Annotated in this window: 50 protein-coding genes (2 of these 50 running past the window's edge); 32 read left to right on the forward strand and 18 right to left on the reverse strand. The window is 59.5% G+C overall.

The window, feature by feature from the left end:
- The 4 genes in view from ACUTSC_RS17060 to ACUTSC_RS17075 are tightly spaced (at most 58 nt apart) and all read left to right on the forward strand, a layout consistent with a single transcriptional unit that may run on beyond the window.
- A protein-coding gene (locus tag ACUTSC_RS17060; RefSeq protein WP_445653472.1) for a fimbrial protein crosses the window boundary here: on the forward strand, window positions 1–198 show its end. It extends 861 nt beyond the left edge of the window; 198 of the gene's 1,059 nt are visible here — the last part of the coding sequence; its start codon lies off the left edge, out of view; the stop codon is at window positions 196–198.
- 58 nt (window positions 199–256) lie between these two features.
- Window positions 257–784: a type 1 fimbrial protein gene (locus ACUTSC_RS17065; RefSeq protein ID WP_197768438.1), complete on the forward strand. Its 528-nt coding sequence runs from the start codon at window positions 257–259 to the stop codon at window positions 782–784.
- 51 nt (window positions 785–835) lie between these two features.
- Complete coding sequence (locus ACUTSC_RS17070; protein WP_197768437.1) at window positions 836–1,531, forward strand: LuxR C-terminal-related transcriptional regulator; 696 nt, start codon at window positions 836–838, stop codon at window positions 1,529–1,531.
- A gap of 45 nt (window positions 1,532–1,576) precedes the next feature.
- Complete coding sequence (locus tag ACUTSC_RS17075; protein WP_197768436.1) at window positions 1,577–2,260, forward strand: LuxR C-terminal-related transcriptional regulator; 684 nt, start codon at window positions 1,577–1,579, stop codon at window positions 2,258–2,260.
- A 230-nt stretch (window positions 2,261–2,490) separates the two neighbouring features.
- On the opposite strand, the gene ACUTSC_RS17080 is transcribed toward ACUTSC_RS17075, so the two are convergent.
- Window positions 2,491–3,042 carry a tyrosine-type DNA invertase gene (locus ACUTSC_RS17080; RefSeq protein WP_445653473.1) on the reverse strand — a complete coding sequence of 184 codons (552 nt, stop codon included), beginning with the start codon at window positions 3,040–3,042 and terminating at the stop codon, window positions 2,491–2,493.
- 376 nt (window positions 3,043–3,418) lie between these two features.
- Between ACUTSC_RS17080 and ACUTSC_RS17085 the strand changes: the two genes are divergently transcribed.
- The 3 genes from ACUTSC_RS17085 (at window position 3,419) to ACUTSC_RS17095 (ending at window position 5,763) form a co-directional block, all read left to right on the forward strand.
- Window positions 3,419–5,071, forward strand: coding sequence for a multidrug ABC transporter permease/ATP-binding protein (locus ACUTSC_RS17085; RefSeq protein WP_197768434.1), 1,653 nt, complete (start codon window positions 3,419–3,421; stop codon window positions 5,069–5,071).
- Window positions 5,072–5,458: 387 nt separating this feature from the next.
- Complete coding sequence (locus ACUTSC_RS17090) at window positions 5,459–5,572, forward strand: YmiA family putative membrane protein (RefSeq protein WP_048234622.1); 114 nt, start codon at window positions 5,459–5,461, stop codon at window positions 5,570–5,572.
- A 23-nt stretch (window positions 5,573–5,595) separates the two neighbouring features.
- Entirely contained in the window at window positions 5,596–5,763 is a 168-nt protein-coding gene (locus ACUTSC_RS17095) for a hypothetical protein (RefSeq protein ID WP_197768433.1), read from the forward strand.
- On the opposite strand, the gene ACUTSC_RS17100 is transcribed toward ACUTSC_RS17095, so the two are convergent.
- A complete protein-coding gene (locus tag ACUTSC_RS17100; RefSeq protein WP_197768432.1) occupies window positions 5,756–6,976 on the reverse strand; it encodes an MFS transporter in 1,221 nt (406 codons plus the stop codon). The genes ACUTSC_RS17095 and ACUTSC_RS17100 overlap by 8 nt on opposite strands.
- 503 nt (window positions 6,977–7,479) lie before the next feature.
- On the opposite strand from ACUTSC_RS17100, the gene agaR reads away from it, so the two are divergent.
- From agaR to agaF, 6 genes are read left to right on the forward strand one after another with little or no spacing between them, the layout of a single operon-like run.
- Window positions 7,480–8,253: a transcriptional repressor AgaR gene (gene agaR, locus ACUTSC_RS17105; protein ID WP_004931804.1), complete on the forward strand. Its 774-nt coding sequence runs from the start codon at window positions 7,480–7,482 to the stop codon at window positions 8,251–8,253.
- A 23-nt stretch (window positions 8,254–8,276) separates the two neighbouring features.
- On the forward strand, window positions 8,277–9,560 hold the full coding sequence (locus ACUTSC_RS17110; protein ID WP_197768431.1) for a D-tagatose-bisphosphate aldolase, class II, non-catalytic subunit: 1,284 nt from the start codon (window positions 8,277–8,279) through the stop codon (window positions 9,558–9,560).
- A 1-nt stretch (window position 9,561) separates the two neighbouring features.
- On the forward strand, window positions 9,562–10,038 hold the full coding sequence (agaV, locus tag ACUTSC_RS17115; protein ID WP_019455696.1) for a PTS N-acetylgalactosamine transporter subunit IIB: 477 nt from the start codon (window positions 9,562–9,564) through the stop codon (window positions 10,036–10,038).
- 14 nt (window positions 10,039–10,052) lie between these two features.
- Complete coding sequence (agaW, locus tag ACUTSC_RS17120; RefSeq protein WP_019455697.1) at window positions 10,053–10,832, forward strand: PTS N-acetylgalactosamine transporter subunit IIC; 780 nt, start codon at window positions 10,053–10,055, stop codon at window positions 10,830–10,832.
- Window positions 10,822–11,715 (forward strand): PTS system mannose/fructose/sorbose family transporter subunit IID, encoded by an 894-nt coding sequence (locus ACUTSC_RS17125; RefSeq protein ID WP_016929936.1) that lies wholly within the window; start codon window positions 10,822–10,824, stop codon window positions 11,713–11,715. The genes agaW and ACUTSC_RS17125 overlap by 11 nt, the downstream gene beginning before the upstream one ends.
- A 10-nt stretch (window positions 11,716–11,725) precedes the next feature.
- A complete protein-coding gene (agaF, locus tag ACUTSC_RS17130) occupies window positions 11,726–12,160 on the forward strand; it encodes a PTS galactosamine/N-acetylgalactosamine transporter subunit IIA (protein WP_063990720.1) in 435 nt (144 codons plus the stop codon).
- Between the two features lie 36 nt (window positions 12,161–12,196).
- Here the strand turns inward: agaF and ACUTSC_RS17135 are convergent, their stop codons facing one another.
- On the reverse strand, window positions 12,197–13,924 hold the full coding sequence (locus ACUTSC_RS17135; RefSeq protein ID WP_197768430.1) for an SbmA/BacA-like family transporter: 1,728 nt from the start codon (window positions 13,922–13,924) through the stop codon (window positions 12,197–12,199).
- 205 nt (window positions 13,925–14,129) lie between these two features.
- Between ACUTSC_RS17135 and ACUTSC_RS17140 the strand changes: the two genes are divergently transcribed.
- Entirely contained in the window at window positions 14,130–14,837 is a 708-nt protein-coding gene (locus tag ACUTSC_RS17140) for a tetratricopeptide repeat protein (RefSeq protein ID WP_197768429.1), read from the forward strand.
- 32 nt (window positions 14,838–14,869) lie between these two features.
- Here the strand turns inward: ACUTSC_RS17140 and ACUTSC_RS17145 are convergent, their stop codons facing one another.
- Window positions 14,870–15,517 carry a DsbA family protein gene (locus ACUTSC_RS17145; RefSeq protein ID WP_197768428.1) on the reverse strand — a complete coding sequence of 216 codons (648 nt, stop codon included), beginning with the start codon at window positions 15,515–15,517 and terminating at the stop codon, window positions 14,870–14,872.
- Window positions 15,518–15,585: 68 nt separating this feature from the next.
- Complete coding sequence (locus tag ACUTSC_RS17150) at window positions 15,586–16,470, reverse strand: MBL fold metallo-hydrolase (RefSeq protein ID WP_197768427.1); 885 nt, start codon at window positions 16,468–16,470, stop codon at window positions 15,586–15,588.
- 108 nt (window positions 16,471–16,578) lie between these two features.
- Between ACUTSC_RS17150 and ACUTSC_RS17155 the strand changes: the two genes are divergently transcribed.
- Window positions 16,579–17,487, forward strand: a complete 909-nt coding sequence (locus ACUTSC_RS17155) for a LysR substrate-binding domain-containing protein (RefSeq protein ID WP_197768426.1) — start codon at window positions 16,579–16,581, stop codon at window positions 17,485–17,487.
- A 27-nt stretch (window positions 17,488–17,514) separates the two neighbouring features.
- Here ACUTSC_RS17155 and ACUTSC_RS17160 read toward each other — a convergent pair whose 3' ends face one another.
- Entirely contained in the window at window positions 17,515–18,438 is a 924-nt protein-coding gene (locus ACUTSC_RS17160) for a LysR family transcriptional regulator (protein ID WP_197768425.1), read from the reverse strand.
- A 133-nt stretch (window positions 18,439–18,571) separates the two neighbouring features.
- Between ACUTSC_RS17160 and lysA the strand changes: the two genes are divergently transcribed.
- Window positions 18,572–19,834, forward strand: a complete 1,263-nt coding sequence (gene lysA / locus ACUTSC_RS17165) for a diaminopimelate decarboxylase (protein ID WP_049202160.1) — start codon at window positions 18,572–18,574, stop codon at window positions 19,832–19,834.
- A 27-nt stretch (window positions 19,835–19,861) separates the two neighbouring features.
- Here lysA and ACUTSC_RS17170 read toward each other — a convergent pair whose 3' ends face one another.
- The 3 genes from ACUTSC_RS17170 to galR form a co-directional block, all read right to left on the reverse strand.
- A complete protein-coding gene (locus tag ACUTSC_RS17170; protein WP_004931828.1) occupies window positions 19,862–20,164 on the reverse strand; it encodes a helix-turn-helix domain-containing protein in 303 nt (100 codons plus the stop codon).
- Between the two features lie 5 nt (window positions 20,165–20,169).
- Window positions 20,170–20,514 carry a type II toxin-antitoxin system RelE/ParE family toxin gene (locus ACUTSC_RS17175; protein WP_197768424.1) on the reverse strand — a complete coding sequence of 115 codons (345 nt, stop codon included), beginning with the start codon at window positions 20,512–20,514 and terminating at the stop codon, window positions 20,170–20,172.
- A gap of 159 nt (window positions 20,515–20,673) precedes the next feature.
- Complete coding sequence (gene galR / locus ACUTSC_RS17180) at window positions 20,674–21,693, reverse strand: HTH-type transcriptional regulator GalR (protein WP_197768423.1); 1,020 nt, start codon at window positions 21,691–21,693, stop codon at window positions 20,674–20,676.
- Between the two features lie 220 nt (window positions 21,694–21,913).
- Between galR and ACUTSC_RS17185 the strand changes: the two genes are divergently transcribed.
- Window positions 21,914–24,196: a molybdopterin-dependent oxidoreductase gene (locus ACUTSC_RS17185; protein WP_197768422.1), complete on the forward strand. Its 2,283-nt coding sequence runs from the start codon at window positions 21,914–21,916 to the stop codon at window positions 24,194–24,196.
- Here the strand turns inward: ACUTSC_RS17185 and ACUTSC_RS17190 are convergent.
- From ACUTSC_RS17190 to ACUTSC_RS17205, 4 genes are all read right to left on the reverse strand, one after another.
- Window positions 24,168–24,722 carry a hypothetical protein gene (locus tag ACUTSC_RS17190; RefSeq protein ID WP_445653474.1) on the reverse strand — a complete coding sequence of 185 codons (555 nt, stop codon included), beginning with the start codon at window positions 24,720–24,722 and terminating at the stop codon, window positions 24,168–24,170. The two genes, ACUTSC_RS17185 and ACUTSC_RS17190, sit on opposite strands and share 29 nt — an antisense overlap.
- A 25-nt stretch (window positions 24,723–24,747) precedes the next feature.
- Window positions 24,748–27,159, reverse strand: coding sequence for a fimbria/pilus outer membrane usher protein (locus tag ACUTSC_RS17195; protein WP_197768420.1), 2,412 nt, complete (start codon window positions 27,157–27,159; stop codon window positions 24,748–24,750).
- An 8-nt stretch (window positions 27,160–27,167) separates the two neighbouring features.
- Window positions 27,168–27,878, reverse strand: coding sequence for a fimbria/pilus periplasmic chaperone (locus ACUTSC_RS17200; RefSeq protein ID WP_197768419.1), 711 nt, complete (start codon window positions 27,876–27,878; stop codon window positions 27,168–27,170).
- 112 nt (window positions 27,879–27,990) lie between these two features.
- A complete protein-coding gene (locus ACUTSC_RS17205; protein WP_063990732.1) occupies window positions 27,991–28,680 on the reverse strand; it encodes a hypothetical protein in 690 nt (229 codons plus the stop codon).
- Between the two features lie 936 nt (window positions 28,681–29,616).
- On the opposite strand from ACUTSC_RS17205, the gene aas reads away from it, so the two are divergent.
- Entirely contained in the window at window positions 29,617–31,770 is a 2,154-nt protein-coding gene (gene aas / locus ACUTSC_RS17210; protein ID WP_197768418.1) for a bifunctional acyl-ACP--phospholipid O-acyltransferase/long-chain-fatty-acid--ACP ligase, read from the forward strand.
- Window positions 31,770–32,954, forward strand: coding sequence for a lysophospholipid transporter LplT (gene lplT / locus ACUTSC_RS17215; RefSeq protein ID WP_049202156.1), 1,185 nt, complete (start codon window positions 31,770–31,772; stop codon window positions 32,952–32,954). Before aas ends, lplT begins: the two co-directional genes overlap by 1 nt.
- Before the next feature lie 35 nt (window positions 32,955–32,989).
- On the opposite strand, the gene ACUTSC_RS17220 is transcribed toward lplT, so the two are convergent.
- From ACUTSC_RS17220 to mutH, 4 genes are all read right to left on the reverse strand, one after another.
- Window positions 32,990–34,030, reverse strand: a complete 1,041-nt coding sequence (locus ACUTSC_RS17220) for an NADP(H)-dependent aldo-keto reductase (RefSeq protein ID WP_197768417.1) — start codon at window positions 34,028–34,030, stop codon at window positions 32,990–32,992.
- 206 nt (window positions 34,031–34,236) lie between these two features.
- Complete coding sequence (locus ACUTSC_RS17225; protein WP_038878690.1) at window positions 34,237–34,455, reverse strand: YgdI/YgdR family lipoprotein; 219 nt, start codon at window positions 34,453–34,455, stop codon at window positions 34,237–34,239.
- 155 nt (window positions 34,456–34,610) lie between these two features.
- Entirely contained in the window at window positions 34,611–35,327 is a 717-nt protein-coding gene (locus ACUTSC_RS17230) for a TerC family protein (RefSeq protein ID WP_197768416.1), read from the reverse strand.
- A gap of 102 nt (window positions 35,328–35,429) precedes the next feature.
- On the reverse strand, window positions 35,430–36,116 hold the full coding sequence (gene mutH / locus ACUTSC_RS17235; protein WP_197768415.1) for a DNA mismatch repair endonuclease MutH: 687 nt from the start codon (window positions 36,114–36,116) through the stop codon (window positions 35,430–35,432).
- Between the two features lie 696 nt (window positions 36,117–36,812).
- Here mutH and rppH point away from each other — a divergent pair.
- The 12 genes from rppH to recD all read left to right on the forward strand — a co-directional run bounded on the left by rppH (window position 36,813) and on the right by recD (window position 55,456).
- A complete protein-coding gene (gene rppH, locus ACUTSC_RS17240; RefSeq protein WP_004931849.1) occupies window positions 36,813–37,340 on the forward strand; it encodes an RNA pyrophosphohydrolase in 528 nt (175 codons plus the stop codon).
- Window positions 37,341–37,352: 12 nt separating this feature from the next.
- Entirely contained in the window at window positions 37,353–39,599 is a 2,247-nt protein-coding gene (gene ptsP / locus ACUTSC_RS17245) for a phosphoenolpyruvate--protein phosphotransferase (RefSeq protein ID WP_445653475.1), read from the forward strand.
- Window positions 39,600–39,822: 223 nt separating this feature from the next.
- The gene (lgt, locus tag ACUTSC_RS17250) at window positions 39,823–40,695 is read left to right on the forward strand and encodes a prolipoprotein diacylglyceryl transferase (RefSeq protein ID WP_015378920.1); all 873 of its coding nucleotides are present in this window, start codon (window positions 39,823–39,825) and stop codon (window positions 40,693–40,695) included.
- Window positions 40,696–40,702: 7 nt separating this feature from the next.
- Entirely contained in the window at window positions 40,703–41,497 is a 795-nt protein-coding gene (gene thyA, locus ACUTSC_RS17255) for a thymidylate synthase (protein WP_016929918.1), read from the forward strand.
- Window positions 41,498–41,671: 174 nt separating this feature from the next.
- A complete protein-coding gene (locus tag ACUTSC_RS17260; RefSeq protein ID WP_070913906.1) occupies window positions 41,672–42,175 on the forward strand; it encodes a prepilin peptidase-dependent protein in 504 nt (167 codons plus the stop codon).
- Window positions 42,169–42,747, forward strand: coding sequence for a prepilin peptidase-dependent protein (locus tag ACUTSC_RS17265; protein WP_197768413.1), 579 nt, complete (start codon window positions 42,169–42,171; stop codon window positions 42,745–42,747). Before ACUTSC_RS17260 ends, ACUTSC_RS17265 begins: the two co-directional genes overlap by 7 nt.
- Window positions 42,744–43,190: a DUF2509 family protein gene (locus tag ACUTSC_RS17270; RefSeq protein WP_197768412.1), complete on the forward strand. Its 447-nt coding sequence runs from the start codon at window positions 42,744–42,746 to the stop codon at window positions 43,188–43,190. The genes ACUTSC_RS17265 and ACUTSC_RS17270 overlap by 4 nt, the downstream gene beginning before the upstream one ends.
- On the forward strand, window positions 43,180–43,536 hold the full coding sequence (locus ACUTSC_RS17275; RefSeq protein ID WP_060441346.1) for a prepilin-type N-terminal cleavage/methylation domain-containing protein: 357 nt from the start codon (window positions 43,180–43,182) through the stop codon (window positions 43,534–43,536). The genes ACUTSC_RS17270 and ACUTSC_RS17275 overlap by 11 nt, the downstream gene beginning before the upstream one ends.
- 32 nt (window positions 43,537–43,568) lie before the next feature.
- Window positions 43,569–46,940 carry an exodeoxyribonuclease V subunit gamma gene (gene recC / locus ACUTSC_RS17280; protein WP_445653476.1) on the forward strand — a complete coding sequence of 1,124 codons (3,372 nt, stop codon included), beginning with the start codon at window positions 43,569–43,571 and terminating at the stop codon, window positions 46,938–46,940.
- A 232-nt stretch (window positions 46,941–47,172) separates the two neighbouring features.
- The gene (gene ptrA / locus ACUTSC_RS17285) at window positions 47,173–50,061 is read left to right on the forward strand and encodes a pitrilysin (RefSeq protein ID WP_197768492.1); all 2,889 of its coding nucleotides are present in this window, start codon (window positions 47,173–47,175) and stop codon (window positions 50,059–50,061) included.
- Window positions 50,058–53,609: an exodeoxyribonuclease V subunit beta gene (recB, locus tag ACUTSC_RS17290; RefSeq protein ID WP_197768410.1), complete on the forward strand. Its 3,552-nt coding sequence runs from the start codon at window positions 50,058–50,060 to the stop codon at window positions 53,607–53,609. Before ptrA ends, recB begins: the two co-directional genes overlap by 4 nt.
- Window positions 53,606–55,456: an exodeoxyribonuclease V subunit alpha gene (gene recD / locus ACUTSC_RS17295; protein WP_197768409.1), complete on the forward strand. Its 1,851-nt coding sequence runs from the start codon at window positions 53,606–53,608 to the stop codon at window positions 55,454–55,456. The genes recB and recD overlap by 4 nt, the downstream gene beginning before the upstream one ends.
- Window positions 55,457–55,493: 37 nt before the next feature.
- Here the strand turns inward: recD and argA are convergent, their stop codons facing one another.
- Complete coding sequence (gene argA / locus ACUTSC_RS17300) at window positions 55,494–56,819, reverse strand: amino-acid N-acetyltransferase (protein ID WP_197768408.1); 1,326 nt, start codon at window positions 56,817–56,819, stop codon at window positions 55,494–55,496.
- Between the two features lie 239 nt (window positions 56,820–57,058).
- On the opposite strand from argA, the gene amiC reads away from it, so the two are divergent.
- Window positions 57,059–57,671: the 5' end (the start) of an N-acetylmuramoyl-L-alanine amidase AmiC gene (gene amiC / locus ACUTSC_RS17305; protein WP_197768407.1), read on the forward strand. It continues 641 nt past the right edge of the window; 613 of the gene's 1,254 nt are visible here — the first part of the coding sequence; the start codon lies at window positions 57,059–57,061; the stop codon falls past the right edge of the window.

Raw genomic sequence — 57,671 nt, forward strand, 5'->3', positions numbered from 1 at the left:
AACATTGGCGTGATGATTAAGGATATGCAGGGCAATGTTATTCGGCCTCAGAGCGGGCGCTTGCCGATCGATAACTTCCAATACCCTAACCAGAGTGGCAGTTCACGGATCAGCATCTATCCGATCAACACCACCGGCCAACCTCCTGCCGTGGGGCAGTTCAATGCAACGGCGACCATTCAGGCAGAAATTCAATAACGGATATTTCAACGGTAGCGAGCCGGGGTCCCCGGCGTTTAACGAGAAGGAGCAGATTATGGGGAAGGTTTTTAGCGGTATCGGCTGCAAATTGGCGCTGGCAGGCCTGTTTCTCCTGGCGATGCCGTCGGCGTATGCCGTTTCAAAAATAGTGATTACCGGCAACATCAAAGCGGCACCCTGTGAAATCGACGGTGCGAACGGCACGGTTTCGGTCAATCTGGGGGATGATATTTCTGCCGCCGTTCTGGCGACCTCCGGTGCCTTTAGCCCTTGGGTGGAGTTCCCTTTGACGCTGAAAAACTGCCCGAGCACCACTACGTCGGTCGTCGCGACCTTCAGCGGAACGGCTGCGGATGAAGGTGTCAGCTTGTACAAAAGCACCGGCAGTTCTCGTCGGGTGCAAATTGAATTGCAAAACAGTCAGGGAATAAACCTGGGTAATGGCAAGAGCATGACGCAACTGGTGAATCTGGCGACGAATGAAGCCAAATTCAATTTGCGGGCGCGGGCATACAGCACTAATGGCGGGTCAACGCCCGGTTCGATAGAGGGGGCTCTGCAGGTCACTTTCGTCTATCAGTAGACAAAGGGGTTGCCCTCAATGGAAGGTTAACGACAGATTTAAGGTGATGATATGAATATAAATTATCCCTATGAAACAACCTTGACGGCCGCTAACGCAGCGACGGGGGCCGTGGCCATCATGGAACCTTGTCCCCTCACGGCGTTGGGGATGAGAAACCGATTGATTGAGTCCTGCGGCCTGCAGCCCGACAACGTTCGGCAAGTGACGAACCTGGTGGCGCTGAGAGCATTATTCACTCAGCACGCACATCGTTTATTGGTGATGGATTTGTGCGGCAAATCAGAATCGGTATTGGACGGCTTCAGGCTGATTGCTGATGTGCGTGAAAGCTCGCCGGACACCGCGATAATTATTTGTACGGCACTGGATGAACCCAGGCTGCTGCGGCAATTGATCGCATCCGGCATCCGCGGCCTGATGTTGAAGCAGGAGCCGGCCATTGCGTTGACTCATTGCGTCCAGCAGGTCTTGACGGGCAGCAGCAGTTTCAGCCACCGGGTGCGTCAGCGTCAATTGCATGAGGCGACGGCCGACAAGCCTCTGACGGCGAAGGAACTGGATGTGCTGACCCAGCTGTTTTCCGGTAAAAGCGTAACCAACGTGGCGTTAACGATGTGCCGTGATATTCGCACCGTCAGCACGCATAAGCGCAATGCAATGTTGAAGTTGGGATTTCACAGCGATGGGGAATTGTACCTTCAGGGGAAATGGATGGCGGCGCAAGGTTCATCCTTTGTTCGCTAGGCAAGCGTGCGGTGCCTCTCGGGTAAGCAAGCATAGGAGCAGATTATGCATTTATGGCGTCGGCAGCCGCTGAACATAGCGTTAATGGACAGATGTCCATTAACGCTGGAGGGGTTGGCGAGTTTTCTAAAAACGCTGCCAACCCAGGCAAAAGTTGTCGTAAAGGAAACCAGCGTCCGTGCGGTGGCGGATAGTGTGGTCTATCAGCAGGCTGACGTGCTGATTAGCGAGATGGACGGTGAAGATGAAACGGTGGCTCAGGGCAGAGAAACGTTGCTTGCCTTGTGCGCGCAGCTGCCAGAATTGCGGGTGATTGTCTATACCCGCTGCCAGAATGCAGAAGAGGTGGGGCGTCTGTTGAACCAGCCCAATATCAGCATCGTCGCCAGAGATGACGCTTTGCCGCTGGTGGCGGAGTTCTTTAATCGCGTCTTGCTTGGGGAGCGCGTGTTGAGCCCGCAGATAGGCGCTTTTCTGGCGCCTTCCGTTAGCGGCGAGGAGGCGGCAACGCGAAAGTTGACCCGCTGTGAGAGCGACGTTTTAGCCTATTTGTTCAACGGGATGAGCCTGCGGCAAATCGCCGAGTTACAACGCCGCAGCATCAAGACGATCAGCGCGCATAAATGCAGCGCCATGCGTAAACTGCAGGTGAAGAATGACAGCGAACTGTTTTCTTTGCACGGCAATATTACGCGGCAATTGGCTGGGAAATGGTCAAAGGGCACCTAACCTTTAATGAAACGGTATGGGCTATGATTTATCGGCAGGCTTGCCGTTAAACGTTTACCCAGTGAGGCGTATCCCAGGGCGCTGAGGCATGAAAAGCAGCTCGGCGTGAAAATATTGCTGAGTAGGCCGTTGATGACGTGCCGGGCTGCATCTTCCCATCTGAATATTGCATCGCACTCGATGTGTTGTTTAACGGAGGACGGGGCTGTGTGATTATTCTCGTCGTGGGGTTAAATGTTGATCGTGCGGAATCGCTCTACGTTGGTTGCGGTGTAGATCACCGTATTCTGGATATTTTTGTGCCCTAAATAATCCTGAATCAAGCGCGTATCGACCCCCTTATCCGCAAGGGCGTAACCGCAGGAATGGCGCAACATGTGAGGATGGACCTGAACGCTAATACCGGCCATCTCACCATACATTCTCATCAACCGATAGAGCTGCTGACGTGATATTTTCCCGCCGTGGCGCGACAGGAATAGCCATGGAGTTTCAGCGTCAGGGTAGTTCACCCGTTGGGCCAGCCAGTTTGACAGTGCCTGCCGTTCTCGCGGTTGAATAGGATGCTGAACGGAAAATCCGTTTTTCAGCCGGGATATATGGATCCGATTGGAGGTAAGATCAATATCCGCCAGGCGTAAAGCACGCAGTTCGCTAACCCTCAAACCGTGAATAAAGCACATTAATAGTAGACAACGATCTCGAATGCTATTTTTTCCTTCATGCACGGCTGCAATCAGTTGCTCAATTTCAACCTGACTGAGAAATTTCCTTTTTTTCATTTTTCTTTCCTGCGTCTTTGATGTTGGCGATTCCTGTCATGAAGTTTTATTAAAGCACTGGAGCATAATGGGCGGCAAAGGAAATAAATAATTTCATTTATGAGTAGATGGTTTTTTTATCTTTCCTATTTTTTCATTTTTCAAATGAATGCCTTTTTGAATTTTATATGTTTATTTAATTTATTTCAGGAAGCTATTTAATCAGCGAATATTGAGAAACCTGTAAGAGCCGTATGGAGACTTTGCAACCGTCAGATGGCCAGGGGATATCGCCTCTCTCAGAACGGTGCACGATAAACTGTGATGAGAATTCGTCTTGATCTCATTCTCCCGCCGCTTACAATGCCTGCCAGAACGCGACTTCAGAGGTTTTTTCATGGAACTGCTACGGGTGGTTTATCACCAGTACCGTTGGCCATTTCTGGCTGTCATGGCGTTGACCATGGCCAGCGCCGGCTTGGGTATCGGTATCATTGCTTTTATCAATCAATACCTGATGGACGCCGGCGGCGATGCATTTGCCGTGCTGCCAATGTTTCTCGCCCTGCTGGCATTGTTGATAGCGATCACGCTGGGTTCGCAATTGGCGCTGACGACCTTGGGCCATTACTTCGTCTATCGCCTGCGTGGGCAGTTAGTGAAGCGCATTTTGGATACCGATATTGAACGCCTCGAACAATTGGGCAGCGCCTCATTGTTGGCCAGCCTGTCCAGCGATATCCGTAATATCACCGTCGCCTTCGTGCGCTTGCCTGAACTGGTTCAAGGGGTGATTTTAACCCTGGGGGCGGCGGCCTATCTGGGGTGGCTATCGCCGAAAATGCTGGCGGTCACTGCAGTCTGGGTGGCGGTGACCGTCGTGGGCAGTGGCTGCCTGGTATCACGGGTTTATCGTCATATGGCCAGCTTGCGCGAGTCAGAAGAGCATCTCTATCATCGTTATGAATCGGTGATAGACGGTCGCAAGGAACTGGCGTTAAACCGCAAGCGGGCGCAGGCGCTGTACGAACAGGCCTATCAGCCCGATGCGCAAGCTTATCGCTACCATATCATTCGCGCCGACACCTTCCATCTGAGCGCGCTCAACTGGTCAAATATCATGATGTTGGGCGCGATTGGACTGGTGTTCTTTATGGCCAACAGCCTGGGATGGGCGGACTCGGCGGTGGCCGCCACCTATTCACTGACGCTGCTGTTCTTGCGCACGCCATTACTGCAGGCGGTCGGGGCGTTTCCGACGCTGGTCAGCGCCGAAGTGGCCTTTAACAAGCTGAAGACGCTGCGCCTGGCCGAGTATCAACCGGCGTTTCCTGCCGCCGTCAGCCGTTTCTGGCAGACGCTGGAGCTGCGTGATGTGGTTTTTCATTATGCAGATACTGAACAGCAGCCCGGTTTTGCCGTCGGGCCGCTCAGTCTGACGCTGCGGCGTGGTGAGCTGGTCTTTTTGATCGGCGGCAACGGCAGCGGCAAGTCAACGTTGGCGATGCTGTTGACCGGGTTGTACCGGCCGGTGAGCGGTCACATCGTTCTGGATGGCGTCGCACAGACCGCGGCGGATATGCCGGACTACCGTCGACTGTTTTCGGCGATTTTCACCGATTTTCATCAGTTCGATCGCTTGCAAGGGCCGGAAGGCGGCGAACCCGATGCGGATCTGGTCGCCGTCTGGCTCGAGCGGTTGAATATGAAAAGCAAACTGCAGTTTGACGGCACCAGGGTGACCAACCCGCAACTGTCGCAGGGGCAGCGCAAGCGTCTGGCTTTGCTGCTGGCGGTGGCGGAACAGCGCGATATCTTGCTGTTGGATGAATGGGCCGCGGATCAGGATCCGCAATTCCGGCGCATTTTCTATCGCGAGCTGTTGCCAGAACTGCGTGCGATGGGCAAAACGGTGTTTGCCATCAGCCATGACGATCACTATTTCGAACACGCCGATCGGTTGCTGGAGATGCGCTCAGGTCACTTACGTGAGCTGATCGGCAGCGAGCGTGAACACGCCAGCCGGGATTCCGTCAGCAGAATCGGTTAATTCACGCCGGCCCGAGCGAAACCAAATGGGCCGGTGCTTCTCTCCGTATGATCCCAGTACGTCGCTTCATTTTCTCCCCCGCCTTCAGCGCTGTCTGTTGCCGATTTGGCTTACGGCCAGTCAAATAATTGATAGTTGAATTATTTACTAGTGGTTTAATTTTGACCTTGCAAGGTGTGGCACACTGCACGTTCGTTCGCCTATCAATACAAGTTATCGCCTGCCGATAACAGTGATATCCACGGTGCCGTTCTTACTGAGGCGGTGATGCAGGTCTATGGCTAGCAGCTGTTTTTTTAATTTCCATAGGAAAAAACGACTTTATCGATCGTTAAAACAGATCGATAATCATTGTTTGAATGGTTTAATCTATTGGTTGAGGGCGCTGTGGTGAGCAAGGATGGATCAGATATCAAACGTAGAGCATGGCTGTGTGTATTTATCGGTAGCGGGCTGTTCTGGCTGTTCACCGCCGCCGTGATTTACTGGTTACTGAATTAGCAGGTTAAGCAGGAAGGCGATTCGTGAACAAAAAGCAGGTTAAAAACCGTGAGGGCGCTGAACGTCGCGCACAGTCCAAAATTCCGCCGTCATGGGTGCTGAGCGATGAGCAGCGCGCCTTTATTGAAGACTTGTGGCAGGATTCCGACTCTGAGCCGGCGCGCCCCCCATCGCGCAATGGTGTTAGCTGATCACGCGGCGGCGGCCGGCCAGCGCGCCGAACAGCATTTGCAAGACGGTCAGGCACAGCAGAGCGATCAACGGCAAACGCCAACCTTCCGTCAGATCGTGCAGCAGGCCGAATAGGGTGGGCCCCAGCGCCGCCAACAGATAACCGACGGATTGCGCCATACCCGACAGCAGCGTCGCTTGATGATGATGCTGACTGCGCAATCCAAAGAACGACAGCGCCAGCACCAGCGAACTCCCCGCCCCCAACCCGGCAAACGTCAGCCACACCAGTGAACTGGCGGGTTGCACCAATAATCCCCCGACGCCGATAAAGATCAGCAGCGAGCTGCCCAGCGCGATTGCCCGCTGATCGTGTGCGCGCGGCAAAATCACCACCATGACAAAGTTGGCGACGATCGCCACCACCTGGTAAACGAACAGCTCGAAACCCGCCTGCTGAGCTGAGGTGCCGTGGCTGGCGGCAAAGGCGCTGAACCAGCCGATGATGGTGTAGAAGGCGATCGATTGCAGCCCCATGAACATCGCCACTTGCCAACCCAGCGCGCTGCCCCAGGGAGAACGATAGCGCTGTGGCTCCGTCGGTTGCGGCTCTTTGGTGGCGGGTGTGGCGGAGCGCCGCAGCTGTGGCAACCACACCAGCAGCGCCAACAGCGCGGGCAAGCCCCAGCACAGTAAGGAGAACCGCCAGCCGAGGTCGGCCAGGGCAGCCAGCGGCACCGCCAGACCAGAGGCGACGGCGGCAACCAGTGACATCACCGCCGCATAGGCGGCGATCATCGCGGCGGCGCGATGCGGGAAGTCTCTTTTCACCAGCGTTGGCAGCACCACGTTGGCGAAGGCAATGGCGGCGCCGATCAGGATGCTGCCCAGCCAGAGCATGGCGTCTTGCGGCAGAGAACGCAGCGCGATGCCGCAGACCAGCAGCGCGAGGGCGAGGCCCAGAGTGCGCTCGATACCGATGCGTTTCGCCAGCGCCGGGGTCAACGGCGAGAGGATGGCGAACAGGATCAGCGGCAGCGAGTTGATCAGGCCGGCGGCGGTGGCGGACAACGCCAGCTGTTGCTGGATCTGCTCCAACAGCGGGCCGACGCTGGTCAGGGCGGCGCGCAGGTTGGCCGCGATCAGCATAATGCCGACGATCAACAGAACAGGGCGGTGTAACCGGCGACGCGGGGCCGCGGTGGTCGTTGGGGATGAAGCGGGTTGCGGCATGGGTTCCTCGCACCAGGGCATGCAGTCAATCAGTGCTGCATGGCGTGATGCGTTGATTGACGTTAACGCTTACGTACCGACAAATCGACGGTATCCGATCGCAAGTGTAGGGAAGATGGCTCGCGCTGACAAGGGTATGGCCCGGCGGGATGGCGGCGGTTAACCTCCGCCGGCCGCAGGATAATTGCCATTATGTGATCCTGGTCACTGAGTGAACTAAAAGTCATGGCGTGGACCGCACCACGCGCCGCTTTCGCTTTCCTTGCCGTCGGCACTGTGGCCCCCCGGCGCTTGCGCCCGTCACGGCATTTCACTTTTTCCCCCTTCCGCTTTTTGGCTTTTCGATCCGTTTCGATTCGAAAGGTTTTTTGGCGGTTTTTTTGCTAAAACGGGGCTGTAAGCCCGATCACAATTTCATTGCTTTCGCTTTGCTGTAATGCCAGCGCAGTAGAGCGAAAGCCATCTTCTCCCCGGCGATGCCGGAAACTTGAGGACCGCAGCTCATGCCAGTGAATACCGCAAAGCGACGTGAACACATCATCGATCTGTTATGCGAGCACGGCAGCGTGCGCGTGGAGCAGCTCAGCAAACAGTTTGCGGTATCCACGGTAACGATCCGCAACGATCTGCGCTTTCTGGAACGAAAAGGGTGTGCGCTGCGCGCTTACGGCGGCGCAATGCTCAATCAGCAATTCGCTTTCGATCGGCCGCTGCGGGACAAAGGGCGATTGAATCGCGACGTCAAAACGCTGATCGCCAACGCGGCGGCCGGCTATGTGCGCGACGGCGATGCGCTGATCCTCGATTCCGGATCCACCACCGCGCAGATCGTGCCGTTCCTGAAGGGGCGGCGCGATCTGGTGGTGATGACCAATGCGCTGAACATTGCCTACGAGCTTTCGGGAAACGACGGGGTGGAGGTCATGGTGCTGGGGGGCAGCGTGCGCCGCAACTCTTACTCGCTCTACGGTCCGGCTGCCGAGCAGCAATTGCGTCAGTACCGCTTCGACAAGCTGTTTTTGGGCGTCGACGGGTTCGATCTGAGCGCCGGCATCACCACGCCTCACCCCGGTGAGGCGCACCTCAATCGCGTGATGTGCGAGGTGGCGCGCGAGATTATCGCAGTGGCGGATGCCAGCAAATTCGGTCGCAAGAGCTTTTGCATGATTCGCGAAGCCGGACAAATCCATCGGCTGATCACCGACAGCCGTCTTCCGGACGATTACGAGCGGGCGTTAACCGAGCTGGGCGTGGAGGTCATCATCGCCGATCGGTAGCAGGGCGCCTGCATGGGGGCTTCATGCAGCAGTTGTTACAGCTTGTCGAGCAGCACAAGGCCGGTATGCCGGTCGGGATCTTTTCCGTCTGTTCCGCCCATCCCTGGGTTCTGAAGGCCGCGCTGCGGCAGGCCAAAGCGCGCGGCACGCCGGTGTTGGTAGAGGCGACGTCCAACCAGGTCAATCAGTTCGGCGGCTATACCGGCCAAACGGCGGCCCAGTTCCGCGATGCGCTGTGGCGCCTGGCGGATGAGGTTGGCCTGGCGCGCGAGCGAGTGTGGCTGGGCGGCGATCATCTGGGGCCCAACGCCTGGCAAGATCGCCCGGCTCAGGAGGCGATGGCGCTGGCGGAAACCTTGATCGACGATTACGTTCGCGCCGGATTTCGCAAAATTCACCTCGATTGTTCCATGTCGTGCGCCGGCGATCCCTCGCCCCTGGGGGATGCCACGGTCGCCGAGCGTGCGGCGCGCCTGTGCGCGGTGGCGGAGCGGGCCTGGGCGCAGAGCGGCGGCGAAGCGCCGGTTTATGTGATCGGCACAGAAGTGCCGGTGCCGGGTGGCGCACAGGAGGCGCTGGCGGGTCTGCAGGTCACCACGCCGCAGGCGGTGGCGCAAACGCTGGAAACGCACCGCATCGCCTGGCAAAAGGCCGAGTTGAACGATGCCTGGCAGCGAACTATCGCGCTGGTGGTACAGCCGGGCGTCGAGTTCGATCACCACAGCGTCGAACGCTATCAGCCGCAGCGTGCCAGCGCATTGAGCCATTTCATCGAACGGCAGCCGGGCATGATCTATGAAGCTCACTCCACGGACTATCAGCCGCCGCAGGCCTACCGTCAGTTGGTGCGCGATCACTTCGCCATTCTGAAGGTAGGGCCGGCGCTGACCTTCGCGCTGCGCGAAGCGCTGTTCGCCCTCGATCGCATCGAGCGTGAATGGCTGGGGGAACGCCAGTCGGCGCAGCTGTGCGCCACGCTGGAGCAGGTGATGCGCGAGCAGCCTCAGCAGTGGAGCCGCTATTACCACGGTACGCCGCACCAACAGTATCTCGATCGCCACTACAGCCTGAGCGATCGGGTGCGTTACTACTGGCCGCAGCCGCAGGTGCAGCAGGCGGTCGACGGTTTGCTGGACAACCTGCGCCGCAGCCCGGCGCCGCTGGCGCTGCTCAGCCAGTACCTGCCGGATCAGGCGCGGGCGCTGAACGCCGGCGAGTTGAGCGCCGATCCGCAGGAGTGGGTGCTGCATAAAGTGACGCAGGTGCTCGACGATTATCACGCCGCCTGCTACCCGGAGGGCCGCTGACATGCCGAACATTTTAATGACCCGCATCGACAATCGCCTGGTGCATGGCCAGGTGGGCGTGACCTGGACCAACACCCTCGGCGCCAACCTGGTGGTGGTGGCCAACGACGAGGCCGCCGCCGATCCGGTGCAGCAGAACCTGATGGACATGGTGGTGGCGGAAGGGGTGCAGACCCGCTACTTCACGCTGCAGAAAACCATCGACGTGATCCACAAGGCGGCGGATCGGCAGAAGATCTTTCTGGTGTGCAAAACGCCGCAGGACGTGTTGACGCTGGTGCGCGGCGGGGTGCCGATCCGTTTCGTCAACGTCGGCAACATGCACTTCGCCGAGGGGAAGCGGCAGGTGCACAAAACGGTGTCGCTGGACGACGGCGACGTGGCCGCGTTTCGCGCGCTGGCGGCACTGGGCGTGGAATGCGAGGTACGCCGGGTGCCGGATGAGGCGGGCGAGGCGATCGGCAAACTGCTCTTTTGAGCCAGGGGGAAAGCATGTTGACGGATGCGTTATTGATTGCGCTGTTGGCCGGGCTGGCGGGGGTTGACCTGTTCGACGGCCTGACCCACTTCCACCGGCCGGTGGTGATGGGGCCGCTGGTGGGGTTGATTTTGGGCGACGTCTACACCGGCTTGCTGGTGGGCGGCACGCTGGAGCTGGTGTGGATGGGGATGGTGCCGCTGGCGGGTGCCCAACCGCCGAACGTGGTGATCGGTGGGGTGATCGGCACCGCGTTCGCCATTCTGACCAAGGCCGATCCTAAAGTGGCGATCGGCGTGGCGGTACCGTTCTCGATTGCGGTGCAGGGCTGCATCACGCTGCTGTTTACGCTGTTCTCACCGATGATGCACCGCTGCGATCGCATGGTGAAAGAGCTGAACTGGCGTGGCATCGAACGGGTGAATTACCTCGGCATCAGCATTCTGTTCATCTTCTATTTCGTGGTGGCGTTCCTGCCGATTTACTTCGGCGCCGATGCGGCCAGTGCCATGGTGCAGAAGGCGCCGGGCTGGCTGCTGGACGGGCTGGCGGTGGCGGGCGGCATGATGCCGGCGATCGGCTTCTCGCTGCTGATGAAGGTGATGATGAAAAAAACCTACGTGGCCTATTTTATCCTCGGCTTCATCTCGGTCACGTTCCTCAAGCTGCCGATCCTGGCGGTGGCGCTGGGTGCCCTGGCGATCGCCTTGATCGACTTCTTCAACACGCAACGCGGCGCGGCAGAGGCGACGGCCCGGCCCGCTCCGCAGGAGGACGCCGAAGATGGCATTTAACGATTCCGACGATCTGCTGGCGCAAAAGGCCGAGCAACGCATGGCGCAGGCGCTGGCCACCAGTCAGGTGGAGCAGGACGACTATCTGGACAGCCAGCCCGCCGAAGCGCTGACGCGCGGCGACATCAACCGCATGGCCTGGCGTTCGCTGCTGCTGCAGGCGTCGTTCAACTACGAACGCATGCAGGCGGGCGGCTGGCTGTATCAGCTGATCCCCGGGCTGCGCAAGATCCACCGCAACCCGCAGGATCTGGCCAACTCGATGAAGATGCACATGGAATTTATCAACGTGCACCCGTTCGACGTCACCTTCCTGTCCGGCCTGGTGCTGGCGATGGAGCAGAACAAGGAGAAGATCTCCACTATTCGCGCGGTGAAAGTGGCGCTGATGGGGCCGCTCGGCGGCATCGGCGACGCGCTGTTTTGGCTGACGCTGTTGCCGATATGCGCCGGGATAGGCGCTTCGCTGGCGCTGGAGGGCAGCCTGTTCGGGCCGATTGTTTTCCTGCTGCTGTTCAACCTGTTCCACTTCGGCCTGCGTTTCGGGCTGGCGCACTACGGCTATCAGGCCGGCACCAGCGCGCTGGCGCTGTTGAAGACCCACACCCGGCGCATTTCTCACGCCGCGTCGATCGTCGGCATGACGGTGATCGGCGCGCTGGTGGCCTCGTATGTACACCTGTCCACGCCGCTGGTCATGCATGCCGGCAAGGCCAGCGTGGCGCTGCAGACCGACGTGCTGGACAAGTTGATGCCCAACCTGTTGCCGCTGTGCTTCACGCTGCTCATTTTCTTCCTGATGAAGCGCGGCTTCTCGCCGGTGAAGCTGATTGGCGTCACCGTAGCGATCGGCGTGGCGGGCAAATTTATCGGCATTTTGTGAGGAGTGGGCTATGCCAGGCATTGTGATTACCGGCCACGGCGGCTTCGCCACCGGGCTGTTGCAGGCGGTGGAACAGGTGGTGGGGCCGCAGCCGCACTGCGCGGCGGTCGATTTCCCCGAACAGATGAGCACCGCGCAGCTCAACGACGCCTTGCGCTCGGCGCTGGCGGCGGTGGCGCAGCCGGACGGCGTGGTGTTTCTCACCGACATGCTCGGCGGCTCACCGTTCCGCAGCGCCTGCGAACTGGCGGATGCGCAGGGCGATTGCGAAGTGCTGACCGGCGTCAATATGCAGCTGGCGGCGGAAATGATGCTGGAGCGCGACGGGTTGAGCCTGGATGAGTTTCGCGAGGTGGCGCTGGCGTGCGGCAAACGCGGCCTGACCAGCCTGTGGCATGAGCGCCGCCGGATGAAATGCGAAGACGTGCAGACCGACGGCATCTGAACGAACGCCGGGCGCGGTAGCGCCCGGCTCTGTGGGTTATACCGGCAGCGGGCTCAGCGCCAGGCGCGCCGGTTGATCTTCGCTGCGGCTGAAGCGCCAGCAGGTCTGGTGGTACTTCGCCACGCTGTTGCGGTGCGCCACGCTGATCAGCGTCACGTCCGGCAGTTCATCCACCAGCAGGCAGTACATCAACTGTTCGGTTTCGTCGTCCAGCGCGCTGGTGGCCTCGTCGAGGAACAGAATACTCGGGCGAATCAACAAGGCGCGGGCGAACGCCAGCCGCTGTTGCTCGCCCGGCGACAGGCGATGGCTCCAGTTGGCGGAGGTATCCAGCCAGCGCTGCAGGTGCTTCAGGCGGCAGTTTTCCAGCACCCGCATCAGCTGCGGATCGCTGTATTCCGACGCCAGGCTCGGGTAGCTCAACGCTTCGCGCAGCGTGCCGATCGGAATGTAGCTGCGCTGCGGCAGGAACAGCGTGTTGGCGTTGGCCGCTACCCCGATAGTCCCCGCGCCGTAAGGCCAGATACCGGCGACGGCCCGCAGCAGCGTCGACTTGCCGCAGCCGGAAGGGCCGACGATGAGCAGGCGATCGCCGCGTTGCAGCGTCATCTCGGCGCCGGCCAGCAGCAGCTGGCCGTCGGGCAAGTTCAGGCTGAGGTTATTCAGCGTTAACGGATGGGCGGTCTCTTCCCGCAGCTGAATGCCGCGCGGCTGATGATGCACCTGATCGACGGCGGCGTTGAAACCGGCCAAACGGTTGACGCAGGCTTTCCAGGTCGCCAAATCGTTAAACGCGTCGATAAACCATGACAGCGCACCCTGCACCTGGCCGAAGGCCGAGGCGATCTGCATCAGGCCGCCCATCTGGATGGCGCCGGAGAAGTAGCGCGGCGCCGCCACCAGCAGGGGAAACACGATGGCGAACTGGCCGTAGAAGTTGGTGGCGATGTTCAGCCGCCGGGTGATGCGCATAATTGCCCACCAGTTGCTGCGAATGGTGTCGAAACGATCGCCCAGCTGCTGCGCCTCGCGCGGTTCGCCGTGGTACAGCGCGATGGCTTCGTTGTTTTCGCGGATGCGGATCAGGCCGAAACGGAAGTTCGCCTCGTACCGTTCCTGATTGAAGCCCAGCATGACCAGCGGTTTGCCGACCCACCAGATCAGCAGCGATCCCAGCACCGCATACAGCAGCGCGAACCACACCATATAACCGGGCAGCGTGATGGCGTGCTGGCCGAGCGCGAAGGTCATCGGCCCGCTGACGTGCCACAAGATGTCGATAAAGGAAAACAGCGTCACCAGGCTGGAGAGCAGCCCGAGCGACAGCGACAGGGTATATTGGGTCAATACGTTGAGATCTTCGGCAATACGCTGATCGGGGTTATCGACGATCTGCTGCTGCTCGGTGTGGTAATACGCCTGGTGCGCCAGCCATTTTTCCATGAACTTTTCCGTCATCCAGCGCCGCCAGCGCATCTGCAGCCCCTGAGTCAGGTAGATCTTGTAGACCGCCAGCACGATGAAGATCAGCGCCAGATAGGTAAAGCGCCACAGCTGCGCCTTGAATACCGGGTAGTTTTTGTTCTGCAGCGCATCGTAGAACACCTGGTTCCATTGGTTGATCTGCACGCTGATATAGACCAGACCGAGCGACAGGACGACGATGGCGATCAGCATCATCCAGGCGCGCCATCGCTCCTCCGACACCCAAAAGGGTTTGATCAGCTGCCACACGGCGTGTTTCTGCAGGGGGGTTGCGTTCATAACGGCTCGATAATTGCGGTATTTCGTTCAGCATGGGCTGCGGGCCGGTAACAAACAAACCGTGACTGTAAGCAGTTTTAACTCCGCTAACCGTTTGAAATAAGGCGGCTGAATCGCCGGCAGCGTGCAGGTGGGCGCAATTGCGGCATACACTCTGCCGCCGGGCGGTTATACTGGCGCCGAATTTTTGCAGAAAGGATAAACGATGAAGGCTTGGTTTCCCCTGTTGCTGACCTGCGGCGTCTTCGCCAGCGCCCGGGCCTGGGCGCACATTGACGAGCCGGACATTGCCGCCGACTGCCAAAAGGTGGCGAGCTACGCCGAGCTGGGAAAAAAGGCCTATCAGCGGCAGAATTACGCCAAAGCTGCCGACATCTTTCGCGATCAGGCGGCCTGGAGCGAGTTTTGCGGCCTGAGCGAGCAGGCCGTCGCCACGGCCTACAACAACGTGGCGCTGTCGCTGATGCACGCCGGGGAATTGCTCAAGGCGCAGGCCTATCTGGCGCTGGCGCCGCACGATGACAAATCGCAGCACAACATGAGCCTGTTGCGCCAACGGCTGGCGCAGCGTCCGCAGCCGCAGGGGCCGGGCGGCGTGTATTGGCAATACGCCGGGCGCGGCGTGTGGAGCGAGGTGACGGTGAAGCCGCAGGGCGAGCGCTGGCTGATTGATTTTTCCGGCTACGCCATGCCGCAGATGGGGCTGTATTACGGCCCGAACATGGGCGACTTCACCGCCGAGCTGCCGATCGAGCACGGCAAGGCGGTCTACCACCAGCATGACTCGGAAAGCGCGCAGGTCTGCGACGTGACGATGGCGTTTGGTGAGCAAGCGCTGGAGATGCACACGCGGGGGGATTGCGGGTTCGGTCACAACGTGCGGGCGGAAGGGCGGTTCGTGCGGGTCGAATGACCCGCCCCGGCAGCCGGGGCGAGAAAGGTTGGTTATGCCAGCGCGGCGGCGCCCAGCAGGTTTTTCCAGGCTTCCACGTTACCCAGATAGTTGCCGGCCGGCAGCAGATGCAGGCGGCCTTCGCTGTCCTGCAGCGCAAAGGTCGGGAAGCCCTGGCCTTGCACTTTGGCCAGCAGCGCCCGGCCTTCCGCGATGTGTTGCGCGGTCGGCGCGCCGCTGTTGAAACGCATTTCGGCGATAAACGCCGCCGAAGGCAACCCCAGCTCTTTCGCCAACGCTTCCAGCACCGGCGTGTCGGCGATGCGCCGGCCTTCCTGATAGTGCGCCTGCTGAATGCGGTGCAGCATGTCCAGCCCGCGTCCCGCCAGCTTTTCCGCCGCCAGGATAGCGGTGATTGGCGGCTCGGAATCCATCACCGCCGTGGTGTCGCGTAGCAGGCCGTTGAAATAGGCTTCGCCAAAAGGCTGGCCCGTCATCTCGGCGATGCGTTTGTCGTGCGGAATGACGTAGTTGCGCCATTCGTCGGTGATTTGGCGGCGGTTGTTGCCGGTCATCATGCCGCCGGCGTGCGGCACGACCTTCAGCCCGGGGAGGCTCTGAGCCGCTTTCACCAGCGGCGCGGCGCCGTAGCACCAGCCGCACAGCGGATCGAAAATGTAATGCAGAGTGGTTTCGGTCATCTTTACTCCTCGCCTGGCGCGCGGCAGCTCACCGCGGCGCCAGGGCTGGTTCAATCACGCACGGGCGCTTATTGCGGCCACTTCATCTCGCCTTTCAGCACCTTCGCGCTCAGTTCCAGGCTCGACTCGTCTTTCAGCGTCGGGTAGTGCTTTTTCATCGCTTCAATCAGCGCGGCGGAATCCTTGGCTTTCGGCAGTTCGGCTTCCAGCGTGGTCAGGTATTTCTGGGTAAAGTGCACCGATGCCAGCGTTTGCGCTGCGCCCGGCAGGAAGTGGCCCGGCACGACGACCTGCGGCTTCAGCGCTTCGATGTTTTTCAGCGTCTGCTGCCAGTGCTGGCGCGATTCCACGCTCTGGTTGTCGGCGATCCACGGGTGGATGTTGTCACCGGCGACCGCGACACCGCCTACGACCGCTTTCAGCGCCGGGATCCAGACGAAGGTGCGCTCGGGGGTCGGGCCGTTCAGGCCTTTCACTTCCACTTTCTGGCCGTCGATGGTGAAGCTGTCGCCCTGCAGCGGCTGCGGCACGATCACGGTTTTTGGCGCGTTGTCTTTCAGGATCGGGCCCCAGTAGGCGACTTTGCCGTCTTTAGTGGCGTTGATGTCCTTGATGGTGCCTGGCGAAGCGATGATTTTCGCTTCCGGGAAGGCCGCTTTAATCACGTCCAGACCGAAATAGAAATCCGGATCTGAGTGGCTGATATAAACGGTGGTCAGTTTCTTGCCGGTCGCCTTGATCTTTTTCACCAGCTCTTCAGCGTCGTTGCGTTGGAACTGAGCGTCGATCAGCGCCACTTCGTGTTTACCGCTGATGATTTCGGAAGACACCGGGAACACGCTTTTCTCGCCCGGGTTATACACTTCCATGGTCAGGGTATCGGCCGCGGTGGCGTAGGTGCTGAGGGTGGCGACGCCGGTGAAGGCCAGAGTTAACAGTGATTTCTTAAACATGGGCAGAGGTCCTTAGGTATCGGTTAATGTTGTAATGATGTTAGGTTGCATAAAGCGATAGAAAAACCGGATAATAAGCAATTATTCGTTGCATAAATCGGACTAATTATGGATCGCATTACCGCCGCTGAGGTTTTTGTCACCATCGTCGATCGCGGCAGCATGATCGCCGCCGCGGAAACGCTGGAGATGTCGCGCGCGATGGTGACGCGCTACCTGGCACAGATGGAGCAATGGGCCGGGGCGCGTTTACTGCACCGCACTACCCGTAAGCTTAGTCTGACCGACGCCGGTGAGCGCACTCTGGAACGCTGTCGGCAAATGCTGGCGCTGGCGGGGGAGATCGACCTGGTGGAGGAAGGGCAGAGCGATGAGCTGCGCGGCCTGCTGCGCATCACCTGTTCGCAGTCGCTTGGGCAAACGGCGCTGGTGGGGGCCGTCGCTCAGTATTTGAAGCGTCACCCGCAGGTGGCGGTCGATCTGCAGATGAACAACCGGGCGGTGAACCTGGTGGAAGAGCGCATCGATCTGGCGCTGCGCATCACCAACGAGCTGGATCCCAACCTGATCGCCCGCCCGCTGTCCACCTGCGCATCGGTGGTGTGCGCCGCACCGGCGTATCTGGCGGCGCACGGCACCCCGCGTCAACCGCAGGATCTGGCGTTGCACAACTGTCTGACCTACTCCTATTTCGGCAAAAGCCTGTGGCACTTCGACGCTCAGGGGGTGAAATCTGCGGTGGCGGTCAGCGGTAACCTGAGCGCCAACGAGTCGGTGGTGCTGATGGCCGGCACGGTGCAGGGGGCGGGCATTTCCATGCAGCCCTATTATTCGGCGGCGCCGCTGCTGGCCAGCGGCGAACTGGTCGAACTGTTGCCGGATTACCGGCCGCAGTCGATGGGCATCTACGGCATCTATACCTCACGCCGTCAGATGCCCGCTACCTTGCGCACCATGCTGGACTTTTTGGTGGGGTGGTTCGCCACCGATCCGCAGTGGCAGGCGACGCTGCGCTGATGCTTCGGCAATATTCCCACGCCGTTTTCAGCGCCTGACGGCGGCGGCCAGCCGGGCGGCAAAGGTGGCGGCCTGCTGATGAAGATGGTCGATAAAGGCGGTGACCAGCGCCGATGAAGGGCGGTGCAGCGGCCGGATCAGGCTGACGGTGAACGGCACGTCGATGCTGAACGGCCGCACGTGCACGCCGCTGCCGGCATAGTCGAGCGCCGTCAGCGGGTTGACGATCGACACCCCGACACCGGCTCTCACCATGGCGCACACTGACGCCGCGCTGTGCGTTTCCATCACCATGCGGCGCTCGACGCCCTGTTCGCCGAACAGCGCATCCAGCAAGTGACGATAGCTGTCGGTGCTCGACAGGCTGATAAAGTTCTGCCCGGCGAAGTCCTGCGGCGTTAGCCGATCTTTCGCCAGCAGCGGGTGGCCCGTCGGCAGCACGCAGACTTCGTTCAACGTCATCAACGTCACCCGCTCGGTGCCCGCCGGCGTCAGGGTGGTTTCCGTCAGCCCGAGATCGTGGCGCTGGGCAGACAGCCACTCTTCCAGCAGCGGCGACTCTTGCGGGATGACGCTGAAGCTGACTTCCGGATAACGTTCGATAAAGGGCCGGCACACCGCCGGCAACAGCGATTGAGAAAATACCGGCAGGCACACGATCGACAGCTGTGCCTGCTGAAACTGGCGGATGCCGGCGGCGGCGTTGACGATGCGATCGAGGCCATAATAGGAACGTTGCACCTCTTCGAACAGCCGTAACCCCTGCACGGTGGGGGACAAGCGGCCGCGCACTCGGTCGAACAGCTGCAGCCGGATCAGCTTCTCAAAGCGCGCCAACTCTCGGCTGACGGTCGGTTGCGAGGTTTGCAGCAGGGCTGCCGCCTCGGTCAGGTTGCCGGTGGTCATCACCGCCCGAAAAATTTCGATCTGCCGCAAAGAGATGCTGTGCATGGCGAGGCCGCTCGGTTAAGGGGAAAGCCATATCATAAATGAATAGACTACGGCTAAATAGATATTTTCCACCCGATTCAGCGTGCGGCACTATGGCTTTATCTGCCGTCATTTTCGAATTGGGAATATCACCATGCCACGCCCGTTGCACGACACCTCCACCGCGTTGAACGCCGCTAACCTATTGGCCTTGCCGCAGCGTTTCGGCTGCCCGGTCTGGGCCTATGATGCGGACATTATCAGCCAGCGCATCGCTCAGCTGCGCCATTTCGATACTGTCCGTTTCGCGCAGAAGGCCTGTTCGAACATTCATATTTTGCGCTTGATGCGCGAGCAGGGCGTAAAGGTGGATTCGGTGTCGCTGGGCGAGATCGAACGGGCGCTGCGGGCCGGTTTTCAGCCGGGCGGCGAACCGAGCGAGATCGTGTTTACTGCGGACGTGTTGGATCACGCCACGCTGGCGCGCGTCAGCGAATTGAAGATCCCGGTCAACGCCGGTTCCATCGACATGCTGGATCAGCTCGGCCAGGTTTCCGCAGGGCACCCGGTGTGGCTGCGCATTAACCCGGGGTTTGGCCACGGCCATAGCCAGAAAACCAACACCGGCGGCGAGAACAGCAAGCACGGTATCTGGTATGCCGACCTGCCGCAGGCGGTGGAGAAGATCCGCCGCTACGGCCTGAAGCTGATCGGCGTGCACATGCACATCGGTTCCGGCGTCGATTACCAGCATCTGGAACGGGTCTGCGATGCGATGGTGCAGCAGGTGATCGATCTCGGTCATGACATCAGCGCCATTTCCGCCGGCGGCGGCCTGTCTATCCCGTACCAGTACGGCGAAGAGGCGATCGATACCGAACACTATTTCGGTTTGTGGAACCGGGCGCGTGAACGCATCGCCGCGCATCTGGGGCATCCGGTGCAGCTGGAGATCGAACCGGGGCGTTTCCTGATGGCGGAAGCGGGCGTCTTGGTGGCCGAAGTGCGGGCGGTAAAAGACATGGGCAGCCGCCACTTCGTGCTGGTGGACGCCGGTTTTAACGATTTGATGCGCCCGGCGATGTACGGCAGCTATCATCATATTTCGCTGTTGCCGGCCGATGGGCGCGATACCTCGGGGCAACCGCTGCGCGAAACGGTGATCGCCGGGCCACTGTGCGAATCCGGCGACGTGTTCACCCAGCAGGCGGGCGGCGGCGTGGAAACCCGCGAGCTGCCGCCGGTCCAGATCGGCGATTATCTGGTGTTCCACGACACCGGCGCCTACGGCGCGTCGATGTCCTCCAACTACAACAGCCGCCCGCTGTTGCCCGAAGTGCTGTTCGAAAACGGTGAGCCGCGTTTGATCCGCCGTCGCCAGACCATCGAAGAGCTGATCGCGCTGGAGCTTATCTGATAAGCGGGCGGGCGTGCTGCGCCCGCTTTACAGCGTCATGCGGCGGTGCTGGCCATTGGGCAATTGCACATCCAGCGACAGCGTGCCGCCCATGGCCTCAATATAGCGTTTGAGCGATGACAGTTTGATTTCGCTGCCGCGCTTTTCCAAATTGGCGACGGAGGGTTGGCTGATGCCGAGCCGCTTCGCCAATTCAACCTGAGAGACCGCCAGCTCTTCCCTCAGCATCGCCAGCCGCAGCTCGAAAATCTCCTGGTCCGCTTTTTGCCTGGCGGCGGCAACGACGGCGGGATCGAGTTTATCGATCAGTTGGGATAAAGGTTTGGCCATCTGCACTACCTCCGGGTTGCCAGATAATGTGAAAACTCCATGGCGGCGATGGGCAACATGCGCTGGTAAAAGCGTTGGTCGCCGGTTTTATCGCCGCCGCACAGCAATACCGCTTGCCGCTGTGGGTCAAAGGCGAAAAATACCCTGAAAGGGCGCCCGCGATGTTGAATGCGCAGCTCCTTCAACTGCCGGACCGCGTCGGAAAAATGCAGCGTATCGGCATGCGGCCGCGCCAATTGCGGGCCGAACGTCTGCAATTTGTAGATCGCCGCCAGGATACTTGTTTGCTGGGCGTTGTTCAGCGCTAAAAACCAGTCGTCAAACCGTTCGACGGTCACCACTTGCCACATGACGCGCTCCGAATATAGTGTTTATGCTATATAGTGTAAAGGTTATTGTGCCAACAATATGCGCGAACGCTGGGAGCGGAAAAAATCCAAAAGCGAGAAATGCGGCGGGCTGCGCAATCTGAGCGCATGGGTGACGGCTCACCCATGCGGCGGCGCGAATTACGGCTGTTCGTGCGCGTTGTTGAGGGTGGCGACCGAGTGGCGGCGCACCAGCGTCGGGCTGAACATGTTGGTAATTTCCGGCAGCGGTTGCCGGTTGGCCAGCGCCAGCGCCAGCTCTGCCGCCTGAGTGGCCATCGCGACGATAGGGTAGCGAATGGTGGTCAGGCGTGGGCGTAGGTAGCGCGAAATCAACACGTCGTCGAAACCGATCAGCGAAATTTGCCCCGGCACGTCGACGCTGTTGTCGCTCAGCACCGACAGCGCGCCGGCGGCCATCGGATCGTTGTAGCAGGTAATGGCGGAGAACGAACGGCCTCGGCCGAGCAACTCGGTCATCGCCTGTTCGCCGCCGATCTCGTCCGGTTCGCCGTAGGCGATCAGCTTTTCATCCACCGCAATGCCGTGTTCCTGCAGCGCGTCGAGATAGCCCTGCAGCCGGTCGGTGGCGTCGGAAATCTGGTGGGTGGAGCAGATGATGGCGATGCGTTGATGCCCTTGCTGGACCAGATGACGGGTCGCCAGCCAGGCGCCGTAGCGATCGTCTAGCGCCACGCAGCGAGTTTCAAAACCCGGCAGCGTGCGGTTGATGAGCACCATGCCCGGGATCTGTTGCATCCAGCCGCAAAGTTCCTGATCGCTCAGCTTTTTGGCGTGCACCACCAGCGCTTCGCAGCGGTGCCGCACCAGCTGTTCAATCGCCTGTCTCTCTTTTTCGGCGTCGTGGTAACCGTTACCAATCAGCAGAAAATTGTGGGTGGCGTAGGCCACCTGCTCGACTGCTTTGACCATCGCGCCGAAGAAGGGATCGGAAACGTCGGAGACGATCAGGCCCAGCGTTTCGGTGGATTGCTGCGCCAGTGCCCGAGCGTTGGCGTTAGGGTGGTACTGCAGTTGTTCCATGGCGGCCAGCACCGCAGTGCGCGACCCTTCGCTGGCCTTGGGGGAATTGTTTATCACGCGGGACACCGTGGCCACGGAAACACCCGCCAGCCTGGCAACATCCTTTATCGTAGCCATATCAGTCAACACATCCTGGGTAATCGCTTACATCCCCCAGTTTTGCGGAAAAAATCCGGGGCTGCAAGCGGTCTCGTGCGTAACTTGTGGTGGCCGTTGCAGAATCTCTTCGAGTCTGTACGCATAACCATCGGCTGCCGAACGATAGCGCAATTTGTACGTTGGCTCTGGCGGCGGGCTGAGGTAACGTCTGTGCATTCCGATTTGCGCCGAGAATGCCATGTCCATTAAACGCTATCCGCAGCTCGCCCATTGGGGCGCTTATACCGCCGTGGTTGAAGACGGGCGGCTTATCCGTTGTGAGCCCTTCGTCGACGATCCCGATCCTTCGCCGTTGCTCGATTCCATCGTACCGATGGTCTACTCCGACAAACGTATCCGCAAGCCGGCGGTGCGCCGCTCGTGGCTGCAAAAGCGCGAGGGCAGCGACCGTACGCTGCGCGGCAGGGAAGATTTCGTCGAGGTGGACTGGGAGCTGGCGCTCGATTTGGTGGCGCAGGAGAACCGCCGGGTGCGCGATCGCTACGGTCCCTCCGGGCTGTTCACCGGTTCTTATGGCTGGTCGTCGGCCGGGCGTTTGCATCATGCGCGTTCGCTGGTGCGGCGATTCTATTTCAGCGGTGGCGGCGGGGTCGATCAGCAGGGCAACTACAGCTGGGGCGCGGCGCAGTTTTTCCTGCCATATGTGATCGGCACTTTCTCGCCGTTGACCGGGCGCGTCACCAGTTGGCCGAGCGTGGTGGAGCATTGCGAGCTGTTTGTGGCGTTTGGCGGGCTGGCGCTGAAAAACGCCCAGGTCTCTTCCGGCGGCGCGGCGGAGCATGCGCTCAAGCCCTGGCTGCAAAAGCTGGCGCAGAAGGGCACGCCGGTTGTCAACATCAGCCCGATGCGCGACGACTGCCCCGGGTTCGTCAACGCGGAATGGATCCCGATCCGGCCGAATACCGACGTGGCGCTGATGCTGGCGCTGGCTTACGAAATCCAGCAGTTGGGCGCGCAGGACGAAGCCTTCCTGCACAGCCACTGCGTGGGCTATCAACAGCTGGCGGATTACCTGAACGGCGTGAGCGACGGCGTGGCGAAAACGCCGGCCTGGGCCAGCGCCATTACCGGCATTCCGGCGGCGCGCATCGCGCTGCTGGCGCGGCAGCTGATCGGCGTGCGCAGTTTCATCACCTGTTCCTACTCCGTGCAGCGCGCACACCGCGGCGAGCAACCGTATTGGATGATGATCGCGCTGTCGTCGATGTTGGGCCAGGTGGGGCTGCCGGGCGGCGGTTTCTCGTTCGGTCACGGCTCGATGAACGGCGTCGGTAACCCGCGCGTGGACACCCCCGCACCGACCATGCCGGTAGGGGATAACCCGGCCGGGCTGGCGATCCCGGTGGCGCGCATTTGCGACATGCTGCTGCACCCCGGCGAAGCCTATCAATTTTGCGGCGAGACGCGGCAGTACCCGGATATCCACCTGGTGCACTGGGCCGGCGGCAACCCGTTCCATCACCATCAGCAGCTGAACCGGCTGGTGGAAGGCTGGCAGAAGCCGGATACGGTGATCGTACAAGATATCTGGTGGACGGCGGCGGCCAAAATGGCGGATATCGTGTTGCCGGTCACCAGTTCGCTGGAGCGCAACGATATCGGCGGCTCCTCGCGCGATCGCTACGTGCTGGCGATGCATGAGGCGATTTTGCCGCAGCACCAGGCGCGCAACGATTTCGATATCTTCGCCGATCTGGCGGAGCGCCTGGGCTATCGCGAACGCTTTACCGAAAACCGCGACGAGCGGGCCTGGATCGAAGAGATTTATCGGCAATGCGGCGCGGCGCAGCGGCGTGCCGGCGTCGCCTGGCCCGAGTTTGAGGATTTTTGGCTCCGGGGCTATGTCGAACTGCCCGCGCCGGCCAAGGAATTCGTCTTTTTTGACGCGTTCCGCGCCGATCCGCAGGCGAGTCCGCTGCAGACGCCCAGCGGCAAGATCGAACTGTTCAGCGAGCGGATCGCCGGTTATCACTACGAAGATTTCGCGCCGCATCCGCAGTGGCAGCCGCCGGTGGAGTGGCTGGGCGCGCCGCAGGCCGAAAACTGGCCGCTGCATCTGATCTCCATCCAACCGAGCGATCGTCTGCACAGCCAGATGGATCCGGCGCCGCTGGCGCAGGGCAATAAGACCGCCGGGCGCGAAACCCTGTATATGCATCCGGAAGACGCGGCGCAGCGCGGCGTGGCAGAGGGTAGCGAAGTGCTGGTCAGCAATGCGCGCGGCAGCTGCCTGGCAGGGGCGACTCTCACCGACGGCGTGACGCGCGGCGTGGTGTTGATGGCGACCGGCGCCTGGTTCGAGCCGGGTTACGACGCGCAGCGCCGGCCGGTCGAACAGGCGGGCAACCCGAACGTGCTGACGCTGGATATCGGCACCTCATCGTTGACGCAGGGGCCGAACGCCATGAGCTGCCTGGTCGAGGTTAGCGTATTCACCGAACGTCGGGATCAAGATAGTTAGCGCTGACAAGCAGTTGGGTCGATAGCGGGATGTTATCGCGTTGCTGTTGACGCAGTTGTGTCGCGGAGGTGGCGAAACTGGACACTGTTAATGACAGAGTGAAGTGTTGCCCAATCTCGTTATCCGGTACAAGAATGTGTAATGCTTCACGATCGACGGATAAACGATAGCTGGGCAGATGTCTTTGGCTCGGCAGCCCGGGGCCAAGTGAAAAGGCAATTGGCTCATCATCACCGTTGCGTAATTCATCAAGCGTGAGGCTGAGATAGTTAGAAGCATCGGCTGCGCCACCTCCTTCTGCCAGGTTTCTATTCTCCCGTAGAGTGAATCCCTGTAACTGCACCGGCTCATCGCAAGTCAACCGATACTGCAATGGGGCGCTGTGCAGCAGAGTGGATTGTTGAGACAGTGACCCGATATTGTGCTCTCCCAGATAAACGCTGTTTTGTGTGGCCGTTAGCGTACAGTTAGCGTTAGCCCCAAAACTGATGGCGATAGCTGTTAACCAGTAATAAATCACTTTCATATTTTCTCCTGATATCGATGAACGTTTAGCGACACACGGCTTCGGAGTGGCTGATGCCGGCACGATTGCGGGGAGAGGTGTCCGCAGCAATTGCGAAATAACATACTTGCCCCGAAGAGGTTTTCATGCTGAAGCGTTGTGATGACGCATCGTTCTTCGCGCGGCGTGCCTTCTGATGTTCAATGAAGGCAGCGCCCTGATCATTGGTAAAAGCGACCACTCGTTGTTGTTCATCCAAAATCATGCTGCCGATAGCGGGTTTTGTTCCGTCGGCATAGCTAATTTGAACAATGGCCCGCAATGTATTAATGGCATTGATATTGATATGTTTAACGCTGCCACGTGCCAGATTGATATTGCGCACGCCGTTGTCGATATCAGCACCGGGGGGCAAGGTGCTGGTGTCCACGTTAATCAGGCTGGGTTGATATTCACGCAGCCTTGGGATGACGGCCTTACCCTGCTTGCCATAGGTTTTCACCTTTCCGCCTGGCGTGGACACGCTGATTCCGGCGAGGCCCGGTATCGTCAAGACGCCGAAGGTATCGCCGATTTTCTGAGGTGAGAGCGTTAACCCGCTGCTGTCTGCCACCAGGGAGCCTGTGGCGCTGTAGTAAGATGCTTGTTGATTTTCTGACAGATGGCTATAGCTGCCGGAAAGAGTGGTAAACGGACTCAAGTAGTTCACATTGCCTGAATAGGTGCCGTTATTGGATTGGGTGCCTTGCGTTGCATTGAGTCCATACGCCAGATCGCCATTCAGCGCTTGGCCGGAAAGCGAATTGCTGATGCTACGATTTCTTCCGTTACTTATCATATTGGCGCTATAACGTCGGTTTTTTCCAAGCGGTAATGAAAGGGTGGCGAACAGTCGGGTATCGTTATCGCGAACGTCGCGGCTGCGCTCTTTTTCCAGGCTAACGCCAACGGTGGCTGCGCCAAATTGACGGTTCCAGAAGGCGTAGACTCGCTGATTCTGTTGCTCACCTCCCCCTTCAGTGCGTGTAGCGCCTAAAGACAGATTTCCAATGTACTTATGGTGCCAGCCTAGGCCCAGGCTGTAGCTCTGGCGTTGGTGTGAAGATGATGCACCCTGCGGTACAGGCCAATAAGTCTCTTCGCTGCCATCTTTACGCGGAGAACTAAGCTGTGTGGGAGAACGGTATCGCTCTGATTGGATGCTGTAACCGGCGTTCAGCTTAAGGTTTTTTATCAGAGGCAATGCGCTATTCAGCTGCAGCTTGGTGCCCTTTCCACTTGGCGACTGCGCCACGTGGGTCAAGGCCGTAAAACGATAATCGCTATCGGCAACGCTATAACCGGCGGCGATGCCGCGATAATCACGGCTGAGGAAACTTCCCCCTCTCACCTGGTGATGGTTGAGCCATGGCAAAGAGAATGAGCTCGTGATGAAAGGCATTTCTGTGCTTTTTTCCAGGCTGTGAGTGCGCCCGAGAGCAAGGGAGTAACTACCCTGGCGGGGAGTAGAGCGCCCTGAGGTCGTCAGATAAGGGACGATGAATTGTTTGCGGCTACCGTTGCTTTCCGTGACGGTGACGGACAAATCGACTGCGTCGAACTGCGCGGGGATATCCGTCAGGTGGAAAGCGCCCGGTTGCACCTGCGTGGCGTAAACTAATCTGCCATTCTGAAAAATCTCAACCTTGGCTTGACTCTCGGCGATACCTTCGACTACCGGCACATCACTGCGTTGACTAAATGACAGTGACGAGTCAGGTAGCCATTGCAGGCCGTCCAAGGTAATGCCGCTGTATAGCGAATCTGATAACGTCGCTCGTCCCAAACGCATCATGCCGTTGTGGCCCGTCAATGTCCGCTGCAGATAACTATTATAAGGCGTGTACCCCTGATGCCGTTCAGACTTGTTATAGGTGCCATTATGGCGAAACAGCCAGTTGCTGCTGTTAAAGCCGGTTTCCAACGCCGCGTAATCACTGCTGTGGTTTTGGCTGTCGAATCGGCTCGCAGTATAATTCAGCATCAGGGCATGGCCACCAAATTCATAGTCGGCCGGTTGTCGACGGATATAGCGCTCGGGCAACAGCAAAATCAATTGATTATTACCGGTTTCATTGTCGATGCGGCTGCCTTGATAGCATTGGCTCATCAGCATATCTGTTTGAGTGTTGAGCTTGCAGGGGTGTAACCCCAGGTTTTCTGCGAGTTCAGCGTCGTATTGCCATTCGCCTTGTTTGTCGATATTGACTTCATGCCGTCCATGGTTTTGGCCGTTGACGCTGATTAAGAGCGATTGTTTTCCTGCGGGGAATTTCGTTCCAGAGGAAAAGTAATCAGCAATCTCACTGGACAATCCAAGTGCGCGCATCATCTCAATATCGTAGTCGGCCAGGCTGGTCGAGACACAGCCGATAGGCAGACAAAACACCAGCAGACGTAACGGTATGTGCAATTTCAAAGGCTGTCTCACTGGATTGGGGCAAGGTTAACCGTGATATCGGGTATGGCGCGCCCTGTGTTACTGATTGGCGTGAAGTGCAAACGGGAGGGGGGGCTGATAAGCCTATCGCCTTTACGTGTACCGATCGTTTGCCCAGGCAGCAAATAAGGTTGTTCCAAAACAAACTGCTGGTTGCTGGGTTGTACGGTGATAGTCGGGGCTAACCTGACAACGTAAGAGCCGAGATTTTTGACTTGTATAGAATGCCCGTTTTGTTGCCAGAGCAGGGTTTGCCAGGGAGATTTGTTTTCTGCCAGCGCGGAGGGCGTGGCGATAGCGACGACCCGATGCCGAGTATTCACCTTAAGTTGGTTGCTTTTTTCTCCCATATCGGGAATTTCCTGGAAATAGATATGGCGCATTTGCTGACGGGCCTTATCAAGTCCCGAGGGGTCGGCAAGCATGACGCGTACCAGCTGAGATTTACCCGGATCAATGCGCGCGGCTGGCGGAGAGAGAATGAACAAGGGATCTTCTCCTTGCTTGCTTAATGCATTTTTAACAACGGACGAAAATAACAACACAGGATAATTACCGATATTATCGACTCTTACGGTTGTCTCTCCTTTCTCTTGATTGACCAAGAGGCTTATTTTTTCCAGTTTAATGGTTGCCTGGCCGTAAAGTGGAGTCAGAAATATAAATATTGCGGTGAGATAATGGATGAGACCTTTCATTTTATTTCCTGAATAGCGGAGAATAACGAACTCTAGTCAAAGGACGTTAAGATATTTTGCCAAACAATCAGGCTGAAATAAGTGGGGACAGAGAAGTGTCCCCACCTGGTGTTTACAGGTAGTGAACCGAAAGATTCACAGAGGCCTGCAATGCAATGCTGTCTTGCATTTGGATACTTTTATCATCAATGTAGCTAAGCGGGGTAAGGAATGAACGGTAGCTGAATGTACCGCTCAGGTTCTGGCCGATCGCCATATTGTCGTAATTAGCATCTGATGTGACCGCAAAGCGATTACCTGAGGCAGCAGAGAAAATAGCCTGCTCGTGATCTGCACCGTCAGTTACATTGGTTAAATCAAAGATATCATCGCCTTCGGGAATCAGCGCCGCACGGACGGTTTCACCATCCATAGCGATATCCGACAGTGCCAGGCCCAACACGGCGATATCTTTATTGCTGGCGTCTTTTGCCAGTGATGCGGTGAAGCTTCTGTCCATATACTTGAAATCGGCATCGCCGCTGGCGCTGGTTACCTCAATACCCATGTTGGTTGGTGCCGTGCAGTTTACGGTGAACGGAATGCTACCCATGCCGTTGCCTTCCAATTGGACAGGATTTACTTTATCGAAAGCTTCGCTGGAATGGCGGCCAAGATCAATGCTATTGGTGTTGGCTGCAATGCTGCAGCTGGTGTTATTGTAAATTTCACCGGAGAAATCTACAGATGTACTGGCTGTTTTTGCAGCCAATACGCTCGTGCACGACAGAGGCAGTAGAGCTAAAAATAAATATTTCTTCATTCGGAGTTCCTTCTGAGAATATGCCGATAAATAAATGAAAATCGTATTGCTTGAAAAGATAAGGCAAGGATGTCGCAACGTTTTACTAGCGATTCAATGCAGGGTTATTTTATTTATCAAACTCAATCCCTGCAATATTGTGCTAAGGATTTATATAAAAATAGATTTATATTCTGACTAATTGTCTTCTGTTATCGAATCTTACTTGTTTGCCCTGTTTGGTAGCTAACGTATAGGTTTTATTGCTTACGGTTTTTTTAATTATTAATAATTAATTATCCTCGATGCGTGTTTTTACTGTGAGGTTACGATACCCGCAAGATCTGGAAGCGGCTCTGTTGTTAGTTTGACCATTTTTAACTTTGTCTTTTTGTTGTTATGGTTGTGCTTGAAAAGCAAGAAAGCGTGTTGCATACGTTGACGAAAATTACACGTTAGATATCTCGTCTAACTGGGTTTTTGTTTTTGAGAACAGTTTTCGTTAATTGATTTCTTTAGCGTTGAGGAGACAAGAGGGATTAGAAGCTCTGTTTCAGTTTCAGTTGGGCTAAACTCCAATGTGCTGTACGTGTCTGCGTATGCGCATGGTTTTTTTGCTTACCCCCGACCCGCTTTCTTCCGATGGGGCATCATTATTGATCTTTCTGTTGTGAGGATTATTTAAGTTTCATTGAGTTATTACAGCAGATCGCGAGAAATTTACAGCTGGTTGCATTTGGAGCAGAACTCTTGCGATTCGCCGGTAGTTTCCTGCACGCCATCTCTCTAGAGTAGGTGATCCCAGAGGTATTGATTGGTGAGAAATCAGCATACTCTGTATGTTGAAGCCATTTTCAATTGCACCAACCTACGCGGATGCGTAGGTTTTTTTTTGCCTGCCATATAGTATTCTTTTCCCTACAACGATTTACGCCTCCATGGCCAAGGGAGAAGGGCATGATCTTTTCACTGCTGCGCGCGCTGTTTCGCCTGCTGTTTCGGGTTCGGGTCGAAGGGGACGTCCAGCACTTCGAGCGGCAAAAACTGCTGATTACGCCGAACCACGTATCTTTCCTCGACGGCGTACTGCTGGCGCTGTTTCTGCCGATTAAACCGGTGTTTGCGGTTTACGCCAGCATCGGCGAGAGCTGGTTTATGCGCTGGCTGCGGCCCTACATCGATTTCGTCTCGCTCGATCCCACCAAGCCGATGGCCATCAAACAGCTGGTGCGGATGGTCGAGCAAGGGCGGCCGATCGTGGTGTTCCCTGAAGGGCGCATCACCGTGACCGGCGCGCTGATGAAAATCTACGACGGCGCGGCGTTTATCGCCGCCAAATCGGGTGCCACGGTAGTGCCGGTGAGGATCGACGGCCCCGAATTCAGCCCGTTCGGCCGCATGGCCGGGGTATTCAAGATCCGCTGGTTCCCGCGAATCAGCATCCGCATCTTGCCGCCGACCACGCTGCCGATGCCGGAAGCGCCGCGCGCGCGTGAACGCCGGGCGCTTGCGGGCGATCGGCTGATGCAGATCATGATGCGGGCGCGGATGGATACGCGTGAACCGCAGACGCTGTTCCATGCCTTGCTGGCGGCGCAGCACCGCTACGGTCGCCGCAAGCCCTGCATCGAAGACATCGCTTTCAAAGAAGACAGTTACCAGACGCTGATCAAGAAATCGCTGGGCGTCAGCCGTATTCTGCAGTGCTTTACCGCCGAAGGGGAACACGTCGGCCTGCTGTTGCCGAACGCCACCATCACCGCGGCGGCGATCTTCGGCGCTTCGCTGCGTAACCGCATCCCGGCGATGCTCAACTACACCGCCGGCGCCAACGGCCTGAACAGCGCGATGACTGCCGCCGGCATCAAGACCATCGTCACCTCGCGCCAGTTTCTGGAAAAGGGCAAGCTGACCCACCTGCCGGAGCAGGTGCCGCAGGCTAACTGGGTGTATCTGGAAGATCTGAAGGATACCGTCACGCTGGCGGACAAGCTGTGGATTTTGCGGCATTTGCTGCAGCCGCAGCGCGCGGCGTTGCCGCAACGTCCGGAGGACGCGGCGCTGATCCTGTTCACTTCCGGCTCTGAAGGCCATCCCAAGGGCGTGGTGCATTCGCACGCCAGCCTGCTGGCCAACGTAGAACAAATTCGCACCATCGCCGACTTCACGCCGCGCGACCGCTTCATGTCGTCGCTGCCACTGTTCCACTCGTTCGGCCTGACGGTGGGGCTACTCACGCCGCTGATCACCGGCAGCCGCATTTTCCTCTACCCCAGCCCGCTACACTATCGCGTGGTGCCAGAGCTGGTGTATGACCGCAACTGTACGGTGCTGTTCGGCACGGCGACCTTCCTCAACAACTATGCGCGCTTCGCGCATCCGTATGATTTCGCCCGCCTGCGCTACGTGGTGGCCGGCGCGGAAAAACTGGCGGACAGCACCAAACAGATCTACCAGGACAAATACGGCATCCGCATCCTGGAAGGCTATGGCGTGACCGAGTGCGCGCCGGTGGTCTCCATTAACGTGCCGCTGGCGACGAAAGTGGGCACCGTTGGCCGCATCATGCCGCAGATGGAGGCGCGCCTGATCGCGGTGCCGGGCATCGATAACGGCGGTCGCCTGCAGCTGAAGGGGCCGAATATCATGAAAGGCTATCTGCGGGTTGAGCGCCCCGGCGAGCTGGAGCCGCCGGCGGCGGAAGATGCGAACGGCGTGCTGCAGCCGGGCTGGTATGACACCGGCGATATCGTCAGCCTGGATGAGCAGGGTTACTGCACCATTCGCGGCCGCGTGAAGCGCTTCGCCAAGCTGGCGGGGGAGATGGTGTCGCTTGAGAGCGTCGAATTGCTGGCGCAGCGGCTGTCGCCGGAAAAACTGCATGCCGCCACCGCCAAAAGTGACAGCAGCAAAGGCGAGGCGCTGGTACTGTTCACCACCGATCCCGCCATTACCCGCGAGGCATTGCTGCGGGTGGCGCGCGAGCTGGGCAGCCCGGAGCTGGCGGTGCCGCGCGATATTCGCCTGTTGAAAACGCTGCCGGTGCTCGGCAGCGGTAAACCCGATTTCGTCACCCTGCGTCATATGGCCGAACAGCCGGAGAGTGCCTGATGAATCCTTCGACCGAATCCCCTTTGTTGTCACGCGGCATGATCGCCGTCATCAGCGCGCAGTTCCTCTCGGCGTTCGGCGACAATGCGTTGCTGTTCGCCACGCTGGCATTGATCAAGCAGCAGCTGTATCCGGACTGGAGCCAGCCGATCCTGCAGATGGCCTTTGTCGCCACCTACATCATTCTGGCACCGTTCGTCGGCCAGGTGGCCGACAGCTTCGCCAAAGGGCGGGTGATGATGTTCGCCAACGCCCTAAAATTGGCGGGGGCGTTGGTGATCTGCTTTGGGTTCAACCCGTTTCTCGGTTACAGCCTGGTCGGCGTGGGGGCCGCCGCGTATTCGCCGGCCAAATACGGCATTCTGGGCGAGATCACCAGCGGCGAGAAGCTGGTCAAGGCTAACGGCCTGATGGAGGCCTCGACCATCGCTGCCATTCTGACCGGTTCGGTGGCCGGCGGTATTCTGGCGGACTGGCATGTGGTCGCGGCGCTGGCGGCCTGCGCCTTGGTTTATGCGGGGGCGGTGGTCGCCAACCTGTATATTCCGCGTCTGGCGGCGGCGCGCCCGGGGGCTTCCTGGCGCCCGCGGGCCATGACGAATAGCTTCTTCACCGCTTGCGTCACGTTATGGCGCGATGGGCAGACGCGTTTCTCCTTGATCGGCACCAGCCTGTTCTGGGGGGCCGGCGTGACGCTGCGTTTTCTGTTGGTGCTATGGGTGCCGGTGGCGCTCGGCATCGCCGATAACGCCACGCCGACGCTGCTGAACGCCATGGTGGCCGTCGGTATCGTGGTGGGGGCCGGCGCCGCCGCGCGCTTCGTCACGCTGAAGACGGTGAAGCGCTGCATGCCGGCCGGGATCCTGATCGGCGTCGCGGTCGCGGTATTCGCGCTGCAAACCACCATGCTCAATGCCTATGTCTTGTTGGCGATTATCGGCATGCTGGGGGGCTTCTTCGTGGTGCCGCTCAATGCGTTGTTGCAGGAGCGGGGCAAGCATTCGGTCGGTGCCGGCAATGCGATCGCGGTGCAGAACCTGGGTGAAAACGCCGCCATGTTGCTGATGTTGGCGCTGTATTCACTGGTGGTGAAGCTGGGCGTGCCTGTGGTGGGCGTCGGCGTAGGGTTTGGCGTGGTGTTTGCGCTGGCGATTAGCGTGCTGTGGTGGTCGCAGCGGCGGTAAAATACAGGGCGCAGCCAGGCTGCACCCTGGCTGTATTAAGGCGCCGGAATGGTAAACCGGGTATGGATTTCCTCAAGCGCCTGCAGCACGTCCTCATCCAATACCACATCGAGGCTGTCGATGTTGATTTTCAACTGTTCCACCGTGGTGGCGCCCAGCAGGGTGCTGGCGACGAACGGTTGCTGACGCACGAAGGCTAAGGCCATCTGCGAAGGATCCAGCCCGTGTTTTTTGGCCAGCGCCACGTACTCGGCGATCGCCAGCTGGGTTTGCTGCCCTGAATAACGGTTGAAGCGGGTGAACAGCGTATTGCGCGCACCGGCCGGTTTTGCGCCGTTGAGGTATTTACCGCTCAGAGTACCGAACGCCAGGCTGGAATAGGCCAGCAGTTCCACCCCTTCGTGCTGGCTGATCTCGGCCAGGCCAATCTCAAAACTGCGGTTCAGCAGGCTGTACGGGTTTTGAATCGACACGATGCGCGGCAGCTCGTGTTTCTCCGCCAGCTGCAGGTAGCGCATCACACCCCAGGGTGTTTCATTGGAAACTCCGATATAGCGAATCTTGCCGGCGCGCACCTGCTCGGTCAGCGCCTCCAGCGTTTCCAACAGCGTGACGGTGGCTTTGTCGTCGGTGTATTGATAGTTGAGTTTGCCAAAACAGTTGGTGGCGCGCTGCGGCCAGTGCAATTGGTAAAGATCGAGATAATCGGTGTTCAGCCGCTTGAGGCTGGCGTCCAGAGCGGCGCGAATGTTTTTGCGATCCAGCGCCTGCTGCGGGCGGATGCTGCTGTCGGTGCCGCGCACCGGGCCCGAAACTTTGCTGGCCAGGACGATTTTACCGCGATTGCCGCGCGCCTTGATCCAACTGCCGATATAGCTCTCGGTCAGGCCCTGGGTTTCCGGGCGGGGCGGCACCGGGTACAGTTCGGCGGTGTCTATCAGGTTCACGCCTGCGGCCAATGCATAGTCCAGTTGCGCATGGGCGTCGGCTTCGCTGTTCTGTTCGCCAAAGGTCATGGTGCCCAGTCCCAGCACGCTCACTTCTAAAGAACTGTGGGGAATACGGTGGTATTGCATTAACGGCCTTCCTTTCTTGTTAGCGCTGACGGGCCGCGCGGCCCGGTGAAACAGGAGCCCAATGTCAGAAGACGGCGCAAAGTCCGTCGGGCGGCGATGTCGCCTTTCCTGACTATAACCAAGCGGTGAAGATGGGGGAAGCGGATTCCGCGCGGACGCGAATGAGGGCTACCGCGCTCGAGCGGGCGATAGCCGGCGGGCGGTGATTAGCGTTCGATAACCTGGGAAACCTGATCGCCGTTGATCTGGCGGTGGTTGCCTTTCTCGTCTTTATAACTGATGAGGCCAGTGTCTTTGTCGATCTCCGGCTTGCCTTGCGTCAGGATCATGTTGCCGTCTTTGGTCGCCATCACGTAGTCGCTGGAACATCCCGCCAGGCCGGCCACCATCACCAGCGCAGATACTGCCATTACCCACTTTTTCATCCTGCGGATCCTCGATTATGCAGAAAACAATGTTCTTTCAAGATTAGCAAACTCTCGGCGGAGGGCGTCTCAGATAAGTCTTTATCTGATAAGAAAAAGTGAAATGAGGGGGCAACGAAGCGATGGAAGCCGCCGATGGCGGCTTCCAGGTAGGGTTATTCCGGCGCGCGATTTTTCTTGCTGCGCATCAGATTGAGCGCTTCTACCGACATGGAGAAGAACATGGCGAAGTAGATGTAGCCTTTCGGCACGTGCACCTGGAAACTTTCCAGCATCAGCGTGAAGCCCACCAGGATCAGAAACGCCAGCGCCAGCATTTTTACCGACGGATGGCGGTTGACGAACTCGCCGATCGGCCGGGCGGCGAACATCATCACGCCGACCGCGATCACCACTGCCGCCATCATGATGAACAGATGGTCGGAAAGACCCACGGCGGTAATCACCGAGTCCAGACTGAAGATAATATCCAGCAGCATAATCTGCACGATCGCGCCGAAGAAGCTATGCACCTTGGTGTGGTGCTCTTCTTCCGATCCTTCGATGGTTTCGTGGATCTCTTTGCTGGCTTTCCAAATCAGGAACAGCCCCCCCAGCAGCAGGATCAGATCGCGGGCGGAAATAGTGTGATCCAGCACGGTGAACAGCGGGTGCGTCAAGCGAATCACCCAGGCGATAGAGGCCAGCAGCGCCAGACGCATAATCATGGCGGCGGCCAGCCCGAGCCGGCGAGCTTTGTTCTGTTGCGCTTTGGGCAGCTTGGCCACCACCAGCGACAGAAAAATGATGTTATCAATACCCAGTACGATCTCAAGAATGGTTAGCGTACCTAACGCTAACCAGGCATTGGGATCCATAATCCATTCGAACATTGCCCGGTACACCTTTTAATACTTAATAAATGCAAAGCGTGAATTATACGCGTTTATCGTGGCGCTGACAGTGGGAGTTAAACCAGAGTTAAACGAAATCGCTTAGATTGAGAAATGTCTTGCCAGCAACGCACCGGTAAAACTCTTTTTCAGATAGAAACCGCGCGGTAACGTCATGATAGGTTGCCCCTGTTCGCCGATGGCTTCGGTGAGCGCCTTGCTGTTGGCCGCTTTGGGGCGCAGCTGCAGTACTTCACCATGGCGTGCGGTGATGCGCTCTACGTGGCCGAGCACGATCAGATCCATCAACTCTTCCCAATCGCGGCGCAACATCTCTTCTTCTACAGTGCTCGGGCTCCACAGCAGCGGCGAACCGACGCGGCGTTCGGCCAGCGGGATTTGCCGTTCGCCTTCTACCGGTATCCACAAGACGCGCGCCAGCTTGTGGCGAACGTGGCTGCTGGCCCAGGTGACGCCGCTGTTGCCGGTGAGCGGAGCAACGCAGACAAAAGTGGTTTCCAGCGGTTTGCCGGCGGCGTCGACAGGAATGGTTTTCAGCTCGATGCCCAGTTCGGGGAAGTCCTGCTCCGGTTTGCTGCCGGCCATGGCGCCGAGATACCGCTCCAGCAGCATGCCCACCCAACCTTTATCGCGCTTCAGATCCTTGGGGATCGGCAACTGCGCGCGGGCGGCCAGCTCGCCAAAGCTGGCGCCTGCCAGCGCCTGAGCGCGCTCGAACAGCTGCCGTTCATTTTCCGGCGGGGGCGGCAAAGAAGATAAAAACGCCATAAATCAAGCCTGTCGAATATGGTTGAAAAATGTACTGCAATTATACGCGGCGAGCGATAACCGCTATCGTCTGGGGAAAAGAATAATAGTAGCATGATTTTACATGACTTTTTTCCTTTCCTTGCGTGGCCGACAATGCACTCGCGGGGCTTGTTCACCTGAAGCCACCGACAATAAACAGGATCTTACACCTATTTATCCACAGATTTATGGGATAACCCAAATTTTTGCCGATCACTGGTTCAATTTACAGCCTTGACTCGGGCGATTTTTTACGAATTTGTCCGTTTTGTGCGTAACTTGCCCGGATAATCTGTGGATAAAAACGACGTTGATGGATCTTTCGCCAGGGTAAGATCCTTACCGTGCACAGATCACATTTTTGCCCTGTACATAACGGCGTGGCATTAATTAATTGTTTGTTTTTAAAATTAATGTTGGTTTTCTTGGTTGGAGGGGGATTTTGGGGTTTAAGAGTTTTACCGGCTTATCCCTCGAGTTCTACACACACCTATCCACAGAAAAAGTGAATAAAACCGGTCTGAAAGGCTGGGGTATGTTTATAACTTTGCCTATATCTGTGAGTTATCCCAATGTTATCCGGCCCGCAGCGCCGTAAAGCAGTGGTTTACCGCCTGTAGCTTGTGTGAAACAATCAGGACATCTATGCGAATTTAAGCTTATCGAGGTAGTCCGGTGATCGATGATGATGGCTACCGCCCGAATGTTGGTATCGTAATCTGTAATCGTCAGGGGCAGGTCTTATGGGCCCGCCGTTACGGTCAGCACTCCTGGCAGTTTCCCCAAGGTGGGATTAACCCTGGCGAAACTGCGGAGCAGGCGATGTACCGTGAGCTGTTCGAAGAAGTGGGGCTGAGTAAAAAGGATGTGCGCATCCTGGCTTCGACCCGCAACTGGTTGCGCTATAAATTGCCGAAACGTTTGGTGCGTTGGGACACAAAGCCGGTTTGTATCGGCCAAAAGCAAAAATGGTTTTTGTTGCAGCTACTGTGCAATGACGCTGATATCAATATGCAGCGCAGCAGCACGCCGGAGTTCGACGGTTGGCGCTGGGTGAGCTTCTGGTATCCGGTGCGCCAGGTGGTGTCGTTCAAACGCGACGTCTACCGCCGGGTGATGAAAGAATTCGCCGTGACCGTGATGCCGATGCAAGAGCAGGCGGCGCCGCGGCAGGCCCCCGCTTATCGCCGAAAGAGAGGTTAAGTTAAGCCGACTATGCTCACGCGCTTGCGAGAAATTGTAGAGAAGGTGGCCGCGGCGGCCAGTCTGACGGATGCGCTGGATCTGCTGGTCAATGAAACCTGTCTGGCGATGGACACCGAAGTGTGTTCCATCTACCTGGCGGACAACGATCGCCGCTGTTACTACCTGATGGCCACGCGCGGGCTGAAAAAGCCGCGCGGGCGCACTATCGCATTGGCGTTTGACGAGGGCGTCGTCGGGTTGGTCGGCCGCCGGGCCGAGCCTATCAACCTGGCCGATGCCCAAAGCCACCCCAGCTTCAAATACGTTCCGCAGGTGAAAGAGGATCGTTTCCGATCCTTCCTCGGGGTGCCGATCATTCATCGGCGCCAGCTGCTGGGCGTGCTGGTGGTGCAGCAGCGCGAGCTGCGCCAGTTCGACGAAAGCGAAGAGTCTTTCATGGTCACCCTGGCCACGCAGATGGCCGGGATCCTGTCACAGTCGCAGCTCAACGCCATTTTCGGTCAGTATCGCCAAACGCGCGTGCGCGCGCTGGCGGCCTCGCCCGGTGTGGCGGTGGCGGAAGGGTGGCAGGACAGCAGCCAGCCTTCGCTCGATCAGGTTTACCGCGCGTCGACGCTGGACACCGCCAGCGAGCGCGAGCGCCTGACGCTGGCGCTGGAAGAGGCCGGCGCGGAATTTCGCCGCTTCAGCAAGCGTTTTGCCGCCAGTTCGCAAAAAGAGAGCGCGGCGATCTTCGATCTTTATTCTCACCTGTTAAACGACGCCCGCCTCAAGCGCGAACTGTTCGCCGAAATCGACAACGGTTCGGTGGCGGAGTGGGCGGTGAAACAGGTGATAGAAACCTTTGCCGAGCAGTTTGCCAAACTGCAGGACACCTACATGCGCGAGCGCGGCAGCGACCTGCGCGCGCTGGGCCAGCGCCTGCTGTTCCACCTCGACGACACCACTCAGGGCGCCACCCAGTGGCCGGCGCGTTTTGTGCTGGTGGCGGATGAACTGACCGCGACATTGCTGGCCGAAGTACCGCAGGATCGCCTGGTCGGTGTGGTGGTGCGCGACGGCGCCGCCAACTCGCATGCGGCGATTTTGGTGCGGGCGATGGGGGTACCGACGGTAATGGGCGCAGACATCCAGCCTGCTCTGCTCAGCCAGCGGCTGCTGATCGTCGACGGTTATCGCGGTGAACTGCTGGTCGATCCTGAGCCGGTTTTGGTGCAGGAATATCAACGGCTGATCAGCGAAGAGCTGGAGCTGAGCAAGCTGGCGGAAGACGATGTCGAGCAGCCGGCGCAGTTGAAAAGCGGCGAGCGCATTCAGGTGATGCTGAATGCCGGCCTCAGCCCGGAACATGAACAGCTGTTGGGCGGCCGGGTGGATGGTGTGGGGCTATACCGCACCGAAATCCCATTCATGCTGCAAAGCGGCTTCCCCTCCGAAGAGGAGCAGGTCGCACAGTACCAGGGCATGCTGCAGCTTTACCCGAGCAAGCCGGTCACGCTGCGCACCCTGGACATCGGCGCAGACAAGCAGCTGCCCTATATGCCGATCAGCGAAGAGAACCCTTGCCTGGGCTGGCGCGGCATCCGCATTACCCTGGATCAGCCGGAGATCTTTTTGATTCAGGTGCGAGCGATGCTGCGCGCCAACGCCGGCACCGGCAACCTGGGCATTCTGCTGCCGATGATCACCAGTCTGGAAGAAGTCGACGAGGCCAAACGCCTGATTGACCGCGCCGGGCGCGAGGTGGAAGAGGTGCTCGGCTACGCGATCCCGAAACCGAAAATCGGCGTGATGCTGGAAGTGCCGTCGATGATTTTCCTGCTCCCGCATCTGGCCGGGCGCGTTGATTTCATCTCGGTCGGCACCAACGACTTGACGCAGTACCTGCTAGCGGTGGATCGCAACAACACCCGGGTCGCCTCGCTGTATGACAGTTTGCATCCCGCGATGCTGCAGGTGCTGAAACTGATCGCCGAGCAGGGGAAAGCGGCCGGGCTGCAGCTTAGCCTGTGCGGTGAACTGGCCGGCGATCCCATGGGCGCGCTGTTGCTGGTGGGCATGGGCTATCGCAACCTGAGCATGAACGGCCGCAGCGTGGCGCGCATCAAATACCTGCTGCGGCATATCGACCTTGCCGACGCCGAAATGTTGGCGCAGCGGGTGTTGAACACCCAGATGACCACGGAGGTGCGCCATTTGGTGGCGGCGTTTATGGAGCGACGCGGCATGGGCGGATTGATTCGCGGCGGCCGATAACCGCTGCGCGGTGTGATTTTTTTACAGAACTTTTCCCGCCCTGCCGGACCGGACCGCGCTAAGCCTATGTTATGATGCGCAACCTCAGCGCGGCGCATGCTCGTCGCCTTGTAGACCCGCAGCGGTCAACGCTGCCGTTTGCAAGGCGCGGGATAATCTCCGTCGCCGCTTGGCACCTGCCGCCCCCGCATGGGGAAAAATAACAGACATGTTGTGGTGATAGATGAGCAATAGCTATCTGGCGTTTCCTAAATTTGATCCGGTCATTTTCTCCATTGGCCCGGTTTCTCTGCATTGGTACGGCCTGATGTACCTGGTCGGCTTCGTTTTTGCCATGTGGCTGGCGGTGCGCCGTGCCAACAAGCCGGGCAGCGGCTGGACCAAAGACGAAGTGGAAAACTTGCTCTACGCCGGCTTCCTGGGCGTATTCGTCGGCGGCCGCGTAGGCTATGTGCTGTTCTACAACCTGCCGCTGTTCCTGGATAACCCGCTCTATCTGTTCAAGGTCTGGGATGGCGGCATGTCGTTCCACGGCGGCTTGATGGGGGTGATTCTGGTGATGTTCTGGTTCGCTCGCCGCACCAAACGCACCTTCTTCCAGGTTTCCGATTTTATCGCGCCATTGATCCCATTCGGCCTGGGCGCCGGCCGCCTCGGCAACTTCATCAACGGTGAGCTGTGGGGCCGCGTGACCACCGATACCCCCTGGGCGATGCTGTTCCCAAGCTCGCGCAGCGAAGACGTGGCCCTCGCCGCCGCCGATCCTTCTTTGCTGCCGTTATTGAATCAGTACGGCGTACTGCCGCGCCACCCGTCGCAGCTGTATGAACTGCTGCTGGAAGGCGTGGTGCTGTTTATCATTCTGAACCTGTTTATTCGCAAACCCCGGCCGATGGGCGCCGTATCAGGCCTGTTCCTGATCGGTTATGGCGCATTCCGCATCATCGTTGAGGCGTTCCGCCAGCCGGATGCCCAGCTTGGCCTGTTCGACGGCGTGATCAGCATGGGGCAGATCCTGTCCATCCCGATGGTGGTGGCCGGTGTTATTATGATGATTTGGGCGTACCGTCGTCGCCCGCAGCAACAACTGTCGTGAGGGACAAATGAAACAGTATCTGGATTTGATGAACAAGGTGCTCGCCGAGGGCACCCCTAAAGCCGACCGTACCGGCACTGGCACGTTGTCGATTTTCGGCCACCAGATGCGTTTCAACTTGCAGGAAGGTTTCCCGTTGGTGACCACCAAGAAATGTCATCTGCGTTCGATCATTCATGAGCTGTTATGGTTCCTGAACGGCGATACCAACATCGCCTATCTGCGTGACAACAAGGTCACCATTTGGGACGAGTGGGCCGATGAAAACGGCGATCTCGGTCCGGTGTACGGCAAACAGTGGCGTGCCTGGGGCGCAGCGGACGGCCGTCAGATCGATCAGCTGAGCAACGTGCTCCAACAGCTGAAGCAGGATCCGGATTCGCGCCGCATCATCGTTTCCGCCTGGAACGTCGGCGAGCTGGATCAGATGGCGTTGGCGCCGTGCCACGCGTTCTTCCAGTTCTACGTAGCGGACGGCAAGCTCTCTTGCCAGCTGTACCAGCGCTCCTGCGACGTCTTCCTCGGCCTGCCGTTCAACATCGCCAGCTACGCGCTGTTGGTGCACATGATGGCGCAGCAGTGCGATCTGGAAGTGGGCGATTTCGTCTGGACCGGCGGCGATACCCACCTGTACAGCAACCACATGGAACAGACTCAGCTGCAGCTGACGCGTGAACCGCGTCCGTTGCCGAAACTGGTGATCAAACGCAAACCGGCTTCGCTGTTCGATTACCGTTTCGAAGACTTCGAGATCGAAGGTTACGATCCGCATCCGGCCATCAAGGCGCCGGTCGCGATCTGACCTTAACCGCATCACATCAGGGGCGCAGCGATTGCGCCCCTTTTTTTATCCGCATTGCGCACCGCGCCGCATTTTTTTGTCGCCGCCTGCCGTCGTAGAGGAAACATTGCGCAGCTTGCCGCAGCGCTTGCGCATGCGGCTTTACCGCGTTGTTACGGCCCTTACACTGGCGGCATGAACGACAATACTCTCTCGAACATTGATGATCGCCAGCGTGGCATGACGTTGATTGAGCTGTTGGCGGCGATATTGATCGCCGCCATGCTGACCGGCTGGGGCGTCGGGCAATGGCGCTATCATCAGCAAGCGCTGCGGCTGGAACACACGGCCCAACAGCTGCTGGCGTTTCTGCTGCGCTTGCAGGCGGACGCCAACTGGCGTAACCGCACGACGCTGCTGTGGTTCAAGAACGGCACGCCCTGGTGTCTGGGCGGTGGCGTGCCGCCGCCGGATTGCGCTTCCGCCGAAGGCTCTGTCTTCTCGCCGTCTTATCGCGACGTTGCGCTGAGCGGCTACACCGGCAAAGAGATTGGGTTTTACGGTTTGCGCAATACCGCACAGGCGGGGCACATCCTTCTCAGCAACGACGCAGGCAGCCTGCGGTTGGTGCTCTCCGCCCGTGGGCGGCTGCGTTTGTGCAGCGAAGGGCAGCGGCTCAGGGGCATGGCGCTATGTTGACTTTAGAACGCGGTTTTACCTTACCGGAGGTGATGTTGGCGTTGGTCTTCGGCAGCGTAATCGCGCTCGGCGCGGCGAAAACTTACCCGCTGTTGCGCCAGCAAAGCGTGGCCGTCGGCCAGCACTTTCGACTGGAGTCAACGCTGCGGCAGTTGGCGTTCGGCATTGAGAAAGATCTGCGCCGCGCCGGTTTTTGCGCCGGGCAGTGCGCCGGCCGGCCGCTGCTGATCGGCCAGGTTGCGGGAGAAGCGGCGGGCAGCTGCGTTATCGTCGCCTACGACATTGCTCGCAGCGGGCAATGGCTCACTTCGGGCGAGGATGCAGGCTATTTCGGTTACCGGCTACGTAATGGCGGCTTGGAAGGGCAGCGCGGCGTGAGCCAATGCGATGGCGGTGGCTGGGAGCGGCTACTCGACCATGACGAAGTGCGCATTGAGCGGTTTCATGTGGCGATAGCGCGGGGCAATTACGGCGCGACCTTGGCTCGCCTGACGCTGGCGGGGCGCTCCGCCAGCGATGCGCGTATCGGGCGCAGCCTGAGCGGGAGCGTCGAAATGGCGGCGCTGCCATGAACCGGCGCACCCAGCGAGGCGGTAGCACCCTGGCGGCGGTGATATTGCTGTTGGCGCTGGGGCTGATGTTGCTTAACGCTCAGCATCGGCAGTTGGATAACGCGCTGTTACTGGCTGCCGATCAGCAGCGTTACCTTCAGGCTTACAATCAGGCCGCTTCGGCGCTGAGTTGGGGCATGAGCCAGCGCTGGCCACGCGCCGAGCTGAGTGCGGCAGCCTGGTTATGCAGGCAGCGCGCGGAGCTGACGGCCTGCGCTCGGCTGTCTGCCAGAGTGGGCGTTGTGACGGTACGCGGCCTTGGCGAGATGCGCGGCGGTGAACCGCTATGGTTGTATCAATGGGGCACCTTTAACGGCGCGGAGGCCGCTGGCAAGGTGCAAGCACAGCCGGGCGGTCGGCTGGATTTCTGCCCCGAGAAAAGGCTGGCCGACTGTGACGGCTAACGCTCGGGCAGGGCGGATATCCCGCAACGGTTTCAGCCTGCCGGAAGTGTTGGTGGCGGCCTTGCTGTTCTCGGTGTCGCTGCTGGGCTTGTTACAGTATCATCAGGTGCTGTTGCAGTCGTTTCAGCGCCAGTGGCACTACCGGCAAGCCTGGGGGCTGGCGCATCAGCAGCTGGAGGCGTTCGCCGTCACCGGGCGGCTCGAGGCTGAACCGCTGCCGGAAGGGTGGCGACGCGAGACGGCGCTTGACGATGCGGAGAGTGATTGCCGCCGATTGACGGTCAGGATCCAAACGCCGCAGCGGCAGTGGGCAACGCTGAGCCGCTGGTATTGCACCCGCTTTTAAGCCGGTATGTCTTTTGTTTTAAAGGAGCCTTGATGTTCACGGTTTATCATTCCAATCAGCTGGATTTGTTGAAAACGCTGACCAGCGCGCTGATAGCCAGAGATCCGTTGGCCGATCCTTTTCAACCGGAAGTGGTGCTGGTGCAGAGCCCCGGCATGGCGCAATGGCTGCAGATGCAGCTGGCGGAACAGTTCGGCATCGCCGCCAATGTCGCGTTTCCGCTGCCGGCGACCTTTATTTGGGATATGTTCACCCGGGTGTTGCCGGATATCCCGAAAGAGAGCGCCTTCAGTAAGGACGCGATGACCTGGAAGCTGATGTGGTTGTTGCCGGAGATGCTGACCCAGCCGGCGTTTGCGCCACTGCAGCACTATCTGACCGATGACGGCGACAAGCGCAAGATTCACCAGTTGGCCGGCCGGGTCGCCGACCTGTTCGACCAGTATTTGGTTTATCGCCCGCAGTGGCTGGAGAGCTGGCAGCGCGGTGAGCGCATCGACGGTCTGGCGGAGGCTCAGCAATGGCAGGCGCCGCTCTGGGCGCGATTGGTGGAGTACACGCAAGAGCTGGGGCAGGCGGAATGGCACCGCGCCAATCTGTACAGCCGCTTTATCCACGCGCTGGAGCAGGCAAAAACGTGCCCGCCCGGTTTGCCGCCGCGGGTGTTTATCTGCGGCATCTCGGCGTTGCCGCCGGTCTATTTGGAGGCGCTGCAGGCGCTGGGGCGGCATATCGATATCCACCTGATGTTCACCAACCCCTGTCGCTATTACTGGGGCGACATTCAGGATTACGCTTTCCTGGCTCGCTTGCAGAGCCGCAAGCGCCGTCACTACCACCAGGCTCGTGAGCAGGGGCTGTTCCGCGAGCCGGATGACGCGGCGCGCCTGTTTGACGCCGAAGGCCAGCAGCAGCTCAGCAACCCGCTGCTGGCCTCCTGGGGCAAGCTGGGGCGCGATCACCTCTATCTGCTGTCGCAGATGGAAGGGGCGCAAGAGGTCGACGCCTTTGTCGATATCCCGGCCGATACCATGCTGCACGCCGTTCAGCGCGATATGCTGGAGCTGGAAGACCATGCGGTAATCGGTATTACTACGGAAACGTTGGAAAGCAGCTTCAGCAAACGTCCGCTTGATGAGAACGACCGCTCCCTCAGCCTGCATGCCTGCCACAGCCCGCAGCGGGAAGTGGAGGTTTTGCACGATCAGCTGCTGAGCATGCTGGCGCAGGATCCGTCGTTGACGCCGCGCGATATCATCGTGATGGTGGCGGATATCGACAGCTACACGCCTTACATTCAGGCGGTGTTCGGCAATGCCCCCGCCGAGCGCTACCTGCCGTTCGCCATTTCCGACCGTAAAGCGCGCCAGGCGCATCCGGCGCTGCAGGCGTTCATTTCACTGCTCGATCTGCCGCAAAGTCGCTTTACCTCGGAACAGGTACTGGCGCTGCTGGAGGTGCCGGCCTTGGCCGCCCGTTTCGCCATTGGCGAAGAGGGGCTGCGCCTGTTGCGTCATTGGGTCGGTGAATCCGGCGTGCGCTGGGGCCTGGACGACGATAACGTGCGTGAACTGGATCTGCCCGCCACCGGCCAGCATACCTGGCGCTTCGGCATTACGCGTATGCTGCTCGGCTACGCGATGGACAGCAATGCCGGCGATTGGCAGGGCATTTTACCTTACGACGAATCGAGCGGATTGGTCGCCGAGTTGGCGGGGCAGTTGGCGGATCTGCTGGCGCAGCTCAGCCACTGGCGGCAAATCTTGAGCGAAGCGCGCCCGCTCGAAGCGTGGCTGCCGCTGTGCCGGCAACTGCTGGATGCCTTCTTCGCTGCGGACAGCGACACCGAAGTTGTGCTGGCGCTGATCGAACAGCAGTGGCAGCAGGCCATCAATTTTGGCTTGGCGGCGCGCTATCCCGATGAGGTGCCGTTGACCATTCTGCGTGACGATCTGGCGGCGCGCCTCGATCAGGAGCGCATCAGCCAGCGCTTCCTCGCCGGGCAAATCAACTTCTGTACGCTGATGCCGATGCGTTCCATTCCGTTCAAGGTGGTGTGCCTGCTGGGCATGAACGACGGCGTGTATCCGCGCACGCTGCCGCCGCTGGGGTTCGATCTGATGGCGCAGCAGATTAAACGCGGCGACCGTAGCCGTCGCGATGACGACCGCTATCTGTTCCTGGAAGCGATTTTGTCCGCTCAGCAGCGGCTGTATATCAGTTTCATCGGCCGTTCCATTCAGGACAACAGCCCGCGCTACCCTTCGGTGCTGGTCACCGAGCTGCTGGAGTACCTGGAACAAAGCTACTGTCTGCCGGGAGATGAGGAACTCAGCGCAGACGACAGCGCCCGGCGGGTTGGTGAGCACTTGCTGAAGTGGCACGCGCGCATGCCGTTCGCCGCCGAGAATTTCTTGCCGGGCTCGGAGGCGCAAAGCTATGCCGCCGAGTGGCTGCCCGCCGCCGATGGGCGCGGTGCGGCCCATCCGGCGTTCAACCAGCCGCTACCTGCCGAAGCGCTGCAGCAAATATCGTTGGATGAGCTGCTGCGATTTTACCGCCATCCGATTCGCGCGTTTTTCCAACTGCGACTGGGCGTCAGTTTTATCCTGGAAGAGACCGAGCTGCCCGACGAAGAACCCTTCACGCTGGATAACCTCAGCCGTTACCAGTTCAACAGCCAGTTGCTGAATACGCTGATAGACGGCGACGATCCCGAACGGTTGTTCCAGCGGGTGCGTGCCGCCGGCGGCTTGCCCTATGGCGCCTTCGGCGAAATCTATTGGCAAAAGCAGCAGGAGGAAATGAGCGAACTGGCCGAGCAGGTGCGTGCGGAACGCGCAGAGAGCCATAGCCTGGAGCTGGATATCGATATCGCCGGCGTGCGTCTCAGTGGCTGGCTGCATCAGGTGCAGGATGACGGCCTGCTGCGCTGGCGGCCCGCTACGCTGTCGGCGGTGGACGGCATATTGCTGTGGCTGGAGCACCTGGTGTACTGCTGCGCCGGCGGCACCGGCGAGAGCCGCATGTATGGCCGCAAGAATTCCGCCTGGCGCTTTGCCGCGCTGGCGCCAGAAGAGGCACAGGCGCAGCTGGCGGAACTGCTGGCGGGTTATCAGCGCGGTCTGAGTCAGCCGCTGCTGTTGTTGAACAAGAGCGGCTGGGCGTGGCTAAGTCAGTGCTATCTGCCGGAAACGCAGGAAATCGACTGGGAGGAAGAAGCGCAAATTAAGGCACGTGCCAAACTGCTGCAGGCCTGGCAGGGCGATCAGCGCATTCCCGGAGAAGGGGATGATCCCTACGTGCAGCGAGTGTTCCGCCAATTGGATAATGAATACTTGGCGCAAATACTGGCCGAAACAGAGCGTTATCTGTTGCCGGTGGCGCGGCATAACCTGGGGTAACAATCCCCCGGTGGTGCTGTGCGGCGGGAGGTGGTAAAAATAACGAAGGTTATATTCAACCATTGGGGTAATTCCCGGTCTTACATAACGTACAGGCATATACCCGCCGTGTTTCGGGCCGCCACATTGGCGAAGAACCCGGCGAGTACCGATTTGGTTATGTGGTTTTGATGCACGTCGTCAACGTCAGGGAGTGGGCGTAGCGACGTCAGAATAGGGGTTTATTTTGGATATGCGCAGACAGTTGGCCCGTATCGCCGGGCTGGTATTATTGGCTATGTGTTGGGCACCGTTGAGTTGGGCCGCGCAAGGATGGCAACCGCTGGCGGAGAAGATCAACAAGAGCGAACACGATCCACGTCAGTATGAAGCGATCAAGTTGGCTAATGGCATGACGGTGTTGCTGGTGTCCGATGCCCAGGCACCGAAATCGCTGGCGGCGCTGGCATTGCCGGTCGGGTCACTCGAAGATCCGAACAGCCAACTGGGCTTGGCGCACTATCTGGAGCATATGGTACTGATGGGCTCCAAACGTTACCCAGAGCCGGAGAACCTGTCCGAATTCCTGAAAAAGCACGGCGGCAGCCACAACGCGAGCACGGCCTCTTATCGCACTGCCTTCTATCTGGAAGTGGAAAATGACGCGCTGGAGCCAGCGGTTGATCGCATGGCTGACGCCATTGCCGAGCCGCTGCTGGATCCGGGCAATGCCGATCGCGAGCGCAACGCGGTGAACGCCGAATTGACGATGGCGCGTTCGCGCGACGGCATGCGTATGGCGCAGGTCGGCGCGGAAACCCTTAACCCGGCGCATCCGAGCGCGCGCTTCTCCGGCGGTAATCTCGATACGCTGAAAGACAAGCCGGACAGCAAGTTGCACGATGAGCTGACCGGCTTCTATAAACGCTACTACTCCGCCAACCTGATGATGGGCGTTTTGTACGGCAATCAGCCGCTGCAGCAGCTGGCTGATATTGCGGCGAAAACCTTTGGCCGTGTGCCGAATCACGACGCCAGCGTGCCGCCGATCACCGTGCCGGCCGTGACGCCGGAACAGCAAGGCATCATCATTCACTATGTGCCGGCGCAGCCGCGCAAGCAGCTGAAGGTCGAGTTCCGCATCGATAACAACAGCGCCGCGTTTCGCAGCAAAACCGATACCTACATCAGCTACCTGATCGGCAACCGCAGCAAGAACACCCTGTCTGACTGGTTGCAGAAGCAGGGGCTGGCGGACGCCATCAATGCCGGCGCCGATCCGATGGTCGATCGCAACGGCGGCGTCTTCGCCATCAGTGTCTCCCTGACTGACAAAGGCCTGGCCCAGCGCGACGAAGTCGTCGCCGCCATTTTCAACTACCTGAAAATGCTGCGCAGCGAAGGCATCAACCAGAGCTACTTCGATGAAATCTCGCATGTTCTGAACCTGGATTTCCGTTATCCGTCGATCACGCGCGACATGGACTACATCGAATGGCTGGTGGACACGATGCTGCGCGTGCCGGTTGAGCATGCGCTGGACGCGCCTTACCTGGCCGACCGTTATGATCCCAAGGCGATCGCCGAACGTCTGGATGCCATGACGCCGCAAAACGCGCGCATCTGGTTCGTCAGCCCCGATGAGCCGCATAACAAGACGGCCTATTTCGTCAATGCGCCTTACCAGGTCGACAAAATCACGCCGCAGCGCTTTACGCAGTGGCAGCAGCTGGGCAGCGGCATTTCCCTGTCGTTGCCGGCGCTCAACCCGTACATCCCGGATGACTTTACCCTGACCAAGCCGTCGCACGAGTTCAAAAAGCCGGAAATGGTGGTGGATAAACCTGGCCTGCGCGTGCTGTACATGCCGAGTCGTTACTTCGCCGATGAGCCGAAGGCCGACGTCACCGTCGCTTTCCGCAACGCCAAGACCATGGATTCCGCGCGTAACCAGGTGCTGTTCTCGCTGACGGATTATCTGGCCGGCCTCGCGCTGGATCAGCTGAGCTATCAGGCATCGGTCGGCGGACTGAGCTTCTCGACCTCGCCGAACAACGGCCTGATGTTTAACGCCAACGGTTTTACCCAGCGTTTGCCGCAGTTGCTGACGGCGCTGATTGAGGGCTATTCCAGCTTCACGCCGACGGAAGATCAGCTCGCACAGGCCAAATCCTGGTATCTGGAACAGTTGGACGCCGCCGAGAAGGGCAAGGCGTTTGAGCTGGCCATTCAGCCGGTGCAGATGGTTTCCCGCGTGCCGTATTCCGAACGCCGCGAGCGCCGCGAAGTGCTGAAGACGTTGACGCTGAAAGACGTGCTGGCCTATCGCGACAGCCTGCTGGCCGAGGCCACGCCAGAGCTGTTGGTGGTGGGCAACATGAGCAAGCAGCAGGTCGACACGCTGGCGTCGACGCTGAAGCATCGCCTGGGCTGTACCGGCATCGAATGGTGGCACGGCGAAGATGTGGTGGTGGACAAGAATCAGCTGGCTAACCTGCAACAGGTGGGCAGCAGCACCGACTCGGCGCTGGCGGCGGTCTATGTGCCGACCGGCTACGACGAAGTGACCGGCATGGCCTACAGCTCGCTGCTGGGGCAGATCATTCAGCCGTGGTTCTATAGCCAACTGCGCACTCAGGAGCAATTGGGGTATGCGGTCTTTGCCTTCCCGATGTCGGTGGGGCGCCAGTGGGGCGTGGGCTTCCTGTTGCAGAGCAACAGCAAGCAGCCGGCCTACCTGTACCAGCGCTATCAGGATTTCTACCCGAAAACCGAGAAGCGCTTGCGCGACATGAGCGAGGCGGACTTTGAGCAGTACAAACAGGCGCTCATCAATGAGCTGAAGCAGCGGCCGCAAACCCTGAGCGAAGAGGCCAGCCGGTTCGCCAACGATTTCGATCGCGGCAATTTCGCCTTCGATACCCGTCAGAAGCTGATTGCGCAGGTGCAACAGCTGACGCCGGCCAAACTGGCGGATTATTTCCACCAGGCGGTGATCCAGCCACAGGGGCTGGCGGTGCTGTCACAGGTGAGCGGCAGCGGGCAAGACAAGGCGGATTACGCGGCGCCTAAGGACTGGGTCACCTATCCGAACGCGTCTGCATTGCAGCAGATCCTGCCGCGCAAAGTGGCGACGCCATGACGGAAACGGCCCCGCAGAGGCTGGAGCCGCTGACGCTGCCGCTGTTCGGCGAACGCCTGATCGAGGCATCGGCGGGCACCGGCAAAACCTTTACCATCGGCGCGCTGTACCTGCGTTTGCTACTGGGATTGGGCGGTGAAGCGGCGTTTCCTCGCCCGCTGACGGTAGAAGAAATCCTGGTGGTGACCTTTACCGAGGCCGCCACCGAGGAGCTGCGCGGGCGTATCCGCGACAATATTCACGGATTACGCATCGCCTGCGTACGGGGCGTCAGCGCCAACCCGCTGTTTTCGGCGCTGATGGCTGAAATTGGCGATTTGACCGACGCCGCCTCGCAGCTGCTGGCGGCGGAGCGGCAGATGGACGAAGCGGCGATCTACACCATTCACGGCTTTTGCCAACGAATGCTGACGCACAACGCCTTCGAGTCCGGCATGCTGTTTGAACAAACGCTGGTGCAGGACGAGCTGCCGCTGCGGCGGCAGGCCTGTGCCGACTTCTGGCGTCGCCACTGCTATCCGTTGCCACTGGGCGTGGCGCGTGCAGTCAGCCAGGAGTGGAGCGGCCCGGAAGCGTTGCTGGCCGATCTCTCCGGTTATCTGCACGGTGAAGCGCCGGCGCTGCGTCGGCCGCCGAAAGAGGAAGAAACCGTCCTGATGCGCCACGAGCAGATCGTCGCGCGCATCGACGCCATCAAGGCGCAATGGCGCGCGGCGGCGGGCGATCTGGAGGCGTTGATCGCCCAGTCCGGCGTCGATAAGCGCAGCTACAGCAGCAAACACCTGCCGAACTGGCTGAACAAGGTCGGCGAATGGAGCGGGCAGGAGACCCAGGACTACCAGCTGCCGAAGGAACTGGATAAATTTCGCCAGTCGGTGCTGCTGGAGAAGACCAAGAAAGGCGAGCCGCCGCGGCATGCGCTGTTCACGGCGATAGATGAGCTGTTCGATGAACCCTTGACGCTGCGCGACCTGATCATGGCGCGCGCGCTCAGTGAGATCCGCACTTCCATTCAGCAGGAAAAGCGCCAGCGCGCCGAGCTGGGGTTTGACGACCTGCTCAGCCGGCTGGACGGCGCCCTGCAAAGCGGCGGCGGCGAACAGCTGGCGCAGGCGATCCGCCAGCGTTACCCGGTGGCGATGATCGATGAATTCCAGGATACCGATCCGCAGCAATACCGTATTTTCCAAAAGCTTTACGTCGGCCGGCCCGATTGCGGCCTGCTGCTGATCGGCGATCCCAAGCAGGCGATTTACGCCTTTCGCGGCGCCGACATTTTTACCTACATGCGGGCGCGCTCAGAGGTGAGCGCCCACTATACGCTGGAGACCAACTGGCGCTCGTCGCCGTCGATGGTTGCCAGCGTCAATCACCTGTTTTCTCAGGTAGAAAAGCCTTTCCTGTTCGGCCAAATCCCCTTTATCGAGGTCAGCGCGGCGGAAAAGAACCAAGGGCTGGCGTTTGATCTGCACGGCAAGCCGCAACCGGCGATGCAGTTCTGGCTGCAGCAGGGGGAAGGCTCCGGTGTAAGTGATTACCAACAGTTGATGGCGCGCCTGTGCGCCACGCAAATTCGCGACTGGCTCAGCGCCGGGCAGCAGGGCCAGGCGTGGCTGCAGGGCGGCAAGGAGCCACGGCCGGTGCAAGCCTCCGATATTACAGTGCTGGTGCGCAGCCGCAATGAGGCGGCGTTGGTGCGCGATGCGCTGAGCGCGCTGTCCATTCCGTCGGTCTACCTGTCCAACCGAGACAGCGTGTTCGACACCCCGGAGGCCAAAGACCTGCTGTGGTTGTTGCAGGCGGTGTTGGCGCCGGAGCAGGAGCGCACGCTGCGCAGCGCCATGGCCACCGGGCTTATGGGGCTGGACGCGCCGACGCTGGACGGCCTGAGTCGCGATGAACGTGCCTGGGATGAGCTGGTTAACGAATTCGATGATTACCGCACGCTCTGGCTGCGCCGCGGCGTGCTGCCGATGCTGAGCGAGGTGATGAAAGCGCGCCAACTGGCGGAGAACCTGCTGGCCAGCGCCGGCGGCGAGCGCCGTTTGACCGACGTGCTGCATCTGGGGGAGCTGTTGCAAGAAGCGGCGGCGCAGCTCGACAGCGAGCATGCGCTGGTTCGCTGGTTGGCGCAGCAGATTGCCCAGCCTAATCGCCAGTCCGATAATCAGCAGCTGCGGCTGGAGAGCGACCGGCATCTGGTGCAGGTGATCACGATTCATAAATCCAAGGGGCTGGAGTTCGATCTGGTGTGGCTGCCGTTCGTCGGTAACTTCCGCCAGCAGCAGCAGGCGCTGTATCACGATCGCCACAGTTTCCAGGCGTTGCTGGATCTCGACGCCAATGAAGAGAGCCAGGCCTGGGCGGAGGAAGAGCGGTTGGCAGAAGACCTGCGTCTGCTGTACGTCGCGCTGACCCGCTCGGTGTACCACTGCAGCATCGGCATCGCGCCGCTGTTCCAGGGCACGCGCAAGAAACAGGGCGATACCGATCTGCACCGCAGCGCATTAGGCTATCTGGTGCAGGGCGGGCAGGCCGGCGACGCCGTGTATCTGCAGGAGCGCCTGCAGCAATTGGCGGGCGGCGGCATCGCGCTGTCGCTGGTGGAACCGCCGGATGAAGCACCCTGGCAACCCCAGGCGTCGCTGACCGAAGCGCTGGAGGCAAAAAGTTTTACCCGGCGGATCCAGGATTTTTGGCGGGTGACCAGCTATACCGGTTTGCAACAGCACGGCGCGAGTCTGATGCAGGATCTGCTGCCGCGTCTGGATGTCGACGCCGCGGGCGAGCGGGGTGAGGAGAGTGAGCCAGCGCTCACACCGCATACCTTCCCGCGCGGGGCAACGCCAGGAACTTTCCTGCACAGCCTGTTTGAAACGCTGGACTTCACCCAGCCGCTGGACGAACAGTGGCTGCTGGAGCAGCTGCAACAGCAAGGCTTCGCCGAGCATTGGCAGCCGATTCTGCTGGCGTGGATGCAGGTGTTGCTCAATACGCCGCTCGACGACAGCGGCGTGACGCTGGCGGCGCTGAGGCCGCAGCACAAGCAAGCCGAGCTGCAGTTCTATTTGCCGATCAACCGGCTGTTGCAGGCGAAGGAGCTCGATGCCCTGGTAAAGCGCTACGATCCACTTTCCGCCCGCTGCCCGGCGTTGGATTTCTATCAGGTGCAGGGCATGCTGAAAGGTTTTATCGACCTGGTGTTCTGCTGGCAGGGCAAATACTACCTACTGGACTACAAGTCCAACTGGCTGGGGGAAGACAGTAGCGCCTATACCCAGCCGGCGATGGAGCAGGCGATGGCGGAGCATCGTTACGATCTGCAATATCAGCTGTATACGCTGGCGCTGCATCGTTATCTGCGTCATCGGTTGCCGGATTATGATTATCGGCGCCATTTTGGCGGGGTGATTTATCTGTTCCTGCGCGGCGTGGATGCGGCGCACCCGGGCAACGGCATTTTCACCTGTCTCCCCGAGTTTGAGCTGGTGGAGGGGATGGATCGCTTGTTCAGCGGCGAAGCTGCGGCGACGGAGGAAGGATCATGATCGCACTGCTGGATCAGGCGGTAGCGCTTGGCGTGCTGCGCCCGCTGGACGTGCAGTTCGCCCGCGTGGTGGCGAACGAAGACGAGCCCGATATTTTGCTGGCCGCCGCCTGCCTGAGCGCAGAAGCGGGGGCCGGTCACGTCTGCCTGATGCTGGAACAGCTGCAGGCGGACACGCTGTTTGAAGGGCGCCAGCCGGCGTTGGCGTTGGCGGTGTGGGAGGCGGCCGGGCGACCGGATAGCGCGCGTTGGCAGCAGCGTTTGGCGGCCAGCGCAGCGGTCGGGGACGGCAGCGGCGCTACGCCACTGGTGCTGCGCGGGCCGCGCCTGTATCTGCAGCGCATGTGGCAAAACGAAGGTGAAGTGGCGGCGTTTATCGGCGGTGAAGGCGAGTCGTTGGCGGTGCCGGAGGCTGAGCTGCGCACCATTCTCGACCGCTTGTTCGGCGCGGCGAGCGATGAACCCGATTGGCAGAAGATCGCCGCTGCGGTGGCCGCCACGCGGAGTATCGCGGTCATTTCCGGCGGGCCGGGCACCGGTAAAACCACCACCGTCGCCAAGCTGTTGGCGGCGCTGGTGCAACTGGATGAAGGCGCGCGCTTGCGCATTCAGCTGGCGGCACCGACCGGCAAGGCGGCGGCGCGCCTGACGGAGTCGCTTGGCAGCGCCAGCCGCCAGTTGGAGCTGACCCCGGCGCAGCAGGCGCTGTTCCCGACGGAGGCGGCGACGTTGCACCGTCTGTTGGGGGCGCAACCGAACAGTCAGCGCATGCGCTATCACCGTGGCAACCGGCTGCATTTGGATGTGCTGGTGGTGGATGAGGCCTCGATGGTCGATCTGCCGATGATGGCGCGCCTGATTGCCGCGCTGCCCGATCGGGCGCGGGTGATTTTCCTCGGCGACCGCGATCAGTTGGCCTCGGTGGAGGCCGGTGCGGTGCTGGGAGATATTTGCCGTTTTGCCGAGCAGGGATACAGCGATGCGCGTGCCGCAGAGCTGAGCCGCCTGACCGGCTGTTCGCTCGCAGGGCGGCAGGCCGACGCGGAAGCGGCGGTGCGCGACAGCCTGTGTCTGCTGCGCAAGAGCTACCGTTTCGATACCCGTTCCGGCATCGGCCAACTGGCGTTGGCGGTCAACGCCGGTGCGGGGGATCGCGCGCTGGCGGCATTAAACGGCAGTTTCGGCGATGTCGCGGGCTATGCGCTGGCGACGAGCGAAGAATATCAGGCGCTGTTGGATGCCTGCGTGGCGGGCTATCGCGACTATTTGCGGCTGACCGCCGAAGGCGCGGGCGCGGCGGCGGTGCTGGCGGCCTTTGGCCGTTTTCAGGTGCTGTGCGCGCTGCGTGAAGGGCCGTTCGGCGTCGCCGGCTTGAATGATCGTATTGAGCTCGGGCTGCAGCGTGCCGGTCTGATCGACCGCAAACCGGGCGTGCTCGGCCGCTGGTACCGGGGGCGGCCGGTGATGATCGGCCGCAACGACAGCGCGCTGGGGCTGTTCAATGGGGATATCGGCATTACGCTGCCGGATGAGCACGGCGATCTGCGCGTGCATTTCCAACTACCGGACGGCAGCATCAAGTCGGTGCAGCCGAGCCGTTTGCCGGCGCATGAAACCGCCTATGCCATGACGGTGCACAAATCTCAGGGATCGGAGTTTGACCATACGGTCCTGGTGTTGCCGAATCACTTCCTGCCGGTGCTGACGCGTGAGCTGGTCTATACCGCGATCACTCGCGCGCGTAAGCAGCTCTCGCTGTATGCCACGGAGGCGGTGTTGCTGCGGGCCATTCGCATGCCGACCCAGCGTCGCAGCGGATTGGCTGAACGGCTGCAGGCGACGGAATAAGCGTTGAAAGGGCGCGGCAACGGCCGCGCCGCGGGGATTACAGATCGGCCAGCAGGATTTTGGAACGGCGCTGGTAGTTGTACAGCGCCTGCTTTTGCATCGGCAGCACATCGACTTCCGCCGGGGTGAATCCGCGCTCCTGGAACCAATGAATGCTGCGGGTGGTCAGCACGAACAGCTTCTTCAGCCCCATCTGCCGCGCCTGGTTTTCCACCCTCTGCAGCAGCATCTCGCCGCGCGAAGAACTGCGGTAATCGGGATGTACCGCGACACAGGCCATCTCACCGATTTTTTCCTCTAAGAACGGGTACAGCGCCGCGCAGGCGATGGTCAGGTTGTCGCGTTCGATAATTGTGAACTTGTCGATCTCCATCTCCAGCTGTTCACGTGAACGGCGCACCAGAATACCCTGCTGCTCGAGCGGCCGGATCAGCTCCAGGATGCCACCGATGTCGTTGATCGTCGCCCGGCGCACCTGTTCGGCGCTCTCCATCACGATTTGGGTGCCGATACCGTCGCGCGAGAACAGCTCTTGCACCAGCGCACCGTCCTCCTGGTAGCTGATCAGGTGGCTGCGGCGCACGCCGCTGCGGCAGCCTTTCACCGCGCCACGCAGGAAGCGCACGGTGCCGGAATGGTAATCGCCGCCTTCCTCGAGCTCTTCAAGGCGCTTTTGCGCGTCGTTGGGGAACAGCTCGGAAAGGATGTTGCCTTCCGCGTCGGTCACGCCTTGCGAAGAGCAGAAACCGATCATTTTTTCCGCTTTCAGCTTGATCGCCAACTGGGTGGCCACTTCTTCCGAGGTCAGGTTGAAGCTCTCGCCGGTGACCGAAACCGCGACCGGGCCGAGCAATACGATGGCGTTGCTGTCGAGCTGGCGATGGATCGCTTCTTCATCGATGCGGCGAATGCGGCCACTGTGGCAGTAGTCGATGCCGTCATCGATGCCTAGCGGCTGCGCGATGATGAAATTGCCGCTGACCACGTTAATGTGCGCACCCTGTAGCGGCGTGTTGTTGAGGCTCATCGACAGCCGGGCGGTGATGTCCAACTGCAACAAACCGGCGGCCTGCTTGACCAGTTCGAGCGTATGGGCGTCGGTCACGCGGGTGTGCTTATGGTAGATCGGCTCATAGTTATGCTGCGCCAGATTGGCGTCGATCTGCGGCCGTGCGCCGTAAACCACTACCAGGCGAATGCCCAAGCTATGCAGCAGCCCGATATCGTTGACGATGTTGGAGAAATTCTCGTGTTCGATGGCTTCCCCACCGAGCATGATGACAAACGTCTTGCCGCGGTGGGCATTGATATAGGGGACTGAGTGACGGAATCCTTGCACCAGCTCTGTACTACGTTCCTTCACGACAAACCTCTTTTGCATATTTATACGGTATTTTTGTATTTTTATTCTTTTATTGCGCCGATGGCAAGCGGGAAATCGTCATGAAGAGTGCGCTAAGGGTGCTAAATCGTTAATAAATTGAAAAACCATAAAAAGATTTTCTGATGACAGGGCTGGAATGATTGGTTAAAGTTTTCGGCATCCCCATGTTATTGGTGTTTTTTTCACCTGTTGTAAACAGCTATTACTGCCGGAGCCGCATGCCAAACTCTAATCACAATCTGGGCCGCCGTCGTTTATTACAGGGCGTTGCCGCCAGCTGGTTGCTGAGTGTGAGTCGCACGGGCTTCGCCGCGTCATCGCACGTGATCGCCGTGCGCGTCTGGCCGTCCTCCACCTATACCCGCGTCACGCTGGAATCCAACGTCGAACTGAAATACAAACAGTTCGCCCTGACCAATCCCGATCGCGTGGTGGTAGATATCGAAGGCGTCCACCTCAACAGCGTGCTGAAAGGCATCGCCGGGCAGGTGCGCGCCGACGATCCGTATCTCAAGCAGGCGCGCGTCGGCCAGTTCGATCAGAATACCGTGAGGCTGGTGCTGGAGCTCAAGCAGAGCGTCAGCCCGCATATTTTCACGTTGGCGCCGGTGCCGGAGTATCGCAACCGTCTGGTGATGGATCTCTACCCGACCAAGAGCGGCAGCGGCGGTGAGGAGTATGATCCGCTACTGGCGTTACTGGAAGATTACAACAAGGGCGATCTGGAGCGCACGCTGCCGCCGGAAGCGCCGCAGGCCGGTAAGGCGGGGCGCGATCGGCCGATCGTCATCATGCTGGATCCCGGCCACGGCGGCGAAGATCCCGGCGCGA

The organism is Serratia sp. TSA_105.2, assembly GCF_052692115.1.

Bases quoted from the DNA above. Each gene is read 5' to 3' on its own strand.
- mutH (WP_197768415.1), bottom strand. From the start codon at position 36,116: ATGGCGTTTTTATCTTCTTTGCCGCCCCCGCCGGAAAATGAACGGCAG.
- recB (WP_197768410.1), top strand. From the start codon at position 50,058: ATGACGGAAACGGCCCCGCAGAGGCTGGAGCCGCTGACGCTGCCGCTG.
- ACUTSC_RS17140 (WP_197768429.1), top strand. From the start codon at position 14,130: ATGAAGGCTTGGTTTCCCCTGTTGCTGACCTGCGGCGTCTTCGCCAGC.
- lplT (WP_049202156.1), top strand. From the start codon at position 31,770: ATGAATCCTTCGACCGAATCCCCTTTGTTGTCACGCGGCATGATCGCC.
- recC (WP_445653476.1), top strand. From the start codon at position 43,569: ATGTTCACGGTTTATCATTCCAATCAGCTGGATTTGTTGAAAACGCTG.
- ACUTSC_RS17100 (WP_197768432.1), bottom strand. From the start codon at position 6,976: ATGCCGCAACCCGCTTCATCCCCAACGACCACCGCGGCCCCGCGTCGC.
- agaF (WP_063990720.1), top strand. From the start codon at position 11,726: ATGCCAGGCATTGTGATTACCGGCCACGGCGGCTTCGCCACCGGGCTG.
- lgt (WP_015378920.1), top strand. From the start codon at position 39,823: ATGAGCAATAGCTATCTGGCGTTTCCTAAATTTGATCCGGTCATTTTC.
- ACUTSC_RS17145 (WP_197768428.1), bottom strand. From the start codon at position 15,517: ATGACCGAAACCACTCTGCATTACATTTTCGATCCGCTGTGCGGCTGG.
- thyA (WP_016929918.1), top strand. From the start codon at position 40,703: ATGAAACAGTATCTGGATTTGATGAACAAGGTGCTCGCCGAGGGCACC.
- ACUTSC_RS17160 (WP_197768425.1), bottom strand. From the start codon at position 18,438: ATGCACAGCATCTCTTTGCGGCAGATCGAAATTTTTCGGGCGGTGATG.
- ACUTSC_RS17265 (WP_197768413.1), top strand. From the start codon at position 42,169: ATGTTGACTTTAGAACGCGGTTTTACCTTACCGGAGGTGATGTTGGCG.
- ACUTSC_RS17200 (WP_197768419.1), bottom strand. From the start codon at position 27,878: ATGAAAGGTCTCATCCATTATCTCACCGCAATATTTATATTTCTGACT.
- ACUTSC_RS17065 (WP_197768438.1), top strand. From the start codon at position 257: ATGGGGAAGGTTTTTAGCGGTATCGGCTGCAAATTGGCGCTGGCAGGC.
- ACUTSC_RS17110 (WP_197768431.1), top strand. From the start codon at position 8,277: ATGCAGCAGTTGTTACAGCTTGTCGAGCAGCACAAGGCCGGTATGCCG.
- ACUTSC_RS17085 (WP_197768434.1), top strand. From the start codon at position 3,419: ATGGAACTGCTACGGGTGGTTTATCACCAGTACCGTTGGCCATTTCTG.
- ACUTSC_RS17070 (WP_197768437.1), top strand. From the start codon at position 836: ATGAATATAAATTATCCCTATGAAACAACCTTGACGGCCGCTAACGCA.
- lysA (WP_049202160.1), top strand. From the start codon at position 18,572: ATGCCACGCCCGTTGCACGACACCTCCACCGCGTTGAACGCCGCTAAC.
- ACUTSC_RS17135 (WP_197768430.1), bottom strand. From the start codon at position 13,924: ATGAACGCAACCCCCCTGCAGAAACACGCCGTGTGGCAGCTGATCAAA.
- ACUTSC_RS17225 (WP_038878690.1), bottom strand. From the start codon at position 34,455: ATGAAAAAGTGGGTAATGGCAGTATCTGCGCTGGTGATGGTGGCCGGC.
- ACUTSC_RS17155 (WP_197768426.1), top strand. From the start codon at position 16,579: ATGGATCGCATTACCGCCGCTGAGGTTTTTGTCACCATCGTCGATCGC.
- recD (WP_197768409.1), top strand. From the start codon at position 53,606: ATGATCGCACTGCTGGATCAGGCGGTAGCGCTTGGCGTGCTGCGCCCG.
- ACUTSC_RS17150 (WP_197768427.1), bottom strand. From the start codon at position 16,470: ATGTTTAAGAAATCACTGTTAACTCTGGCCTTCACCGGCGTCGCCACC.
- aas (WP_197768418.1), top strand. From the start codon at position 29,617: ATGATCTTTTCACTGCTGCGCGCGCTGTTTCGCCTGCTGTTTCGGGTT.
- ACUTSC_RS17205 (WP_063990732.1), bottom strand. From the start codon at position 28,680: ATGAAGAAATATTTATTTTTAGCTCTACTGCCTCTGTCGTGCACGAGC.
- ACUTSC_RS17230 (WP_197768416.1), bottom strand. From the start codon at position 35,327: ATGTTCGAATGGATTATGGATCCCAATGCCTGGTTAGCGTTAGGTACG.
- ACUTSC_RS17185 (WP_197768422.1), top strand. From the start codon at position 21,914: ATGTCCATTAAACGCTATCCGCAGCTCGCCCATTGGGGCGCTTATACC.
- ACUTSC_RS17270 (WP_197768412.1), top strand. From the start codon at position 42,744: ATGAACCGGCGCACCCAGCGAGGCGGTAGCACCCTGGCGGCGGTGATA.
- ACUTSC_RS17260 (WP_070913906.1), top strand. From the start codon at position 41,672: ATGAACGACAATACTCTCTCGAACATTGATGATCGCCAGCGTGGCATG.
- agaV (WP_019455696.1), top strand. From the start codon at position 9,562: ATGCCGAACATTTTAATGACCCGCATCGACAATCGCCTGGTGCATGGC.
- ACUTSC_RS17170 (WP_004931828.1), bottom strand. From the start codon at position 20,164: ATGGCCAAACCTTTATCCCAACTGATCGATAAACTCGATCCCGCCGTC.
- ACUTSC_RS17175 (WP_197768424.1), bottom strand. From the start codon at position 20,514: ATGTGGCAAGTGGTGACCGTCGAACGGTTTGACGACTGGTTTTTAGCG.
- ACUTSC_RS17075 (WP_197768436.1), top strand. From the start codon at position 1,577: ATGCATTTATGGCGTCGGCAGCCGCTGAACATAGCGTTAATGGACAGA.
- ACUTSC_RS17190 (WP_445653474.1), bottom strand. From the start codon at position 24,722: ATGAAAGTGATTTATTACTGGTTAACAGCTATCGCCATCAGTTTTGGG.
- ptrA (WP_197768492.1), top strand. From the start codon at position 47,173: ATGCGCAGACAGTTGGCCCGTATCGCCGGGCTGGTATTATTGGCTATG.
- ACUTSC_RS17080 (WP_445653473.1), bottom strand. From the start codon at position 3,042: ATGAAAAAAAGGAAATTTCTCAGTCAGGTTGAAATTGAGCAACTGATT.
- agaW (WP_019455697.1), top strand. From the start codon at position 10,053: ATGTTGACGGATGCGTTATTGATTGCGCTGTTGGCCGGGCTGGCGGGG.
- galR (WP_197768423.1), bottom strand. From the start codon at position 21,693: ATGGCTACGATAAAGGATGTTGCCAGGCTGGCGGGTGTTTCCGTGGCC.
- ACUTSC_RS17125 (WP_016929936.1), top strand. From the start codon at position 10,822: ATGGCATTTAACGATTCCGACGATCTGCTGGCGCAAAAGGCCGAGCAA.
- agaR (WP_004931804.1), top strand. From the start codon at position 7,480: ATGCCAGTGAATACCGCAAAGCGACGTGAACACATCATCGATCTGTTA.
- ACUTSC_RS17220 (WP_197768417.1), bottom strand. From the start codon at position 34,030: ATGCAATACCACCGTATTCCCCACAGTTCTTTAGAAGTGAGCGTGCTG.
- ptsP (WP_445653475.1), top strand. From the start codon at position 37,353: ATGCTCACGCGCTTGCGAGAAATTGTAGAGAAGGTGGCCGCGGCGGCC.